General features: G+C 48.9%; 60 protein-coding genes (2 of these 60 cut by a window edge). All 60 read left to right on the top strand.

Features of this window, described 5'->3' with window-relative positions; genetic code table 11:
• Positions 1 to 1,794: the 3' portion of a type I DNA topoisomerase gene (gene topA / locus ABEW73_RS10180; protein WP_076325000.1), read on the top strand. 306 nt of this gene lie to the left of the window's left edge; 1,794 of the gene's 2,100 nt are visible here — the last part of the coding sequence; the start codon falls outside the window, past its left edge; it ends in the stop codon at positions 1,792 to 1,794.
• A 15-nt stretch (positions 1,795 to 1,809) separates the two neighbouring features.
• The gene (trmFO, locus tag ABEW73_RS10175) at positions 1,810 to 3,144 is read left to right on the top strand and encodes an FADH(2)-oxidizing methylenetetrahydrofolate--tRNA-(uracil(54)-C(5))-methyltransferase TrmFO (protein WP_430164893.1); all 1,335 of its coding nucleotides are present in this window, start codon (positions 1,810 to 1,812) and stop codon (positions 3,142 to 3,144) included.
• A 29-nt stretch (positions 3,145 to 3,173) separates the two neighbouring features.
• Positions 3,174 to 3,716, top strand: coding sequence for an ATP-dependent protease subunit HslV (hslV, locus tag ABEW73_RS10170; RefSeq protein WP_430164891.1), 543 nt, complete (start codon positions 3,174 to 3,176; stop codon positions 3,714 to 3,716).
• A 49-nt stretch (positions 3,717 to 3,765) separates the two neighbouring features.
• Entirely contained in the window at positions 3,766 to 5,172 is a 1,407-nt protein-coding gene (gene hslU, locus ABEW73_RS10165) for an ATP-dependent protease ATPase subunit HslU (protein ID WP_076324998.1), read from the top strand.
• A 457-nt stretch (positions 5,173 to 5,629) separates the two neighbouring features.
• Positions 5,630 to 6,037 carry a flagellar basal body rod protein FlgB gene (flgB, locus tag ABEW73_RS10160; protein ID WP_076324997.1) on the top strand — a complete coding sequence of 136 codons (408 nt, stop codon included), beginning with the start codon at positions 5,630 to 5,632 and terminating at the stop codon, positions 6,035 to 6,037.
• Between the two features lie 5 nt (positions 6,038 to 6,042).
• Positions 6,043 to 6,492, top strand: a complete 450-nt coding sequence (gene flgC, locus ABEW73_RS10155) for a flagellar basal body rod protein FlgC (RefSeq protein ID WP_430134498.1) — start codon at positions 6,043 to 6,045, stop codon at positions 6,490 to 6,492.
• 42 nt (positions 6,493 to 6,534) lie between these two features.
• Positions 6,535 to 6,843, top strand: coding sequence for a flagellar hook-basal body complex protein FliE (fliE, locus tag ABEW73_RS10150; protein ID WP_076324995.1), 309 nt, complete (start codon positions 6,535 to 6,537; stop codon positions 6,841 to 6,843).
• Positions 6,844 to 6,877: 34 nt separating this feature from the next.
• Complete coding sequence (gene fliF, locus ABEW73_RS10145; RefSeq protein ID WP_430164889.1) at positions 6,878 to 8,458, top strand: flagellar basal-body MS-ring/collar protein FliF; 1,581 nt, start codon at positions 6,878 to 6,880, stop codon at positions 8,456 to 8,458.
• Between the two features lie 11 nt (positions 8,459 to 8,469).
• Positions 8,470 to 9,486, top strand: coding sequence for a flagellar motor switch protein FliG (gene fliG, locus ABEW73_RS10140; protein WP_071220479.1), 1,017 nt, complete (start codon positions 8,470 to 8,472; stop codon positions 9,484 to 9,486).
• Positions 9,479 to 10,333: a FliH/SctL family protein gene (locus tag ABEW73_RS10135; protein WP_430164886.1), complete on the top strand. Its 855-nt coding sequence runs from the start codon at positions 9,479 to 9,481 to the stop codon at positions 10,331 to 10,333. Before fliG ends, ABEW73_RS10135 begins: the two co-directional genes overlap by 8 nt.
• Positions 10,317 to 11,636 carry a flagellar protein export ATPase FliI gene (gene fliI, locus ABEW73_RS10130; protein ID WP_076324992.1) on the top strand — a complete coding sequence of 440 codons (1,320 nt, stop codon included), beginning with the start codon at positions 10,317 to 10,319 and terminating at the stop codon, positions 11,634 to 11,636. Before ABEW73_RS10135 ends, fliI begins: the two co-directional genes overlap by 17 nt.
• Positions 11,637 to 11,645: 9 nt before the next feature.
• Positions 11,646 to 12,089, top strand: a complete 444-nt coding sequence (fliJ, locus tag ABEW73_RS10125; RefSeq protein ID WP_098747053.1) for a flagellar export protein FliJ — start codon at positions 11,646 to 11,648, stop codon at positions 12,087 to 12,089.
• A 45-nt stretch (positions 12,090 to 12,134) separates the two neighbouring features.
• The gene (locus tag ABEW73_RS10120; protein WP_430164882.1) at positions 12,135 to 13,061 is read left to right on the top strand and encodes a MotE family protein; all 927 of its coding nucleotides are present in this window, start codon (positions 12,135 to 12,137) and stop codon (positions 13,059 to 13,061) included.
• A gap of 47 nt (positions 13,062 to 13,108) precedes the next feature.
• Entirely contained in the window at positions 13,109 to 14,452 is a 1,344-nt protein-coding gene (locus ABEW73_RS10115) for a flagellar hook-length control protein FliK (protein ID WP_430164879.1), read from the top strand.
• 20 nt (positions 14,453 to 14,472) lie between these two features.
• Positions 14,473 to 15,120, top strand: a complete 648-nt coding sequence (locus ABEW73_RS10110) for a flagellar hook capping FlgD N-terminal domain-containing protein (protein ID WP_430164877.1) — start codon at positions 14,473 to 14,475, stop codon at positions 15,118 to 15,120.
• Complete coding sequence (locus ABEW73_RS10105; RefSeq protein ID WP_430164874.1) at positions 15,117 to 15,506, top strand: TIGR02530 family flagellar biosynthesis protein; 390 nt, start codon at positions 15,117 to 15,119, stop codon at positions 15,504 to 15,506. The genes ABEW73_RS10110 and ABEW73_RS10105 overlap by 4 nt, the downstream gene beginning before the upstream one ends.
• Positions 15,507 to 15,580: 74 nt before the next feature.
• Entirely contained in the window at positions 15,581 to 16,405 is an 825-nt protein-coding gene (gene flgG, locus ABEW73_RS10100; protein WP_430164871.1) for a flagellar basal body rod protein FlgG, read from the top strand.
• Between the two features lie 51 nt (positions 16,406 to 16,456).
• The gene (locus ABEW73_RS10095) at positions 16,457 to 16,681 is read left to right on the top strand and encodes a flagellar FlbD family protein (protein WP_009594749.1); all 225 of its coding nucleotides are present in this window, start codon (positions 16,457 to 16,459) and stop codon (positions 16,679 to 16,681) included.
• On the top strand, positions 16,678 to 17,142 hold the full coding sequence (locus tag ABEW73_RS10090) for a flagellar basal body-associated FliL family protein (protein ID WP_430164868.1): 465 nt from the start codon (positions 16,678 to 16,680) through the stop codon (positions 17,140 to 17,142). The genes ABEW73_RS10095 and ABEW73_RS10090 overlap by 4 nt, the downstream gene beginning before the upstream one ends.
• 35 nt (positions 17,143 to 17,177) lie before the next feature.
• The gene (fliM, locus tag ABEW73_RS10085; RefSeq protein WP_076324984.1) at positions 17,178 to 18,176 is read left to right on the top strand and encodes a flagellar motor switch protein FliM; all 999 of its coding nucleotides are present in this window, start codon (positions 17,178 to 17,180) and stop codon (positions 18,174 to 18,176) included.
• Positions 18,166 to 19,425, top strand: coding sequence for a flagellar motor switch phosphatase FliY (gene fliY / locus ABEW73_RS10080; RefSeq protein WP_430164865.1), 1,260 nt, complete (start codon positions 18,166 to 18,168; stop codon positions 19,423 to 19,425). Before fliM ends, fliY begins: the two co-directional genes overlap by 11 nt.
• Positions 19,426 to 19,454: 29 nt before the next feature.
• Positions 19,455 to 19,820, top strand: a complete 366-nt coding sequence (locus ABEW73_RS10075; protein WP_006211317.1) for a response regulator — start codon at positions 19,455 to 19,457, stop codon at positions 19,818 to 19,820.
• Positions 19,821 to 19,831: 11 nt separating this feature from the next.
• The gene (locus ABEW73_RS10070; RefSeq protein WP_430164862.1) at positions 19,832 to 20,356 is read left to right on the top strand and encodes a FliO/MopB family protein; all 525 of its coding nucleotides are present in this window, start codon (positions 19,832 to 19,834) and stop codon (positions 20,354 to 20,356) included.
• Positions 20,353 to 21,105, top strand: a complete 753-nt coding sequence (gene fliP, locus ABEW73_RS10065) for a flagellar type III secretion system pore protein FliP (protein ID WP_430164859.1) — start codon at positions 20,353 to 20,355, stop codon at positions 21,103 to 21,105. The genes ABEW73_RS10070 and fliP overlap by 4 nt, the downstream gene beginning before the upstream one ends.
• Before the next feature lie 39 nt (positions 21,106 to 21,144).
• Positions 21,145 to 21,414 carry a flagellar biosynthesis protein FliQ gene (fliQ, locus tag ABEW73_RS10060; RefSeq protein ID WP_009594725.1) on the top strand — a complete coding sequence of 90 codons (270 nt, stop codon included), beginning with the start codon at positions 21,145 to 21,147 and terminating at the stop codon, positions 21,412 to 21,414.
• A gap of 11 nt (positions 21,415 to 21,425) precedes the next feature.
• Positions 21,426 to 22,214 carry a flagellar biosynthetic protein FliR gene (gene fliR, locus ABEW73_RS10055; RefSeq protein ID WP_098747033.1) on the top strand — a complete coding sequence of 263 codons (789 nt, stop codon included), beginning with the start codon at positions 21,426 to 21,428 and terminating at the stop codon, positions 22,212 to 22,214.
• 20 nt (positions 22,215 to 22,234) lie between these two features.
• Positions 22,235 to 23,323, top strand: coding sequence for a flagellar biosynthesis protein FlhB (flhB, locus tag ABEW73_RS10050; protein ID WP_098747031.1), 1,089 nt, complete (start codon positions 22,235 to 22,237; stop codon positions 23,321 to 23,323).
• Between the two features lie 24 nt (positions 23,324 to 23,347).
• Complete coding sequence (flhA, locus tag ABEW73_RS10045; protein WP_076324979.1) at positions 23,348 to 25,381, top strand: flagellar biosynthesis protein FlhA; 2,034 nt, start codon at positions 23,348 to 23,350, stop codon at positions 25,379 to 25,381.
• On the top strand, positions 25,378 to 26,817 hold the full coding sequence (gene flhF, locus ABEW73_RS10040; protein WP_430164857.1) for a flagellar biosynthesis protein FlhF: 1,440 nt from the start codon (positions 25,378 to 25,380) through the stop codon (positions 26,815 to 26,817). The genes flhA and flhF overlap by 4 nt, the downstream gene beginning before the upstream one ends.
• Entirely contained in the window at positions 26,814 to 27,704 is an 891-nt protein-coding gene (locus ABEW73_RS10035; RefSeq protein WP_430164854.1) for a MinD/ParA family protein, read from the top strand. Before flhF ends, ABEW73_RS10035 begins: the two co-directional genes overlap by 4 nt.
• Positions 27,705 to 27,742: 38 nt before the next feature.
• On the top strand, positions 27,743 to 29,080 hold the full coding sequence (locus ABEW73_RS10030; RefSeq protein WP_430164851.1) for a protein-glutamate methylesterase/protein-glutamine glutaminase: 1,338 nt from the start codon (positions 27,743 to 27,745) through the stop codon (positions 29,078 to 29,080).
• A gap of 23 nt (positions 29,081 to 29,103) precedes the next feature.
• Positions 29,104 to 31,173, top strand: coding sequence for a chemotaxis protein CheW (locus ABEW73_RS10025; protein WP_430164848.1), 2,070 nt, complete (start codon positions 29,104 to 29,106; stop codon positions 31,171 to 31,173).
• 53 nt (positions 31,174 to 31,226) lie between these two features.
• Positions 31,227 to 31,688, top strand: a complete 462-nt coding sequence (locus ABEW73_RS10020; protein WP_098747019.1) for a chemotaxis protein CheW — start codon at positions 31,227 to 31,229, stop codon at positions 31,686 to 31,688.
• Between the two features lie 36 nt (positions 31,689 to 31,724).
• Positions 31,725 to 32,318: a chemotaxis protein CheC gene (locus ABEW73_RS10015; protein WP_430165013.1), complete on the top strand. Its 594-nt coding sequence runs from the start codon at positions 31,725 to 31,727 to the stop codon at positions 32,316 to 32,318.
• Positions 32,311 to 32,808: a chemotaxis protein CheD gene (locus tag ABEW73_RS10010; RefSeq protein ID WP_006211305.1), complete on the top strand. Its 498-nt coding sequence runs from the start codon at positions 32,311 to 32,313 to the stop codon at positions 32,806 to 32,808. Before ABEW73_RS10015 ends, ABEW73_RS10010 begins: the two co-directional genes overlap by 8 nt.
• A gap of 3 nt (positions 32,809 to 32,811) precedes the next feature.
• Complete coding sequence (locus tag ABEW73_RS10005; protein ID WP_430164845.1) at positions 32,812 to 33,213, top strand: hypothetical protein; 402 nt, start codon at positions 32,812 to 32,814, stop codon at positions 33,211 to 33,213.
• Positions 33,214 to 33,228: 15 nt separating this feature from the next.
• Positions 33,229 to 34,017: a FliA/WhiG family RNA polymerase sigma factor gene (locus ABEW73_RS10000; RefSeq protein WP_071220103.1), complete on the top strand. Its 789-nt coding sequence runs from the start codon at positions 33,229 to 33,231 to the stop codon at positions 34,015 to 34,017.
• Positions 34,018 to 34,047: 30 nt separating this feature from the next.
• Positions 34,048 to 35,457 (top strand): DUF342 domain-containing protein, encoded by a 1,410-nt coding sequence (locus ABEW73_RS09995; protein WP_430164842.1) that lies wholly within the window; start codon positions 34,048 to 34,050, stop codon positions 35,455 to 35,457.
• Between the two features lie 58 nt (positions 35,458 to 35,515).
• Positions 35,516 to 35,827, top strand: coding sequence for a hypothetical protein (locus ABEW73_RS09990; RefSeq protein ID WP_430164840.1), 312 nt, complete (start codon positions 35,516 to 35,518; stop codon positions 35,825 to 35,827).
• Between the two features lie 25 nt (positions 35,828 to 35,852).
• Positions 35,853 to 36,398, top strand: coding sequence for a DUF6115 domain-containing protein (locus tag ABEW73_RS09985; protein ID WP_430164837.1), 546 nt, complete (start codon positions 35,853 to 35,855; stop codon positions 36,396 to 36,398).
• Positions 36,395 to 37,003, top strand: a complete 609-nt coding sequence (locus tag ABEW73_RS09980) for an endolytic transglycosylase MltG (protein ID WP_430164834.1) — start codon at positions 36,395 to 36,397, stop codon at positions 37,001 to 37,003. Before ABEW73_RS09985 ends, ABEW73_RS09980 begins: the two co-directional genes overlap by 4 nt.
• Before the next feature lie 240 nt (positions 37,004 to 37,243).
• Positions 37,244 to 37,942, top strand: a complete 699-nt coding sequence (rpsB, locus tag ABEW73_RS09975) for a 30S ribosomal protein S2 (protein WP_036642081.1) — start codon at positions 37,244 to 37,246, stop codon at positions 37,940 to 37,942.
• A gap of 246 nt (positions 37,943 to 38,188) precedes the next feature.
• Complete coding sequence (gene tsf / locus ABEW73_RS09970; RefSeq protein WP_076325251.1) at positions 38,189 to 38,839, top strand: translation elongation factor Ts; 651 nt, start codon at positions 38,189 to 38,191, stop codon at positions 38,837 to 38,839.
• A 297-nt stretch (positions 38,840 to 39,136) separates the two neighbouring features.
• Positions 39,137 to 39,865 carry a UMP kinase gene (gene pyrH, locus ABEW73_RS09965; protein WP_006211297.1) on the top strand — a complete coding sequence of 243 codons (729 nt, stop codon included), beginning with the start codon at positions 39,137 to 39,139 and terminating at the stop codon, positions 39,863 to 39,865.
• Positions 39,865 to 40,419: a ribosome recycling factor gene (frr, locus tag ABEW73_RS09960; RefSeq protein ID WP_071220110.1), complete on the top strand. Its 555-nt coding sequence runs from the start codon at positions 39,865 to 39,867 to the stop codon at positions 40,417 to 40,419. Before pyrH ends, frr begins: the two co-directional genes overlap by 1 nt.
• A 73-nt stretch (positions 40,420 to 40,492) precedes the next feature.
• Positions 40,493 to 41,260, top strand: coding sequence for an isoprenyl transferase (locus ABEW73_RS09955; protein ID WP_430164831.1), 768 nt, complete (start codon positions 40,493 to 40,495; stop codon positions 41,258 to 41,260).
• Positions 41,261 to 41,280: 20 nt separating this feature from the next.
• Complete coding sequence (locus ABEW73_RS09950) at positions 41,281 to 42,081, top strand: phosphatidate cytidylyltransferase (RefSeq protein ID WP_430164829.1); 801 nt, start codon at positions 41,281 to 41,283, stop codon at positions 42,079 to 42,081.
• Between the two features lie 17 nt (positions 42,082 to 42,098).
• Positions 42,099 to 43,238 (top strand): 1-deoxy-D-xylulose-5-phosphate reductoisomerase, encoded by a 1,140-nt coding sequence (locus ABEW73_RS09945; protein ID WP_430164826.1) that lies wholly within the window; start codon positions 42,099 to 42,101, stop codon positions 43,236 to 43,238.
• A gap of 137 nt (positions 43,239 to 43,375) precedes the next feature.
• Positions 43,376 to 44,644 carry an RIP metalloprotease RseP gene (rseP, locus tag ABEW73_RS09940; RefSeq protein ID WP_430165010.1) on the top strand — a complete coding sequence of 423 codons (1,269 nt, stop codon included), beginning with the start codon at positions 43,376 to 43,378 and terminating at the stop codon, positions 44,642 to 44,644.
• 216 nt (positions 44,645 to 44,860) lie between these two features.
• Positions 44,861 to 46,318 carry a proline--tRNA ligase gene (proS, locus tag ABEW73_RS09935; protein ID WP_430164824.1) on the top strand — a complete coding sequence of 486 codons (1,458 nt, stop codon included), beginning with the start codon at positions 44,861 to 44,863 and terminating at the stop codon, positions 46,316 to 46,318.
• A gap of 88 nt (positions 46,319 to 46,406) precedes the next feature.
• Complete coding sequence (locus ABEW73_RS09930) at positions 46,407 to 46,529, top strand: hypothetical protein (RefSeq protein ID WP_430164821.1); 123 nt, start codon at positions 46,407 to 46,409, stop codon at positions 46,527 to 46,529.
• A gap of 42 nt (positions 46,530 to 46,571) precedes the next feature.
• Positions 46,572 to 50,888, top strand: a complete 4,317-nt coding sequence (locus tag ABEW73_RS09925) for a PolC-type DNA polymerase III (protein ID WP_430164818.1) — start codon at positions 46,572 to 46,574, stop codon at positions 50,886 to 50,888.
• 179 nt (positions 50,889 to 51,067) lie between these two features.
• Positions 51,068 to 51,529, top strand: coding sequence for a ribosome maturation factor RimP (gene rimP, locus ABEW73_RS09920; protein ID WP_430164815.1), 462 nt, complete (start codon positions 51,068 to 51,070; stop codon positions 51,527 to 51,529).
• Between the two features lie 32 nt (positions 51,530 to 51,561).
• Entirely contained in the window at positions 51,562 to 52,659 is a 1,098-nt protein-coding gene (gene nusA, locus ABEW73_RS09915; protein WP_076324961.1) for a transcription termination factor NusA, read from the top strand.
• A gap of 25 nt (positions 52,660 to 52,684) precedes the next feature.
• Entirely contained in the window at positions 52,685 to 52,996 is a 312-nt protein-coding gene (rnpM, locus tag ABEW73_RS09910) for an RNase P modulator RnpM (protein ID WP_053492673.1), read from the top strand.
• Positions 52,989 to 53,312, top strand: a complete 324-nt coding sequence (locus tag ABEW73_RS09905; RefSeq protein ID WP_174819209.1) for a YlxQ family RNA-binding protein — start codon at positions 52,989 to 52,991, stop codon at positions 53,310 to 53,312. The genes rnpM and ABEW73_RS09905 overlap by 8 nt, the downstream gene beginning before the upstream one ends.
• Positions 53,305 to 55,971, top strand: a complete 2,667-nt coding sequence (gene infB, locus ABEW73_RS09900) for a translation initiation factor IF-2 (protein ID WP_430164812.1) — start codon at positions 53,305 to 53,307, stop codon at positions 55,969 to 55,971. The genes ABEW73_RS09905 and infB overlap by 8 nt, the downstream gene beginning before the upstream one ends.
• Positions 55,972 to 55,990: 19 nt before the next feature.
• Positions 55,991 to 56,344: a 30S ribosome-binding factor RbfA gene (gene rbfA / locus ABEW73_RS09895; RefSeq protein ID WP_071220121.1), complete on the top strand. Its 354-nt coding sequence runs from the start codon at positions 55,991 to 55,993 to the stop codon at positions 56,342 to 56,344.
• 30 nt (positions 56,345 to 56,374) lie between these two features.
• The gene (locus ABEW73_RS09890; RefSeq protein ID WP_430164809.1) at positions 56,375 to 57,352 is read left to right on the top strand and encodes a DHH family phosphoesterase; all 978 of its coding nucleotides are present in this window, start codon (positions 56,375 to 56,377) and stop codon (positions 57,350 to 57,352) included.
• Positions 57,349 to 57,671, top strand: the beginning of a protein-coding gene (truB, locus tag ABEW73_RS09885; protein ID WP_430164806.1) for a tRNA pseudouridine(55) synthase TruB. Its footprint extends 589 nt past the window's final position; the window shows 323 of its 912 coding nt (coding positions 1-323); it begins with the start codon at positions 57,349 to 57,351; the stop codon falls past the right edge of the window. Before ABEW73_RS09890 ends, truB begins: the two co-directional genes overlap by 4 nt.

Genomic DNA, 57,671 nt, shown 5'->3' with positions numbered 1-57,671 from the left:
ACTCAAAGCCTGCGGGTTGTATTTAATGAAATAACGAAAACGGCCGTGAAGGACGCCTTCAAGACGCCGCGAAAAATTAACATGGATTTGGTTAACGCGCAGCAGGCAAGACGTATCCTTGACCGTCTGGTTGGTTATAAGATCAGCCCTATTCTATGGAAGAAAGTGAAAAAGGGACTCTCTGCCGGCCGCGTTCAATCGGTAGCCGTCAAAATCATTCTCGACCGTGAGAATGAGATAAGCGCTTTCGTTCCGGAAGAATATTGGACCATTACGGCCAAGCTGGCCATTAAAGGATCCGCATTCGAAGCCAAATTCACGCAGCTTAACGGCGCGAAGAAGGAGCTGACCAATGAACAGGAAGTCAATGAAATTCTCGAAGCGATTCGGGATGCTTCCTTCCAAGTCGGCGAAGTAAAAGAGCGCGAACGTCAGCGCCACCCGTCTCCACCGTTTACGACGAGTTCCTTGCAGCAGGAAGCTGCACGTAAACTTGGTTTCCGGGCTGCCAAGACCATGTCCGTTGCCCAACAGCTGTACGAGGGCGTCGAGCTTGGCAAGGAAGGCACCGTCGGTTTGATTACCTATATGCGTACGGATTCCACGCGCATTTCAGGCACGGCTCAAGAAGAAGCGAAAGAATACATCACCGAGAAGTATGGTGATCCGTTCGTTCCAGAGAGCCCGAGACAATACTCGAAAAAAGCGGCCAACGCTCAGGACGCGCATGAGGCGATTCGACCTACATCGGTGTTGCGGGATCCTGAATCCGTGAAGCCGTTCATGAGTCGTGATCAGCTTCGCCTGTATAAACTGGTTTGGGAGCGTTTTGTGGCAAGTCAGATGTCTTCTGCTGTGCTGGATACGCTTTCTGTGGATATTACCGCGGGCAAGACCGTTTTCCGCGCAACGGGTTCGAAGGTTCGTTTCCCTGGATTCATGAAGGTCTACGTTGAAGGCAACGACGACGGGACGACAGAGGAAGATAAATACCTGCCAGAGCTTCATAGTGGCGACATTCTGGAGAAGCAGGATATTGAGCCGAAGCAGCACTTCACGCAGCCGCCTCCGCGTTATACGGAAGCACGTCTTGTCCGAACGCTGGAGGAGCTCGGTATAGGGCGTCCTAGTACGTATGCACCGACGCTGGAGACGATCCAGAAGAGAGGCTACGTTGCCATCGAAGAGAAAAAATTCATGCCAACCGAGCTCGGTGAACTTGTCATCGAACAGATGGAGCAGTTCTTCCCGGAAATTCTCAATGTGGAGTTTACGGCGAACATGGAAGAGGACCTCGACCATGTGGAGGAGGGCTCCGAAGATTGGGTCAAGGTATTGGCAGAGTTCTATGAATCCTTTGAAAAGCGCCTTGAAGTAGCAGAGGAAGAAATGAAGGAAATCGAAATCGAAGATGAGGTTTCCGATGAAATCTGCGAAAAATGCGGTAAGCCATTGGTATATAAGCTGGGCAGGTTTGGCAAGTTTCTTGCATGCTCTGGCTTCCCGGATTGCCGGAATACCAAGCCGATCGTAAAAGATATCGGCGTAGCCTGCCCGAAATGCAAGGAAGGCCATGTCGTGGAACGCCGGAGCAAGAAGGGGCGCGTCTTCTTTGGGTGTGATCGTTATCCCGAATGTGACTTTGTATCATGGGATAAACCGTCAACGAAGCCGTGTCCGAATTGCAGCAGTTTGATGGTAGAGAAGAAAAGCAAGCAAGGCATCAAGCTTCAATGTACTTCTTGTGATTATTCCGAAATGGTCGAGGAACAGGACGATGCAGCAGATTTGTAAGGCATACAGGGGGTAATGACGTTGACAGATTCACAGAGAGTTACGGTTATCGGTGCAGGGCTTGCAGGCAGTGAAGCTGCTTGGCAGATCGCTAGCCGCGGCGTACCCGTTACATTATATGAGATGCGGCCGGTCGTGAAGACGCCGGCTCATCATACGGACAAGTTCGCTGAGCTTGTATGCAGTAATTCACTTCGCGCGAATGGTTTAACCAACGCAGTCGGGGTATTGAAGGAAGAAATGCGGATGCTGAACTCGCTTGTCATCGGTTCGGCAGACCGCAATTCCGTCCCGGCTGGCGGCGCATTGGCCGTTGACCGTGACGGTTTTTCGGGAGAAATTACGGAAACTCTGCATCAACATCCTTTAATTGAGGTTGTAAATGAAGAAATTCAGCATATACCTGAAGAAGGCATCGTTGTTATTGCCACAGGGCCTCTGACTTCGCCCGCATTATCATCACAGATTCGTGAGCTGATGGGTGAGGACTATTTCTATTTTTACGACGCGGCTGCTCCGATAGTGGAAAAGGATTCCATTGATATGAGCAAGGTTTATCTGGCATCTCGTTACGATAAAGGCGAAGCGGCATATCTGAATTGTCCCATGACGGAAGAAGAGTTTGACGCTTTCTATGACGCTCTTATCAATGCCGAAGTCGCTCAATTGAAAGAGTTTGAAAAGGAAATTTATTTCGAAGGCTGCATGCCGATCGAGATTATGATGAAGCGTGGTAAACAAACCGCCTTGTTTGGCCCCATGAAACCTGTTGGATTGGTGAACCCGCATACAGGCAAGCTGCCGCACGCTGTGGTGCAGCTCCGTCAGGATAATGCGGCAGGTACCCTCTACAACCTTGTCGGTTTCCAAACTCATTTGAAGTGGGGCGAACAGAAGCGGATCATTTCCATGATTCCGGGACTCGAGAACGCCGAAATTGTGCGTTACGGCGTCATGCACCGCAATACGTTTGTCAATTCGCCTAGACTGCTGGAACAAACCTATCAGGTGAAAACACGGCCTAATCTGTATCTGGCGGGACAAATGACGGGTGTTGAAGGATATGTTGAATCGGCGGCATCCGGATTGATTGCTGGAATCAATGCAGCAAAAGCAGCTCAGGGGCAGGAGGGGATCGTATTCCCTCAGGAATCAACGATCGGGAGTATGGCCTACTACATCACCCATGCAGATCCCGATAACTTCCAGCCGATGAATGCGAACTTCGGTCTTCTTCCGAGTCTCGAGAAGCGCATTCGCAACAAAAAGGAAAAGAACGAAGCGCTTGCCAGCCGAGCTCTTGACGGAGTACGAATATTTATTAATGCTAACGAACTAAATACAATCTAATCTTATTTTCTTAGGGAGGTCTTGCCATCATGAAAATGACTTTTCACGCCACGACGATTTGCGCAGTACGGCATAATGGCACAGCTGCTATTGCCGGCGATGGCCAAGTTACATTTGGTGAAAGTGTAGTCATGAAGCAGACCGCCAAGAAAGTGCGCCGTCTTTACCGGGGACAAGTTGTCGCCGGTTTTGCCGGTTCTGTGGCGGATGCAATCACGTTATTTGAGAAGTTCGAAGGCAAGCTGGAAGAGCACCATGGAAACCTGCAGCGTGCCGCTGTTGAGCTCGCGAAGGACTGGCGTCAAGACCGTGTGCTTCGCAAACTTGAGGCTTTGATGATTGTTATGGATAAAACAGGAATGCTCCTAATTTCAGGTGGCGGCGAAATCATCGAGCCAGATGATGATGTGCTGGCCATAGGGTCAGGCGGCAATTTTGCCTTGTCGGCAGGCCGGGCGCTTAAGCGACATGCCGGACACATGGAAGCGAAAGATATAGCCAGAGAGGCGCTTCAGATCGCTTCTGAGGTGTGTGTCTATACCAACAGCAACATTATTGTCGAAGAGCTGTAAGGATGCCATACAGTAACATATAGCCATATCAGGGGTGGAGGTATTCGCGATGAGTAAAGAATCGATGACGCCAAGACAGATTGTATCCGAGCTGGATAAATACATCGTAGGCCAGAAGGACGCTAAAAAATCGGTCGCTGTAGCCCTTCGGAACCGCTATCGCCGGAGTTTGCTTACCGATGACGAGCGGGATGAAATCGTGCCGAAGAACATTCTGATGATCGGTCCTACCGGGGTCGGCAAAACGGAGATTGCAAGAAGGCTTGCCAAGCTGGTCCATGCACCGTTCGTCAAGGTCGAGGCGACAAAGTTTACCGAGGTTGGTTATGTCGGCCGTGATGTGGAATCCATGGTACGTGATCTTGTGGAAACCGCGATCCGGATGGTGAAGCTGGAGCGTACCGAGAAGGTAAAGGACAAAGCCGAGGAAATGGCGAACGAGCGGATCGTTCAGCTGTTGGCGCCTTCAACCAAAGGGCAGAAGAGCCAGCGCAATCCCTTTGAAATGCTGTTTGGCGGTGCTAATAATGATACCCAGGCCGAAGATGAGGATGCGGACGATAAGGACGTTAGTCTCAAAGAGAAACGGAGACAGGTGCGCTTTAACCTGTTATCCGGCAAGCTTGAAGACGAAACGATTGAGATTGATGTCGAGGATGCTGCTCCAAACATGTTTGATATGTTTGCGGGGCAGGGCAATGATCAGATGGGGATGAACATGCAGGAAATGTTCGGTAATCTGATGCCAAAGCGTACAAAGCGCCGCAAGCTGTCCGTCAAGGAAGCCAGGAAAGTGCTGACGCAAGAGGAAGCAGGCAAGCTTATCGATATGGATGATGTCATTCAGGAGTCCATTCGTCGGGCAGAGCAGTCCGGCATTATCTTTATCGACGAGATCGACAAGGTTGCCAGCCAGGGCCGTCAATCAGGTCCAGATGTGTCCAGAGAAGGTGTGCAGCGTGATATTTTGCCGATCGTGGAAGGCTCCACGATTATGACGAAATACGGGCCGGTAAAAACGGACTTTGTCCTCTTCATCGCCGCTGGTGCTTTTCATATTGCGAAGCCATCGGATTTGATTCCCGAGCTTCAGGGGCGTTTTCCGATTCGGGTGGAGCTTAGCAGCTTGTCACTCGACGATTTTGTATCCATTTTGACCGAGCCGAAAAATGCACTAACCAAGCAATACGTCAATCTGCTGCGTACTGAAGATCTTGAGGTTGAGTTTTCCCCAGAAGCTATACGGGAGATCGCCCAAATCGCGGCTTCGGTTAACCAGAACACGGAGAATATAGGCGCGCGGAGACTTCATACGATATTGGAGAAGCTCCTCGAAGACTTGTCGTTTGAAGCGCCTGAGTTGACGCTGGACCGCATGGTGATCACGCCGCAGTATGTCCGGGAGAAACTTGCCGGCATCGCCCAGGACCGGGATCTGAGCCAGTATATTCTGTAGTTGCATGCATATAGGTCTATCTTCCGGGTGTGCGAAAGGAAATAATTGTCGATATTCATCATGACCCTACCAGCAAGTTGTCGAAGCGCTTTCGCATGTTGGAAGGGATCGGGACGGATTTCGTAATTTTTTGTGAATTTTATGGGTCGTAGCAGGACCTACCCTTCGGGAAAAATCGCTTAAATTTTACAGATTTAGTGGTACGATTTGCAATAATATAGAAAAAAACCGGATAAAAATGAACACAAAGCCCTTCTTTTTGGTAAAAGATAGGGCTTTTTTCTTATTGTAAAAAGTCCCAATCTTTAAGAAACTTAGTTTATGTGACATCATGTTGTCTTTTTCTACTTAAGACCTAGGTTAGTTCATACGGATTATATGATTTGTCGAAAAAAGAGGATTTAGCTAGGAAGAGTGGAATACCTTTCTGCAAAGTCCAGTCAGGAGGAATGAGCTAGTGAATCTGTTGAATAATAGTTCTTTTCAACGGCTTCAAAGCGGTTTGGATGCAGCAAATCTCAGGAACAATGTGATTGCAAACAACATCGCCAACGTGGATACTCCTCATTTTAAGAGATCCGAGGTATCCTTTGAGAGTCTTTTGAAAAAAGAAATGGATGGGGCCCAATTGTCACTTCAGGGCAGAAGAACAGATCCCAGACATTTTGTCATTGGTCCAACCGGGGGGATTCCTGATGCTTCGGTTATGAAGGATGGCAGCAGCTCCATGAATAACAACCAGAATAATGTCGATGCAGACAGAGAAATGTCGCTGCTTGCAGAGAATCAGCTCCGTTATAATTCATACATACAAGCTGTAAATGAGCAGATTCGAATGATGCGTACAGCTATTGAAGGGAGATAGGGTTCATGAATATTAGCAATAGCTTCGGTATTAATGCATCAGCTCTAACAGCACAACGGCTTCGAATGGATGTCATCTCCTCCAACATAGCCAATGCGGAAACTACACGCGCACGAATCGAGAATGGCCAAGCCGTTCCGTATCGTCGAAAAACGGTTGTGTTCCAGCCGCAGCAGGAATCGTTTGAAGGGCTTCTTAGAGCACAGATGAATGGACAGAATGTGGGACAAGGGGTAAAGGTTGCCCAGGTACGGGAAGATCAAACCCCGCTGAAACAGGTATATAACCCTACACATCCTGATGCGAATGCGGCAGGCTATGTCTTTATGCCTAACGTGGACATTACGAAGGAAATGGTGGATATGCTAGCAGCTACCCGTTCTTACGAAGCTAACGTTACTGCGATAAATGCTTCGAAAGCGATGATTATGAAGGCATTGGAGATCGGTAGATAACAAGTGGAAATACATAAGCCCATATTGTAGGAGGAGAGAGAGATGATTCAAAATGCAATGTTCAGTGTTCAGGGCGTACAGCCGCTTCAACTGCAGGAGCAAGTGAAAAATGGAGCGACTCCTTCCGAATCGATTCGCGATTTTGGCTCTTACCTGAATGAAGCACTGAACTCTGTGGCAGCACAGGAACAAAACGCTCATGTCATGAGCGATAAATTAATGATTGGACAAGTAAACGTAGATCAGGCGATGATATCCGCCCAACAGGCTCTGTTGAGCATTCAGCTCACAACGCAGGTCCGAAACAAAGTGGTAGAAGCCTATCAAGAGATCATGCGCACGCAAATCTAAATGTTTCTAGCAAAGTTTCGGATGGGGTGACAATGTGAACGAGAGAATTACCCAATATCGGGAGAGAATGACCCAGTATTGGAACCAATTCAGCAACAAACAAAAAATAATGTTAATCGCTACAATAGCATTTGTTTTGATTGCTCTAATCGTACTAACGATGCAGTTCTCTAAAACGAAGTACGAAGTAGCATTCCGGGATCTAAATTCCAGCGACGCCGCAGGAATCATCAGCCACCTGGAGACCCAAGGGATTTCCTACAAGCTGAGCGAGGATGGCAGAAGCATCCTGGTTCCAAGTACGAGCGCAGCTAAAGTCCAGATTGATGTAGGGTCTCAAGGACTTGTACAGAATGGTACGATCGGATTCGAAACCTTCGAGAAGAACGCATCAGCCATCGGGATGACTGATAACGAATTCGAAGTGAAATATGTAAATGCACTGAATGGCGAAGTAGAACGACTGCTTGAGAAAATGCAGGGCGTCCAAGATGCAACGGTATTATTAAATCTGCCAAAAGAAAGTGTATTTGCCAAGAACGGAAACGAAGATAAAGCCAGTGCTTCCGTAGTTGTGCAATTCAAACCGGGCTATCGTCCTAATCAAGAAGTCATTGACGGGTATTACAACCTGGTGAAGACAGCCATTCCGAACTTACCGGTCGAGAACATTACTATCACCAATGACGAAGTCGAGCTGCTCGCAACAGCTAAAGGCGGTCAAGGTGGATTGATGGGTAAGGTGGAAGAAAACTTCGCGCTTCAGAAAAAATTCGAAAGCGACGTTAGGCAAAATGTTCAACAGTTTCTCTCCCAATACATGGGGTCGAATAAAGTCAATGTACTGGTCGCATCCAAACTGAACTTTGATCAAGTGCAGAGCAAAGAAAACATCGTAACCCCTGTTGATGAAGAAGAAATGAAGGGGATTGAGCTCAGCGTTCAGGAGATCCAGAAGAACTATTCTGGAACCAGTAGTCCAACCGGCGGAGTCGCCGGTGTAGGCCAAGAAGCTGTTCCGGGATATCCAAGCGATTCTGGAAGTGGGGAAACGAACTCGGAAGAGCTCTCCAAAACCGTTAACTATGAAGTTAACCGGATTACGAAGGATATCATAGCAAGTCCATATACTGTTAAAGATTTAACCATTAATGTCTCGGTTGAACCACCTGCCGGACAACAAACTTTGGATGACGCAACAAGAACGGCAATACAGAACATTCTGGTTAATATCGTACGAGCCTCGCTCTCGGATACAGGCTCTACTTATACAGACGCTGATTTGTCCAAAAAAGTTTCAGTTATTTCACAGGTATTTAATGTAAATGCGGATGAAAATCCGAAAACCGTTTTTTCAAAGCCTGTATTATGGGGGATTGGCATCGCTGCATTGGCGTTAATTGCTGGAGGAGCCTATTTCATAATCCGCAGACGCAGACAGCAGCAGGAAGAGTTTGAAGATGACATTCAGCTTCCGCCAGTTACGGAATTCCCATCGATTAATCTCGAAAGTATAACCAATGAAAGCCAGGTTCGTAAGCAGCTCGAAACCTTGGCGAAGAAGAAGCCAGATGAATTCGTGAATTTACTTCGCACATGGCTAGCTGAGGAATAGAGGTGGAAGCATTGGCTAAGGGAAATAACCAAATGTTAAGCGGACGTCAAAAAGCGGCTATACTGCTCATTACACTTGGCCCGGAAGTGTCCGCTCAAATATTTAAGCATCTTCGAGATGAAGAAATTGAACAATTAACGCTGGAGATTGCGAATGTTCGCAAAGTCGACAGTGATGAGAAAGATAGCATTATTCAGGAATTCCATCAAATTTGTCTAGCCCAGGAGTACATCTCGCAAGGCGGTATTAATTACGCTAAAGAGATTTTGGAGAAGGCGCTTGGACAGCAAAAAGCGATGGAAGTGATCAACAGACTGACGGCAACGCTTCAAGTAAGACCGTTTGACTTTGCCCGCAAAGCGGACCCGAGCCAAATTCTGAACTTTATCCAGAACGAAAATGCACAGACCATTGCACTTGTCTTGTCCTATCTTCAATACGAGCAGGCATCTGCGATCCTATCTTCGCTTCCACAAGAGAAGCAGGCCGAAGTAGCGCGTAGGGTTGCAGTCATGGACAGTACTTCACCAGAAGTCATCGCCCAGGTGGAACGCGTGCTGGAACAGAAGCTGTCGGCGACGGTTACCCAGGATTACACGAGTGCGGGTGGCATTGAATCCATCGTTCAAATTCTGAACGGCGTTGACCGCGGAACAGAACGAACAATCCTGGACTCCCTGGAAATCCAGGATCCCGAGCTCGCAGAAGAAATCAAGAAGCGGATGTTCGTATTCGAAGATATCGTCAACGTGGACAACCGTTCGATACAGCGTATTATCCGCGATGTCGAGAACGCCGATTTGCAGCTTGCACTCAAGGTGGCAAGCGAAGAGGTACGGGATGTCATTTTCCGCAACATGTCCAAGCGTATGGCCGAAACCTTCCGCGAAGAAATGGAATACATGGGGCCGGTGCGGCTGCGTGATGTAGAGGAAGCTCAGACGCGGATTGTAAGCACGATCCGAAGACTCGAAGAAGCGGGCGAGGTCATTATTGCTCGCGGCGGAGGAGATGACATCATTGTCTAACTTGATCAAATCGTCCCACTATAAACCGATGGATGTGTTGAAAGAGTTGGATCTTGCTCGTCGTTATGCGTCACCAACCCAGGAAACGGTCGAGGAATATACTCCTCCGACTGCCGAGCCGGCTGTTGTACAGACGCTGGCTGAAGCTGAACGCTTAAAGCAAGAGATGCTGAAGGATGCTCAAGAGTTTGCCGAAAGGCAAATCCGTGAGGCTTCGGAAGAGGCGGAGCGGCTGTTGAGTGAAGCGCAGCAGCAGATGGAAGCGTGGTGGACCGAAAGAAGGCTTCAGGACGAGGATTTGTCTGAAACGCTGAAGATGGAAGGATTTAACCAAGGATACGCCGAGGGCTCAGCCAAGGCGGAACTTGAGATGAAGGAACTGATGGAGCAAGCGACATTACAAGCGAGTGAATTGCTTCAGCTCGCCCATCAAGCTAAGGATGATTTAATTCAGGAAGCGGAGCCGTTCTTGGTGGAGCTCAGCTGCAGCATAGCGGAGAAAGTACTGGATCGTCAGCTTACGATTGAACCTGATTTCACGCTGGAGCTGATTCGAAAGAACCTGGCACGCAAGCGGGAAAAAGGAGTCATTTCCCTTTGCGTAGCTCCTGAGCAATTCGAATTTGTATACGCGGCACGGGAAGAGCTCGGATTATCGATCGATTCTCAGGCAGAACTTCAAATTTTGCCGGATTCCACGGTTAAGGATCGCGGGTGCGTGATCAGGTCTTCCTTCGGAAGCGTGGATGCCCGCATCGATACACAGCTAGCCGAGATCAAAAAAGAACTCGTGCGGTTCGCTCTTGATGATGAGGAACGGAGAAATCAAGATGAAGAAGCTGAATAGCGCGCGGTATATGGATTATCTGAAACATCTGGACCCCGTTCGCATCAACGGCAAAGTTACGCAGGTTATCGGGCTGATGGTGGAGTCCGAAGGTCCGGATGCAAGCATCGGCGATGTTTGTTACATCTATCCCACGAAGCAATCCAAGCCGCTCAAGGCGGAGGTCGTGGGTTTTAGAGACAACAAAGTGTTGCTGATGCCTCTAGGCGAGCTTCACTCTATTGGCCCCGGCTGTGATGTAGTCGGTACCGGCAAACCGCTGAGCGTGCAGGTAGGTTCGGAACTGCTTGGCAAAGTGCTCGACGGATTGGGACAACCGCTGGACGGATCTATCATTCCAGCGCGTATGCCGCATTATTCAACACATAATGTCCCCCAGAACCCGCTTAATAGGCCGAGGGTTCAGGAGCCGATCAGCATCGGCGTCCGCGCGATTGACGGATTGCTATCTATCGGCAAAGGCCAGCGGGTCGGCATATTCGCCGGATCTGGTGTTGGGAAGAGTACTCTGATGGGAATGATCGCACGAAACACATCTGCCGATGTCAATGTCATTGCTTTGATCGGAGAACGTGGACGCGAGGTGCTGGATTTCATAGAACGGGATTTGGGTCCCGAGGGGTTAAAGCGGTCCGTCGTGATTGTAGCGACCTCGGATCAACCGGCACTCATCCGTATTAAGGGAGCCTTGATCGCTACAACGATCGCTGAATATTTCCGGGATCGCGGCCTGAATGTGATGCTGATGATGGATTCCGTTACCCGCTATGCAATGGCGCAGCGTGAAGTAGGGCTTGCCGTGGGAGAACCGCCGGCCATGCGTGGTTATACTCCGTCTGTTTTTGCTAGTCTGCCGAAGCTTCTGGAACGCGCAGGCACAGGGCCAACGGGCTCGATTACCGCTTTTTACACGGTGCTGGTAGACGGTGATGACATGAACGAACCGATCGCGGATGCGGTCAGGGGGATCCTCGATGGTCATATCGTTCTAAACCGGAATATAGCGAACAAAGGGCATTTCCCGGCTATCGATGTGCTGGCTAGCATTAGCCGCGTAATGAAAGATATTTCTCCGGAGGAACAAATCGATGCTTCCGAGAATGTAAAGCGACTGATGGCGATCTACAAGGACTCAGAGGATTTGATCAATATTGGGGCATATCAACAGGGTTCGAATGCTGATATCGATGAATCGATTGAATATATCGGGCGAATATGGGATTTCACGAAGCAAAAAGTGAATGAGAAGACAACATTGAATGAGGTTCAGGAACGTTTGATTTCCGAGTTTTCAAGGAGATGACTTTGAAGAATGAAATTTCATTATGCATTCCAGAAAATCGTAGACCTGAAAAGCAACGAGAAAACGCAAGCCGAATGGATGCTGTCAAGCGCCATCGGGAAGCTGCAGGCAGAAGAGAAAAGTCTGAATGAGCTGTATGAGATGCGGGATCAAATGTATCGCGCTCAGCAGGAGGTGGCATCGCGGTGCGTGCCGGTCGCTGAGATCCGAAACATTCAGGTATATGCAGAGTACTTGGAAGAATGCATTGAGCGGAAGCGGGATGACATACGGATCGCTCATGTCAATGTAACGAAGAAACAAAAGGTATTGTCTGACAAGATGCTTGACGAAAAAGTGTGGTTAAAGGCAAGAGACAAATCCCAAGAAAAGTTCCGGCATGAAAGTCTCCTTCGGGAACAAAACGAGCTGGACGAAATGGCGACGGTACGTTTTGCGATCAAAGCCCGATAAGGTTTGCAAACACCGAAGGGTTATGACCGCGAAGGAGGAATGAGAGTGGCACGAAAAGACACGCCGCTTGATAAGGAAGAATCAGGCGGAGGATTTGAACGGATACTGTTGATTTTGGTACCTGCTATATTCACGATTGTTCTGCTCGGGGCGCTTGCCGTATTTTTTAGAGCCGATGTGCGGGATGGACTCATCGATGTAGCTAATAAAATTCCGATCGTGAAGAACTGGGTCCCGGATCCGGTCTTGACCCCGGAAGAGCAGAAACTCAAAGAAGCGAAGCAGCAGGAAGAAAGCGCGGAAGCTACGATTGTTGAACTCAAGAAGCAGCTTGCCGAACGCGAAGAAACATTAAATGAAGTATCAGAGCAAAAAGCAGCGCAGGAAAACAAGGTGAAAGAGCTGGAAACCCAAATTGATTCGATGCAAAGCACATCGGCAAGCGGGGAGGCAGAAGAAGAAGACGCATATACCAAGCAGATTCGTGAACTGTCCAAGCTCTACGCGGACATGAGTCCAAGCAAAGCCGCACCGATTATGCAAAACCTTACGCTGGAAGAAATGGTGCTTATGCTTAGTCAGATGAAGAGCAGCAACCGGGTTGCCATTCTGCAGAAAATGGATCCGAAAACGGCCGCAGATGCAACCATGATGCTTAAAGATGCTGAGACTTCTGAAGATCTGGCCATTGCGGCTTTGCAATCCAGGCTCAAGAAGAACGAAACGGAGGCAGTACAGAAGAAGTCATCTGACAATCTGGATAAAAACCAGTTGAATCAGACCTTTGCCGGAATGACACCTGCCAACGCTGCCGAGCTGCTGATGCAAACGTATAAGATCAGTCCGGCTAAGACCATGACCATTCTAAACACAGTGGATGATGCTACTCGTTCACGGATTTTAAATGCGATGTCCTCGAAAGATGCGGAGCTGGCAGCAAAGATATTGAATCGCCTGATGGGCTCTAAATAAGCTCTGAAATGAATCTCCATCCCCAGGAAAGGAGGTGAAATAAGACGATGACAATAACGGTACAAAACATGTCTCCATCCGTGAGCAGTCCCTCGGGAAGCGGAAAGACAAGCGCGGCGGGTCAAACGACAGCGGGTGTTTCCTTTGATGCGACACTGGCTTACCAGATGAACAGCAGCGGCAACAGCGCTTCAACAACTTCGACGGAAGTCGCTGCCAAGCTGGAATCCTTGCTAACGCAGTCTTCTTCGGAAACCGATGCATCACTTGAAGGCTTGATGGAATTGCTTCAAGGTTTGCTGCAGGAGCTGGACACCATGGACCAAGCCTTAGTGGAGGAACCATCCTTATTGCAAGAGCTGCAGAACTGGCTAACGCAAGTGAATCTTATGCTGAGCGGAGCTTCTCCTCAAGCACAAGAAAATACGGATGGGAATGAGATATCTCCATTGGCTTCCAGATCGGAGACCATTCGATTTGCGGTACAGGATACGATCAGCCAGCTGGCATCGATGCTTTCCAAATCTGGCCAGGTGGATCTGAATACAGAAGCTGCTGTAAAACAGCTTGTTCAATCCTTCCATAGTTTGCTTGGTCAAGGAACAGGGACCGGGGAGAGTAAGGCAAGCGGCAGTTTTGATAACATTTTGGCCCAAAAACAACCGGATGCCGTTCAGTCTAATGTATCAACGAATACTTCAGGACAATCGGCTTCCTCTCAAACAACGGGCCAAGCGAATGCCAAGTGGTCATCGCTGACGACAAGTATCGACGTTGATGGTACAGCAACTGAGTTCGTGATTAACGAAGGAGATTCACTGTTGGAGCAAGGAACGGTTACTGCCGGTCAGCTAGCCCTGCGTTCAGGAACGCAAGTTGCCGTAAAGCCTGCAGCTCCGCCGGTGCCTGTTGAGAACTTCGCGAGCGAAATGACTTCCTTCATTATTAATAAGCTCGAAATCGTGAAACAAACTGGTTTTACGGAAGCGAGAATCTCCTTGAATCCGGAACATCTGGGTCAAGTAGATATCAAACTTACGATGCAGAATGGCCAATTAATCGCCCAGTTCATGACAAGGTCGACGGATGCCAAAGAGCTGATCGACCAGCAAATGGCACAGCTTCGCAGCGCATTGACTGCACAAGGGCTGCAGATCGAGAAAATTGAAGTCACACAGAGCAGTCAGCCTTCCAATACGAATCTTTATCAAGACGGCCGTCAGCCTGGATCAGGTCAGCAGCAGTCACAGCATCGCTCAAAGGAGAAGGATAGACCATCCGACGATGCCGTGCTGGCAGCAAATCTGACAGAAGAATTAAACGATTGGATTGCTGAGCATCAAGCTGACAATGAACTTGTGCAAGCAGGGACATTTACTGCTAAAGCCTAACAGTGAGGAGGTGAGCTTGGATGGCAACAAATCCGGTATCTACTAATAATATGTGGCCCAATTATAGTAAAGGGAATGTCAGCAATAAAAACGGAAATGGCCAGGAGCTTGGAAAGGATCAGTTCTTGAGTATCCTGATTACGCAATTAAGGCATCAGGATCCGCTTCAGCCAATGCAGGACCGGGAGTTTATTGCCCAAATGGCCCAGTTTACTTCCCTGGAGCAGCTGATGAATATCAATACTCAATTAACGGCGATGAGTCAGTCTCTGGGTGCTGCTTCAAGTTTGATCGGTAAACAGATCAGCTGGATGTTCAAGCCGGAGGATGGCACGGAGTCCGTCATAAAGAGCGGTATCGTAGATTCCATTATTGTTCGTGAAGGCGTCCATTATGCCAAAGTCGGTGACAGTGAAGTATCGCTTGACCAAATTATGAAAATCGAGAACGCTGTAACCGAGAATGATCCAGTTAAATCAGGTCCGACAGATCCTGAAGTAAACAATCCGGGTCCTTCTGTACCTGACACAAGTAATCCGGGTCCGACAGATCCTGTAACAAACAATCCAGATCCTTCCGTACCTGAAACAGGCAATCCCGATCCGTCAGATCCTGAAGCCGGAGATCCCGGGCAAGGGGGAAATGAGCCTGGGGGAACAGCGCCATGAGTGACCGTATGATGATAGGGCATTTATACCCTGGGAAAATACATCCTGCAGCACTTCATAATGAGCGTAAACCAGCACAAGCTCAGACTAATCCACCCGCCGGGACGTTCCAGGAACTCTTAAATGAGAATCTTCTAAAAATCAGCAATCATGCAGCGAAGAGACTTCAGCAGCGCGGCATTGAATTAAAGGGTGATCAGCTTGCGCAGATTCAGAGCGCGGTGGACAAAGCTGCAGCGAAGGGGAGCAAGGAATCACTCATTCTGATGAAGGATATGGCTCTGATTGTAAATATTCCGAATCGGACCGTGGTCACTGCGATGGATGGCAAAGCGATGAAGGACAACGTATTTACGCAAATTGATAGTGCAGTTATTATTTCATAAATCTGGTTGGCCCGTGAGGAAGCCAGGCGGCCGCTGATCGACAGAAGCGGTCCATAACAAAAGGAGGAAAATCGATGTTAAGATCCATGTATTCCGGTATTTCCGGAATGAGAGGTTTCCAAACCAAGCTTGATGTCATTGGTAATAACATTGCCAACGTAAACACAGTTGGGTTTAAAGCGGGACGTGTGATGTTTAAAGATATTCTTAGCCAAACGATGTCCGGGGTTACACCGGGAACCGACGATCCAACCGGTGGTGTCAACGCGAAGCAGATCGGTCTTGGTGTATCGATCGGTTCGATTGATACATTGCATACGCCAGGCAGCGCAATGACAACCCATAATCCGACGGACTTGAGAATTGACGGAGACGGATTTTTCATGGTGAAGCTTAGCGAGGATCAAGATATGGCTTTCTTGACCCGCGCAGGTGACTTTCACGTAGACGTAGCGCGTAACCTGGTAACTTCGGACGGTATGCTCGTTCTTGATTCGAACGGTGACCCTATCCAGTTGGGCGATGATGTAACGGCATTCACGATTGCACAGAATGGCGCCATCATTCAGAAGATGAGTGACGGGACAACGGAAGAGGGAGCCATCATCGGCGTCGCGAAAATTCCGAATCCCGAAGGTCTGGAGAAAATCGGCGGTAATTTGTATCGCGTAACGCTGAATGCAATCCCGGATGGCGATTTGGATGCCGTAAGGTTTGAAGGGAACAACGCTGAGGAAGGGACGGGGGCCATTATTGCTGGCCAGCTCGAAATGTCCAACGTTGACCTGACCAGCGAATTTTCGGAAATGATTGTCGCTCAGCGCGGCTTCCAAGCCAACTCCCGGATCATTACGACTTCGGATGAAGTGCTTCAAGAAGTTGTCAATCTGAAACGATAAGGATGGATAGGGAGGGGCAATCCCCTCCCTGATTAAACAAGGAGGCTGTCCATGATATCGGTAACGAGGTTAAATGGTTCGCAGTTGTGGCTTAACGCGCTGTTGATAGAAATGGTTGAGGAGACTCCTGACACCTACATTACATTGATTAATGGAAAACGCATGATTGTGCTTGAAAGTGCAAATGAAATCATCGCTTCCGTTAAGGCGTATCATCACGAGGTAGGCATTCATCAAGCTACCATTAAAGTGCAGCAATTGGAGGAACCTTCATGAAAAAGATGCTCCCCTGGTTAATTACGATCCTGTTATCCATTACGCTGATTGTTGTGGCGATCTTTCTGTTGTCGGACAAACTGCTTGGCGATAACGGTAAAAGTCAGGCTTCGGCTAATGCAGCGGCTTTATCCAAGTTGTCAGCCGATGAGATCGTCAAGATGACTTCGGAAATAACCGGGATCAAGACGAATCTCGCAGATCCTGAATATATTGCCCAGATGGCCTTTGCTTTTCAGCTTAGTGACAAAAAAGCAAAGGAAGAATTCGACAAAATCAAGGAGATTAAAATCAAACCGATTATTATCAAAACGTTGGCCGACACGAAACCCGAGTTGCTTAATGACTCTAAAGGGCGCGAACAGTTTATCGGCAAGCTGCAGAACCTGATCAATAAGTCGGTAACGTCCGGGCAGTTGATTCAAATCGAAATGACAGAAGTAATGATCGTAGGTATCTAGACTGTTCGTCGGACGACCTGTAAGGGGGTGAGTAGATGGTTGATGTTTTATCGCAGAATGAGATCGATGCCTTATTGGCCGCTCTCTCTTCAGGGGAAATGGATGCTGAAGAACTGAAAAAAGAGGAAACGCAAAAGAAAATTCGTTCTTATGATTTTAAGAGGGCACTCCGGTTTTCCAAGGATCATATTCGGAGCTTGACCCGCATTCACGAGAACTTTGCACGATATCTGACCACTTATTTCTCAGCACAATTACGTACTTTTGTGCAAATCAATGTGGTGCAGGTTGAACAGCTTCCATATGATGAATTTATTCGCTCCATACCCAAAATGACAGTTCTTAATATATTCGAGGCGGAACCGCTTGTCGGGCGCATGGTGCTTGAGGTCCATCCGAACATTGCTTACGCAATGCTGGACCGTTTGCTGGGAGGAACGGGCATTGCTCCTTCTTCCGTCAGCTCGATGACCGAAATCGAGACCATCATCATGGAGCGCATTTTCAGCCGGGCATTCGATAGTCTGCAGGAAGCGTGGAAAACGGTGCTGGACATCTCACCGCGCCTTGAAGCATTGGAAACGAATCCGCAATTTATGCAGATCGTTTCTCCGAACGAAACCATTGCGCTAATTTCCCTTAGCACCAAAATCGGCGATACCACGGGGATGATTAATCTGTGTATCCCGCATGTGGTGCTGGAACCGATCATGTCCAAGCTATCGGCGCATCAGTGGTTTATCTCGGAGAAAAAAGCGAGTGTTCCAGAGGAAGTAGACGCTCTTAAGCAGCGTGTAAGTAAAGCCAAGCTTCCGATTGTTGCCGAGCTGGGCGTTTCACAGCTTACCGTGTCCGAATTTTTAGGACTGAGTGTCGGCGACGTCATCTCATTAAACAAACCGATGCATGATGGACTTTCCATAAAGGTTGGGGACAGATTAAAGTTTATTGGCAGTCCCGGAACGATAAAAGACCGGGTTGCTGTACAAATCGATGAAATTGTCATCGAAGGAGCTGAAGAATTTGACGAGTAAAGACTATTTATCCCAGGAAGAAATCGACGCTTTGTTAAAACAGTCGGAAATGGCATCACCAGCATCAATTCCTTCGGCGGCGACTGTCGATGATGTATTAACACCTCTGGAGCAGGACGCGCTTGGTGAGATTGGTAACATTACCTTTGGAAGTGCTGCAACCGCTCTGTCTACCTTGCTGGGCAAAAAAGTGGATATCACGACACCCAAAGTGTCGATCATTAAGCGAAGCGAGTTTGAGGAAGAATTTCCGAAGCCGCATGTAGCGGTACATGTCACTTATGTGGATGGATTTGAAGGAATTAACTCTCTAGTCATTAAAACACGCGATGCCCAGGTCATTGCTGATCTGATGTTAGGCGGGGAAGGCAACCCCGTGGAAGAGGAACTCAACGAGATTCATATCAGTGCCGTTCAGGAAGCGATGAACCAGATGATGGGCTCTTCCGCAACGAGCATGTCCACGATTTTTAACCGGTTTGTCAATATATCGCCGCCAGGCATTGACATTCTGAACATGGCAAATGGTGAAGGGGTTAATAACCTTCCGCCGGATGAAACATTGATTAAGATTTCATTCCGATTAATTATCGGTGACCTTATTGATTCAACCATTATGCAGCTGCTTCCCGTTCATTTTTCCAAGGATATGGTTCACATGCTTATCAACGGGACGGAAGAGCCGCAGCCTGCGAAGCAGGAAGCCGCGCCGACGGTGGAAGCACCTGTCAGTACACAGGAACCGGCTCAAGCACCGGCTAACCCTGTTAATGGCAATGACATGGGCCAAGGATTCGACTACGGACAAGGTTACGGCCAGCCAGTGCAAGGACAGGGAGGACAGATCCCGCAATCCATGCCATATGGACAGCCGCAGATGCCTTTCCAAGGGCAGCCGCAACAGTATGGCGGCATGCCGAATCGCAATGTGAATGTACAGCCCGTACAGTTCGCTAATCTGCAATCTGCGCCTTACACCCAGGTGGATGAAAACAATCTGAACTTACTGATGGACATTCCCCTTAAAGTCACCGTAGAATTAGGGAGGACTCAAAAGCAAATTAAGGATATCCTGGAAATGTCACAAGGTTCGATCATCGAGCTGGACAAGCTTGCCGGTGAGCCTGTAGACATCCTTGTCAATCATAAACTGATTGCCAAAGGCGAGGTCGTTGTCATCGATGAGAACTTTGGTGTACGCGTGACGGATATCGTAAGCCAATGGGACCGGATTCAAAAATTACAATAGCACAAACATTTTAGGGAGGATTTTTATCAATGGCTAACCGAATTCTGATTGTGGACGATGCTGCATTTATGAGAATGATGATCCGTGACATATTGGTCAAGAACGGATTCGAGGTTGTGGGAGAAGCACAGGACGGTGCGCAAGCAATCGAGAAATTTAAAGAACTTCGTCCAGATCTGATTACGATGGATATTACGATGCCGGAAATGGATGGTATCGCGGCGCTGAAAGAGATTAAAAAAGTCGATGCGAACGCAAAAGTGATTATGTGCTCTGCCATGGGCCAACAAGCGATGGTTATTGATGCGATCCAAGCTGGAGCCAAGGACTTTATCGTTAAACCGTTCCAATCGGACAGAGTCATTGAAGCCATCAATAAGACGCTTGGCGTATAAGGATTCTTCTTATGATGATGGCAGCTTCTGATGGATTAGGCTCAAGTAGTACTACCGGGTATTATTTACAGTTATTTTATGTCTTTATCGTACTTGCCATCATCGTTGCGTTGATCGTGTTCCTGATTCGCTTTCTCAGCAGAAAGAATCAGAGCTGGATGCAGGGCCGCTCCATTCGTACTTTGGGTGCGGTTGGGATGGGCCCTAACAAGTCCCTTCAGCTCGTCGAAATTGGGGGCATCATCTATGTGATCGGAGTTGGCGAAGACGTCCGGTTGGTGGACAAAATTTCTGATCCAGCTGAAGTTGCGCTTATCCAAGCTGCATTTGAACAGGATTCTGGAATACATAATGGGGCACTGCCGCCTTTTATAACGAAACTGGCGGCAAAACTCCGTAAAGACAAACCACCGGAAGAAATGGAATTGGACGATACATCTTCTTTCCATGAAGTGTTCGAATCCAAGCTGCGCAGCGTACCGAACCGGAAAGAAAAGGTCGAAGAATTGCTGCGGGAGGATCATAAAGATTCATGAATAAAAAGATCTCGTACGCTATCGCGATTTTCATATTGTTTGGATTTCTGTTTTCCCATACGGCATTTGCGGATCCGATTCCAAACATCGATATTCAAATCGGCAATAAGGGAGACACACCGGGGACAAGCTCCTTGTCCTTGATACTCCTGATCACCATTCTTAGCATTGCACCGGCGATACTGGTGCTGATGACTAGTTTTACAAGGATTGTTATCGTGCTTGGCTTTGTCCGTACTTCGCTCGGAACACAGCAAACACCGCCAAACCAAGTGTTGATCGGGCTGGCTCTGTTTCTTACCTTATTCGTAATGGCTCCAACGTTGTCGTCGATAAATGATGTAGCGCTTCAGCCCTATCTTAAAGGTGAGATTACCCAAGCGGAGGCGCTGGATAAGGCTCAAGATCCAATGAAGAAGTTCATGTTCGCGCACACACGGGAAAAGGATCTATTGTTGTTCATGAATTACACAGGCGCAGAGAAACCCGAATCTTACGAGGATATTCCATTAACGGTTTTGGTACCGGCATTTGCCATTAGTGAGCTGAAGACCGGCTTTCAAATGGGCTTTATGATCTTCATTCCGTTTCTGGTCATCGATATCGTGGTTGCCAGCGTGCTGATGGCGATGGGTATGATGATGCTGCCGCCGGTCATGATCTCGCTGCCATTCAAGATTTTGCTCTTCGTTTTGGTAGACGGCTGGTATCTGGTCGTGAAATCCATGCTGATGAGCTTTAACACGTAGCCATAAGCGGCAAGTAATTCGAATACAGGGGGACTCGCCGTGAGCGCTGAATTTATTATCGGTCTGGCAGGACAAGCGGTCTATATTGTGCTCCAGGTGAGCGCACCGATGCTGGTTCTCGCACTGGTTGTCGGACTTATCATCAGTATTTTTCAAGCGACAACACAGATCCAGGAACAGACACTGGCTTTCGTACCAAAAATTATTATTGTTCTTGTAGCATTACTGCTGTTTGGTCCTTGGATATTAACGACGTTAGTGGATTTTACCCACGGTATTTTGGACAATCTCTACAAATATATCGGATAGGCTGAGTGTCCATGGAATGGTTACAGCAAAGTTTACCTGTTTTCATGCTTATTTTTTGTCGAATAACAGCTTTTTTTGTAATATCGCCAGTGTTTACATCACGCGGTATACCACCTTCTTACAAAATAGGCCTTTCGGCCATCATCGCCCTGATCGTATATTTTTCGTTCGGGCTCGGAGAAGTGGTTCCGCAAGATCTGTCTTATGTCATATTGATTGTCCAGGAAGTATTGGTGGGACTGCTTCTTGGTTTCACTGCTTATCTAATTATGACCGTCGTCCAAACGGCAGGAGCATTAATTGACATTCAGATCGGGTTCAGCATGGCCAATGTCATCGATCCTTTTACAGGGACTTCAACCCCATTAATCGGTACCTTCAAATATTATCTGGCTCTACTGGTATTCCTGAGCATGAATGGTCACCATTATCTGCTCGATGCGATCATGTACAGCTATGATTGGATTCCGATTACGGGTGATGTGTTTGGGAAGATTCATGACGGCAATGTGACGGATTTTCTCGTACGAACATTCTCGCACTCTTTTGTATTGGCGCTTCAAATGGCGGCTCCGCTGGTAGCAGCCCTGTTCCTGACCGATGTCGGGCTTGGCTTTCTGGCAAGGACGGCACCGCAGTTCAATGTGTTTGTTATCGGGATTATCATCAAAATCATCGTTGGACTCGTGCTGCTGATGCTGCTCATGCCGATGCTGGTGTCACTATTTGATCATCTGTTTGCCAAAATGTTTGAAGCACTCCGGCAGTTGCTCGGCGTTATTGGAGACGGGCCGACTTAAGGAGGATGGAGGTGAAGCAGATGTCATACCGGTATCCGGTCGACTTACAGCTCTTCGCTGGTGAAAAGACGGAGAAAGCCACACCGAAGAAACGCCAGGATACGCGTAAGAAAGGCCAAGTTGCCAAAAGTATGGAGGTATCGGGTGCATCGGTTTTGCTGGCCGCATTTTTTTGCTTGTTAATTTTCGGCGGGTATATGAGAGATCGCATCGTTCGATTATTCACCGACATTTATATTAATCGGCTCTCCATGGACGTTACGAAAGACAATGTGATGCAGTTATTTGGGGAGTACGGTGTCCAAATCTTGCTTCTGCTGGCTCCGTTGTTTATCTCGGTGTTCGTTATTGCGCTGGTGGCTAATTATTTGCAGGTCGGGTTTATGCTGACGGGCGAGACTTTGAAAATGAAGTTCAGTAAAATCGATCCCATCAAAGGGTTCAAGAACATATTCTCGATGCGTTCCTTGGTCGAATTTTTGAAATCGGTCATTAAATTGACCATCATCGGTTACCTCGTGTACACCACCTTGTGGGCTGCGAGGGAAGGATTATCTTCCTTGTCAACGATGGGACCCGACACCATTTTTCATTTCGTGGCCGATATCACCATGTCACTGGGTTTCAAGATTGCCATCGGGCTGATCATTCTAGCCATTCTGGATTACATGTATCAGAAATATGATTACGAAAAAAACATTCGGATGTCTAAACAGGACATCAAAGACGAGTACAAGAAGATGGAGGGCGATCCGCTGATCAAGGGAAAGATCAGGGAACGCCAGCGTCGGATGGCACTTCAGCGGATGATGCAGGAAGTCCCGAATGCCGACGTTATCATCACAAACCCGACCCACTTTGCAGTGGCGATCAAATATGACGGGTCCATGATGGAAGCCCCGCAGATCATTGCGAAGGGGCAGGACTTCATGGCCTTGCGGATTAAAGAAATAGCGAAGGAACACGGAATTATAACGATGGAAAACAAGCCGCTGGCACGCGCTTTGTACCAACGGTCGGAAATCGGGGATTCGATTCCGGGAGACCTGTTCCAGGCCGTAGCGGAAGTGCTGGCCTATGTATATAAACTAAAAGGTAAAGTGAAATAATTAGGGACCGGAGGCGTCAGTGCAGTGAAAATAAAAGATCTATCTGTCCTTGCGGGTGTCATTGGCATCGTACTCATGATGATTCTTCCGATCCCGGTATGGCTGCTCGATGTACTCCTGATTATCAATGTCTCGCTGGCGCTTATTATTTTGCTGGTGGCCATGAATACGAAGGAAGCCTTGGACTTCTCCATTTTCCCTTCCTTATTGCTTATCACGACACTGTTTCGTGTAGCGCTTAACATCTCGACAACGAAGCTGATCTTGTCGGAAGCTAGCGCGGGTGAGGTTGTAGCCACGTTCGGTAAGTGGATAGCGAATGGCGAAATTGCGGTTGGCTTCATCGTCTTTTTGATCCTCGTTGTGGTACAGTTCATCGTCATTACCAAAGGCTCGGAGCGGGTGGCCGAGGTTGCGGCAAGATTTACGCTCGATGCGATGCCTGGTAAACAGATGAGTATCGATGCGGATCTGAACGCAGGTTTGATCAATGAGCAGCAAGCCAGGGAACGCAGAAGAAAAATCGAGCGGGAAGCCGATTTTTACGGGGCTATGGATGGTGCAAGTAAATTCGTTAAGGGTGATGCCATCGCCACGATTGTCATCATGCTGATCAACCTGATCGGCGGGTTTATCATCGGGATCTCGATTCATGGAATGTCATTCGGAGATGCGATGAGCACATACTCCATCCTGACGATCGGGGACGGATTGGTCAGTCAGATTCCGGCGCTTCTGATTTCCACTGCGGCGGGCTTGATTGTTACAAGAGCCTCTTCGGAAGGGAACCTGGCGGAGGATCTAACAGGGCAGCTCTTCTCCTACCCTCATCTATTGTACATTGTTTCAGGTACCGTTCTGCTGCTAGGGATTTTCACACCCATTCATCTGATTACGACCGCACCGATTGCCCTCATCTTATTCATTGCGGCACGGAGGATGCAGAACAATCTGGATCGCAAGCAGGTCGAAGTGGAGCAGCTTGAGGAGGAACAGCAAATCGAAGAGGTTCGAAGTCCGGAAAGTGTGATCAACCTGCTTCAGGTTGACCCGATCGAATTCGAATTCGGGTATGGGTTGATTCCGCTCGCAGACGCGCAGCAAGGCGGAGATTTATTGGACCGGATCATTATGATTCGGAGACAATGCGCACTTGAGCTGGGACTCGTCGTACCGGTTATCCGAATTCGCGACAATATTCAACTAAAACCGAATGAATATGTCATAAAAATAAAAGGGAATGCTGTCGGCGGTGGTGAATTATTATTAAATCACTATCTCGCCATGAGCCCTGGGTACGAGGATGATTCCGTAACGGGGATCGAAACGACCGAACCGGCATTCGGGCTCCCTGCTCTTTGGATAGATGAAGCCATGAAAGAGCGAGCGGATCTCGCCGGCTATACTGTTGTCGATCCGCCGTCCGTTGTGGCTACCCATTTGACCGAGTTAATTAAGAGACATGCCCATGAGCTGATTGGACGCCAGGAAACCAAGGCATTGGTTGACAACATTAGAGAAAGCTATCCGGTCCTTGTGGACGAGCTTATTCCTTCCGTGCTGACCATTGGAGAAGTACAGAAGGTATTGGCTAAGCTGCTCCGCGAAAAAATCTCGATCCGCGACATGGTCACCATTCTCGAAACCCTTGCGGATTACGGACATTATTCGAAAGATCCCGATGTCCTTACCGAATATGTTAGACAAGCCCTCTCGCGCCAAATTACCCAGCAATATGCTCAAGAGGGCGAGGCCATGCGGGTTATCACGGTTGGGCCACAGCTGGAGAAGAAGATCGCCGAAAGCGTCCAGCAGAGTGACCAAGGAAGTTATCTCGCGATGGACCCGGCATCGACACAGAGTGTGTTTCAGAAGCTCAGTGAACAGGTTAACCGGATCATTCAGATGGGACAGCAGCCTGTTCTGCTTACCTCACCGGCTATAAGAATGTATTTAAGGCAGGTCATTGAACGAAGCATGCAGGATATTCCGGTGTTGTCCTATAGTGAGCTGGAGCCGAACGTCGAAATTCAAAGTGTCGGAGTGGTGAACTTATGAGAGTGAAGAGGTATTTCGTCGACACGATGCCTGAGGCGATGCAGCACATTCGTACGGATTTGGGTGCGGATGCCGTCATACTGAGTACGAAGGAAACCAAGGTAGGCGGATTCCTGGGGATGTTTACCCGTAAGAAGATCGAGGTGATCGCGGCAGTAGAGCAAGCGGAGAAATCCAAAGGTTCTGCTCCGATGAAGTCCAAAGTTCCGCCTGCTGTACCTTCTGGTGCTGTACCCAAGGCGTATCAACGAACGGCTGAAATTTCGAAGCCCGGTACACAGACCTCCACGAATTCGGCGAATAACACGGATACAGCTTCCGGCGTACAGCATGAGGATGACTTTAGTCGTTTTGCAGAGATTCTGAGCCAGGTCGCAGCTTCCGAGGAGGAAGTTAACAGGCAAAAGAACGAAGTGGGCCATGTGCAACAGCCTGCAGCAACTGCACAAGCAGCGATGCGAAACGATCAAACGGAAACAGCAGCTTCCGTTGAATCTGTTCAATCATCCCGTGGGGGACAGGAGGAGTCTTTAAGTTCCCGTCTGGGAATTAGCGAATCCGAACAAAGAGTCCTTGAAGAGCTTAAGGAAATGAAGGAATGGATTGCGCGATTATCCAGGCAAAATCTTGAAGCACAGCATCTTCCTGAGCCGCTGCACTTCATTCGGGATCAGCTGCTCAAGCAGGATCTTTCGGCCAAACTGACGGAAGAGTGGCTCACAGCCGCGGAGGAAGCCTGGAAAGCTAATCATATGCAGATGAGTGAGGCCGAACTGCAGAACGTGATTTACAAGCAAGCTGAGGCGTTCCTTGAGGGGCGTATCGGCGGCGGCGTTCAACCCGAGACGCGGATTGTATATATCGCTGGACCGACAGGGGTCGGCAAGACTACCACGATCGCGAAGATCGCTGCAGAGCAGCTGTTCCGTAACCAACGCAAGGTAGGTTTTATTACTTCCGATACGTATCGGATATCTGCCGTTGAACAGCTGCGTACTTATGCATCCATTCTCAATGTGCCGATGGAGGTCGTGCAATCGCCTGGCGATATGCAGCGGGCCCTCCAGAAGCTGCAGGATTGTGATTTGGTGTTGATGGATACAGCGGGTCGGAACTATCGCAATGAGCTGCTCGTATCCGAGCTTCAAAGTCTGTTCTCCCATTCCGATCAAAGCGAAACCTATCTTGTGCTCAGCCTGACCTCCAAGAGCAGTGATATGATCGAAATCGCGGATCATTTCAGCAAATACGAACTGGATAAGGTCATCTTTACGAAGATGGATGAGACCGGCAGTTATGGTTCCTTGTTTAATCTGATAGATGCCCATAACCTTCGCTTGTCCTATATGACCAATGGTCAAAATGTGCCGGATGATCTGTTGATGGCTGATCGTGAGCGGTTATGCGGTTTGCTGCTGGGAGAGATTCGTACATGACGGATCAAGCTCATTCGCTTCGCCAGCTGGTTTCGTCCCAGCAGTCAGGGAACAGCGGTAAGGCAACATCTCCAAGAACGGCCAAGATTATAACGGTCAGCAGCGGAAAAGGCGGGGTTGGGAAATCCAATTTCACACTGAATTTTGCGCTGACTTTGCAGTCGATGGGCAAAAAGGTATTGGTGTTTGATGCCGACATCGGGATGGCAAACATTGACGTTCTTATGGGCGTAAGCTCCCGGTACAGCTTGTATCATCTCATTCGCCGGGAGAAGAGCATTGAAGAAGTGATTCAGTATGGGCCGGACAAGCTTCCGTACATTGCCGGAGGTTCCGGTTTGGCGGACATGATGACGCTATCTGAAGACGAGATGGATTATTTTATATCCCAGATTGAGCGTATTGCTTCCGAGATGGACTATATCATCTTTGATACAGGAGCCGGCTTATCCAAGGAAAATATGAAATTTATCACGTCCGCTGATCAATGCCTTGTCGTCACGACGCCGGAACCGACATCCATTACGGATGCCTATGCCTTAATCAAAGTGGTGCACGGCACGGAAAACCAGGTTCCGTTCAGCCTGATTGTCAATCGTGCGAGTGATGAGCAGGAGGCTAGGGAGGCAGCAAACAAAATTATTTTGACGGCCCAGCGTTTCCTTGATATCGACATCAAGCTGCTCGGATCGATTGCCGATGATACGTATGTTGTCCAGGCGGTTAAGCGGCAGGTCCCATTTACAGCAGCTTATCCGCGATGTAACGCCTCTAGTGATATCAGACGGATCGCGCTTCGCTACATGACCGTTCCTGCTGTCACAGAGCCGGAAGCTCCGAAGGGAATCAAAGGATTTATGCATCGGTGGCTCAAACGTACGAAATGATTCTTTGCTTGGATTAATGGAAACTGAGGTGGACATCTATGAAGCCTTTTCTTGTGCTTGTCGTTGACGATTCCGCATTTATGAGGAGAATCTTTTCCGATTTCATCGAGCGTGACCCATCTTTTCAGGTTGTCGGAACAGCTGATAACGGGCTTGACGCCGTTCGGAAAGTAAAGGAATTGAATCCGGATGTCATTACACTGGATGTAGAAATGCCGGAAATGAACGGCCTTGATGCTCTGAAGCTTATTATGGATTCGGGCCCCCGTCCGGTCATTATGTTGTCCGGCATTAATGAGCAAGGCATGAAAGAGACCATTCTTGCCCTTGAGGCAGGAGCATTTGATTTTATACGAAAGCCTTCCATTTCTAATGCGCTTGATATTGAGCAGGTGCGTTCAGAACTAATGAAGCAACTGAATGCGGCGATGCAGGCTAAACAGCGGAGGGCATTGTGGGAAGAAGAAGAGCAGAGACGACGGAGTGCGGACATAACGGTTCCTCTTTCGCCAAAGCCTTCTGACAAAACGCTGAACAAGAAGCCGCAGGTGAATGAGACGCGAACGACGGTCCGCGAGACTGACCAACGGAGCAAGCGAATGGATTCGCCTCGTATGCCGTCACCACGGACTGTTGAGAAGAAGATGTCTACTGCTACGGAAGGAGCCGAGCCCTCTGGATCAAAGAGAAAACGGGCAGATCGTAAGCCTGTTGCAGACCTAGCTCCAGTCGTGCTTCCAGAGAACGAGAGTCGTCAGCTCCATGAAGCCAAGGTACCGCAGTCAACGGAATTGACGGATTTGGTTGCGGTGGGCTGCTCGACCGGTGGGCCAAGAGCATTGAAAGCTTTTCTCGAGCCCATTCCCGGCGACTTCTGTGCCCCGATTGTCATCGTTCAACATATGCCGCCGAGTTTTACCAAATCGCTTGCTCAGCGCTTGAATTCATTCAGTCAGCTGGAGGTCATGGAAGCAGAACAAGGGATGGTATTGGAACCGGGGAAAGCCTACATTGCACCGGGGGGCAGCCATATGAGGGTTTACCGCTCGGACAGCGGCGCTTACCAAATCAGGATCAGTCAGGATGAGACTCGAAATGGTCACCGTCCATCTGTAGATGTGCTGTTCGAATCCCTACTGCCGTTGACCATGATCAAGCGTCATGCGGTGCTGATGACCGGCATGGGAAGCGATGGAGCGAGAATGATGAAGAAGCTTTACGATTCAGGAGTGACATCCACTTATGCGGAGAGCGAGCAAACCTGCGTCGTATACGGGATGCCAAGATCAGCTGTTGAGCTCGGATGCGTAAGCCACGTTCTGCCACTTCATGATATTGCACCTAGAATGGTTCAAGCTGTAAATAACGGAAAGTGAACTTGAAGAGGAGGTGTCTCTCAATGGACATGAATCAATATTTAACAATGTTTATTGATGAGTCAAATGATCATCTGCAATCATTAAATGAAAACATGCTTCAATTAGAAGGCAACCCGGACGATATCGGGATCGTACAGATTATTTTCCGATCGGCTCATACGTTGAAGGGTATGGCAGCAACGATGGGATACGAAGATCTGGCTTCACTTACCCACCAGATGGAAAACGTGCTGGATCTTGTCCGGAACGAAAAGCTAAAGATGCAGGATTTTATCTTTGACACGCTCTTCAAAAGCTTGGACGCTCTTGAATCGATGGTGCAGGATATTACCGAAGGCGGAGACGGGAAAGCGGATGTTTCCTCGATCGTGGCTTCCTTGCAGTCGATTGTACGTGGTGAAGGAGCTTCGCCTGGCGGGGCAGCTGCTGAAGGAGATAACTCCGCTGTGGCCGTACAAGGAATTGAATTGGATGAGTTTCAATTTTCCGTGCTCGATCAATCGATTTCGGAAGGACATAAGGTTTTATATATACAAGTGACATTGCGAGAGGATTGCCAACTCAAGGCGGTTCGTGCCTACATGGTATTCGAAACGCTGGAAAGATCCGGGGAAATCGTCAAAACGTATCCGGACGTTCAAGAGATTGAACAAGGTGAATTCGATCGCGTATTTTCGTTGTATTACATAACGCAAAGAGAAACGCAAGACATTGAAAGCCAGATTCTGGGCGTTTCGGAGATCGAGACTACTACGGTTGTGGCGCTCGATCATGAATCTTTGCAGCAAATGGTTCAGGAGAGTGCGGCTACAGCAGAAGCTGTCAAACCGCAAGTTTCAGAGGCAGCTCCAGCGGCTGCGGCTTCACCGGAAGCCAAGAGTCCTTCAGCGCCTGCCAAAGAGTCCAAGGCACCTGCCCGAAATGCAGGGGGAGGTAATCCTTCGAGAACGATCCGGGTTGATATCGAGCGGCTGGATGTCTTAATGAATCTGTTCAGTGAGCTGCTGATTGACCGGGTACGGCTAGAGCAGTTAGCCAGTGAGTCCAAGAATCAGGAGCTCACGGACACCGTTGAGCATATGAGCCGCGTGAGCAGCGATTTGCAGAATATCGTCCTGAAGCTGCGCATGGTTCCTGTGGATACGGTGTTTAATCGTTTTCCTAGGATGGTACGTGACCTTGCCAAAACATTGGACAAGAAGATTGATTTGATTATTACCGGAGCTGAGACGGAGCTGGATCGTACGGTTATTGATGAGATTGGTGACCCGCTGGTCCACTTGCTGCGCAACTCGGCTGACCATGGTGTCGAACCTGTTGCCGACCGCATCGCTGCTGGTAAACCGGAGACCGGTACCGTGCATCTGCGTGCGTTTCATAGCGGCAACAATGTTTTCATTGAGATTGAAGATGATGGACGCGGCATTTACCGTGACAAAATTCTGAAGAACGCGCTGGCAAAAGGCGTTGTGACGGAGGCCGAAGCAGCCACCATGACCGATGACGAGGTCAATCAACTGCTATTCGCACCGGGATTCAGCACGGCAGAGAAAATTTCGGATGTATCAGGCCGAGGCGTTGGGCTCGACGTTGTTAAATCCAAAATAGTTGCGCTTGGCGGTAACGTCACCATCTACTCGACACCGGGAAAAGGCACGAACTTTTCCGTTCAGCTTCCATTAACGCTGTCTATTATTGCAGCTATGCTGATTCGGATGGGATCTGAAAAATATGCGATTCCACTTTCCTCCATTGTTGAAACGGGCATCATCAAGCGCGGCCAAATCAAACATGTTCACGGCAGCCGCATGATCCAGTTCCGGGAATCGCTGATTCCGGTCATCTCGCTCAGCCGCTTGTTTGAAATTCCGGATTTCGATGAGGAGCTGGAAGAAGAAACAGAGATCGTTGTAATCCGCAAGGGGGATCGTCTGGCGGCACTCACCATCGATGATTTTATCGGACAGAGCGAGATCGTCATTAAGAATTTGGGTAAATATCTGCCTGCCATTCAGGGGGTATCCGGAGCAACTATTCTAGGGGATGGACAAGTCGCTCTCATTATTGACGCAAATGCATTTATCAAATAACAGGTTGCTATAACTCAGGCGGCAGGCCACACATTTTGAAGGAGGACTTATTCATGGGAGAAGAAATCAAGGTTATTGTCTTTAGACTTGGCGAGGAAGAATACGGCATCGAGGTAGACAAGGTTCAGACCATTGAGCGAATGATGCCCATTACGCGTGTTCCCAAGACCTATGCTTTCGTAAAAGGGGTTATTAATCTGCGCGGCGTCGTCATTCCTGTAATCAATCTGCGCGGCCGCTTTGGATTGGACGAGGTTGAAGCAACCGATCAAACGCGGGTTATCATCGTGGCGGTCAATGATATGCAGGTAGGCTTTATCGTGGATTCCGCAAGTGATGTCATCGATCTGAATACGGACAGCATTGACACTCCACCTGAGGTTGTCGGCGGAATTAAAGCGAAATATCTTCGCGGTGTCGCGAAGGTAGGAGAGGAGCGCCTTCTCGTCATGCTGAATTTGTCCGAAGTGCTGAACAAAAGTGAGATTATTCAGCTGGAAGGCCTTGAGGAGTAGACAGTGGAGCTGTTTAAGCATGGCAAGGAAATCAAAATGGATGTTTTGAAGGAAGTTGGAAACATCGGAGCGGGCAATGCGGCAACCGCCCTCTCCCGCTTGCTTAACAAACCGATTGATATGGCTGTTCCCAAAGTTCAACTCCTGCCATTTGAACAGATTGCCGAAAGTGTTGGAGGGAGCGAACAACTCGTTCTTGCCGTATTTTTACGGGTAGAAGGCAGTGCGCCGGGAAATCTCTTCTTTATTATGAGTCCGGAAGCCGGGAAGAATTTGCTGCAGAATCTGGCGGGCTTTGAAGTCTCGGATGAGGAGCAATTCTCCGAGATGGAGCAGTCCGCATTATGCGAGATCGGAAATATATTGTCAGGCTCGTACTTATCGTCGCTCGCTGATTTGACCAATCTGTCCATGACACCTACGGTGCCGGCTCTTGCGATGGATATGGCAGGTGCCATCTTGAGTTATGGACTGCTGCAGTTCGGAGAAATGGGAGACGATGCCCTCTTAATCAACACGACGTTCCTAGAAGGGCAGAACGAGGTGGAAGGCCAGTTCTTCCTCATACCTGATCCGCAATCATTTGCTCAAATTTTTGAAGCTTTAGGAGTGCCTTTTGAGCATGATTGAAGAACAAAGCATAGTGAAAGTAGCCATGGCGGATCTGAACGTCGCAGGTCCAAACGGTATTTTGCGTACAACGGGACTCGGCTCGTGTGTCGGACTGACGTTGTATGATCCGGTGACGAAGATTGGTGGAATGGCTCATGTGATGCTTCCATCTTCAGCGATTGCCAGAGAAGGGCAGCTAAACCTGGCAAAATACGCCGATACGGCACTTCCGATCCTGTTGAACAAGATGAGGAATTTGGGTGCTTCCCCGGCACGTATGGTAGCCAAAATGGCGGGGGGAGCCCAAATGTTTGCTTTTGCCGGCTCCGGTGACACCATGCGCATTGGTCCTCGTAATGTGGAGTCCTGCAAGGCTGGGCTCGAGCAGATGGGGATCACGCTAATTGCCGAGGATACCGGGGGAAATTACGGAAGAACCGTTGAGTTGGACTGTGCAACGGGTAAGTTTACAATACGAAGCGTACAAAAGGGCATAAAGGAATTGTAGCTAATGGGAAAACTTCGTTTTTATCTGATGACTGGAATTGCCGGGTTTGTGTTCACATTTATTTTCTCCATACGTAACAATCTGTGGATGACTAGCATGTATCGGGCTCTCCTTGCATGTGCGATTTGGTTTATTCTGGCGTTCCTACTGAATTGGATGTTTGCTGCCATTACGGGTCCGCGAGCCACCGTTCAAGGGGACGCCGACACGCAGCGGGAGCATGACCGAGGAACTGTTCTTGATTTATCCACGCCTGATGAGGATCGGGAATTGATGGATTTAATCCATTCCGAATCCAGCAGCAAAGAGAATGGAGACTTTGTACCGCTAAATCCTCCTAAGCTGGTTTCAACGAAAGAACCCGAAGAACTGGCCAAGGCCGTTCGTCACCTTACGGAAAAATAAGGAGGGTGAAGGTAATTGGACGAACGTAAAGCTTCTGTGCTGAACCATGCGGATTTATGGAGCGCATGGAAGGAAGATGGAGACCATGAAGCGAAGAAGAAACTAATCGAATATCATTTGCATATCGTTGACTATGTTTCAAGCCGTTTGGCCATCGGTCTTCCGAAGAACGTTTCTAAGGGAGATTTGGCCAGCAATGGGGTAATGGGTCTGATTGACGCCATCGAGAAGTTTGATTACAAACGAGGCCTGCAATTCGAAACCTATGCTTCTTGGCGTGTGCGTGGGGCTATTCTGGACTCGCTGCGCCAAGGGGACTGGGTGCCGCGCTCTGTCCGCGAGAAGGCGAAGAAGATTGAAACTGCATATCAGCAGTTGGAACAGAAGTATTTACGCAGCGTCAGTGATTCCGAGATGAGTGATTACCTGGACGTGACCGAGAAGGAATTCCGGCACATGCTGCAGGAAGTAGCGGTCATGACATTGACATCTCTGGAGGATCCGATCCGCGAGGAGGAGTCTGAGACCCGAATGTCGCTCCTGGTTGATGAGAAAGCGAAAAATCCGGATCACAAGGTCCATGAATTTTACCTGCGAGAAGCCCTGATGAAGGGTATCGGTAAATTAACCCCGAAAGAGCGGACCGTAGTTTCCTTATTATATTATGAGGATTTATCACTCAGCGAAATTGCTGAAGTGATGTCGCTATCACCTTCACGAATATCTCAGCTTCATTCCAAAGCGATTTTGAGACTTCGGGGCGCGCTCGATAAAGATCGGGATTTGCTGATGCAAAACGATTGACGCTTGCCATATATGAAGGGGGTTCCTGGATTGTCTGTAGATTATGCATTGGATCAGTACTTTAGCGTTACGCTATCGGATGACAAGGTCGTCGCCTATATACAGTTCACCAAGTGGGAGAAGGATTTCTCTTGCTCTGTAGAAGCTCTTGAACAATTTCTGAGAAGTCACCAGATACGATATGGACTTCAACATGATACGTTGCGGCGAATCGCAGATCATGCGGAGGAATATCAATATAGTAGAACGCCGATTGCAATGGGAACGGAACCTATGCACGGACAGAACGGCAGAATCGAATTTACCGTTAATTTTGGGAATGAGACGAATCTGAAGCCGCTTGAGATCGAAGATGGTAAAGTGGATTATAAAGAAGTGATTCGTTTAAATAATGTAAAGAAGGGGCAACTGCTTGCCACCCGAATCCCGCCAACGAAGGGAGTCCCCGGAACGGCGGTGACCGGAGAGGAGATTCCGAGCAAACCGGGAAAGGAAGCGCATTTCAAGGTTGGGAAGAACGTCGTTGTTAACGCCGAGAAAACCGCCATGTACGCTGCAATTGACGGACTCCTCACCAAAACCGAAAAGGGAAAAATCAATGTGTTTCCGGTATATGAGATTAACGGAGATGTTGATTACAGTATAGGTAATATCGACTTTGTTGGTACGGTGGTCATTCGCGGCAATGTTCTTACCGGATTCAGAATCAAGGCAGCAGGGGACATCCGAGTCACTGGCTTTGTGGAAGGAGCTGAGCTGGAGGCTGAAGGCTCGATCGATATATCCGGCGGAATTATCGGTTATAACAAGGGTTATGTCAAGGCGGGTCAGGATGTCAAAAGCTCATTCATCCAGGATGGAAACGTCATAGCTGGCGCTAGCGTATTTGTCTCGCAGAGCATCATGCACTCTAATATCCGGGCGGTCCGGAATATCGAATGCAACGGTATGAAGGGCCTTGTGGTAGGCGGTATTTTGCAGGCGGGAGAAAAAGTGGTTGCCCGAACGATCGGAAACAGCATGTCGACAGCTACCGTAATTGAAGTTGGTGTTCTACCCGAGCTGCGGAATGAACTGGCAGATCTTAGAGCCCAATTGAAACAGTCCTTAGAAAGTATGGATAAAACCGATAAAGCGCTTTATCTTCTGAATCAGTTAGCTTCCTCGGGTCAATTGTCGCCAGACAAGCTGGCGCTGCGAATCAAACTGAATGCCACCAAAAAATCAAACATGGCAGAACAATCCGATATTAAGGACCGAATGCTGGAAATCGAGAAGATGCTTGAGGATACCGGCAAAGCAAGAGTGAATGTGGTAAAGACGATCTACGGCGGTGCCAAAATTGTCATAGGGCGGTATACCCGCTTTGTTAAGGATCCCACGCAGCGGGTTTCTTTTTACTATCATGAAGGGGATATCACTATGGTGCCGCTCTTGTAGGACAGAACAGACGTTTTAAATGCTTGTGGACATGATCCTATATCATGAGGTGATTCCATTGAGTTTGAAATCGGTTGAGATGCAAATTGCGGTCCCCAGAACCAATGAAGCGGGCAAGATGCATAATGAATCCCAGCAGCGCCCGATGAATGATCAGACGCTGCTTGCGGGTGAGTTAACCAAGAACAGCCGTGCGGAAGCTCAGCGAAGCACGGAAGTGAGTGAGACGGCAGAAACAGCCGTGCGCGATGACGGGAGCCGTCAATCCTCTGGGCAGCAACAAGGCCGGGGAACGGCGGAATCGGGCGAGACAGTGGAGCAGCCGGCAGAGCATCCCTATAAAGGCAAAAATTTCGATGTTTCGCTCTAGATAATTTATAGGCACAAAGGAGTTAATGGATTTGAAACCATGGATATATATCGTGCTGCTTGGCATTGCCGCCGTGCTGTATGCTTTTATGCTGCCGAAACGCCGTGAAGAGGCCGTGTCCAGCGAGCGGGTTGTAAAAGAAGTGGAGAACACGCTTGAAGGATATATGGCGGAAATCCAGAACGAGAACGAACAGCTGGTGGAACTGGTCGGTCAGATGAAGAAAGAGCTTGATGCCAAGCAGCAAGCACATCAAGAACAGGTCAGTGATTTGCGGCAGCGCATGCTGGCCATGGAGCAGAAAATGACCGAATCGCAAACGCGTCTTCGAACAGCGGAAGAGAAGCTGGCGCAGAAGACTGCGGCTGCTTTTTTGTCTGCAGGAGAGGCTGCAGCGGCTTCCGAAGCTGAGCCTGCACCACTTGCCCATTCCATCAAATCCAGATACGCGGAGCTGTTTGATCTATATGAACAAGGAAAGTCCATCGATATGATTGCCAAGAGCACGGGTCTTCAGCGAGGCGAAGTTCAACTTATTATCCAGTTGGCCAAACAGGAGGAATCCGTGTGATCAAGAATCGTACATTTATGATGGGCCTGGGGAGCGGTCTCGTGATCGGTGCGGTGCTGCTTCAACTGATGTGGATCGGTCAAGGCACAGCAACATCGGAGACGCAGGAATTAACGAAGGAGCAGCTGATGGCTGCAGCGGAAGCTTTGGATATGCAAGTCGTCGAAGGTTCGGATGAGCTGATGACGGCGGAGCAGTGGGAAGAGAAGAGGCTTGGTGAGAGCGCTGGTGAGTCCGAAGAAGGGGCCGATCCTGCACGGAAGACGGGGGCGGACAAGCCGGAAGCACCGCAGCAGCCGGAAAAGCCGGAAGCGGACGTGGATAAGAAACAGGAATCTACTCCCAAAGTGACGAATCCGGCCAAGCCGAAAACGCCAGCCAAAGCGGAAGCGCCTATTAAAGTGAATATTCCAGCTGGAAATAATCTCAGTGATGTGGCAAACAGTCTTTTGCGTGCCGGCATCATTGATAACAAACAAGCATTCATTAATAAGGCAACCGAGAAAAAGATCAACACCATGATCCAAAGCGGTACATATTCGTTCACAGCAGGTGAGAGCTACAATTCGATCATAACCAAAATCACAGCAAAACCCTCCAACTAGCCCTTCGGTTGAGAGTGGTTTTTTTTCTTTGCAGGATCTGCTTGCAGCCGTTGACGGAATGGACCGGATCAAGTACACAAAAGACATTGCAACCTGCCCATGGTTATGTTATAGTAATTGACGGTGTTAAAACACACGCTAGAGTGATTTCGTTGAGGGTGCTTCCAGGATTGGGAGTCTTAATGAAAAATGATCTTGGCGGAGGGACACACAAAAACCAAACTTAGGAGGTGCGTGAAGATGGCAGTAATTTCCATGAAACAGCTTTTGGAAGCTGGCGTACACTTCGGTCACCAGACTCGTCGCTGGAACCCGAAAATGGATAAATTTATCTTCACTGAAAGAAACGGTATCTACATCATCGACCTGCAAAAAACGGTCAAGAAAGTTGAAGAAGCATTCAACTTCGTGAAAAACGTAGCTGGAGAGAACGGTACAATCCTGTTCGTCGGCACGAAAAAACAAGCTCAAGATTCCGTGAAGGAAGAAGCAGAGCGTTGCGGTATGTACTACATCAACCAACGTTGGCTCGGCGGAACTTTGACTAACTTCGAAACAATCCAAAAGCGTATTAACCGCTTGAAGCAGCTCGAAGCTTGGGAAGAGGACGGCACGTTCCAAGTATTGCCTAAGAAAGAGGTTATCCTTCTCCGCAAAGAGAAAGATCGTCTTGAGAAATTCTTGGGTGGTATCAAGAACATGAAGGGTCTTCCGAGCGCATTGTTCGTTATCGATCCTCGCAAAGAGCGTATCGCTGTAGCGGAAGCTCGCAAATTGGGTATCCCAATCGTTGGTATCGTTGATACGAACTGTGATCCGGATGAAATCGACTATGTAATCCCAGGTAACGATGACGCGATCCGCGCTGTCAAATTGTTGACTGGTAAAATGGCCGATGCTGTTGTTGAAGCTCACCAAGGCGAAGAAACAACTGCGTAATCAGGATTAAACGTATAAATCATGAATTAAATGAAAAGGGTGGTTGGTAGGTGTATAACCTCTCACTGCCCTTTTTTTAAGATGTTAGAACGGGTGACATGCGAATAACGTGTGGAATCCGGAGCCTTGCATCGCAGGGGAAGAATAACTACTTAACGCGGTCTGAATCTTGGAGAGAACCATCGTATGACGGTTTTCTAGAGGTTCAAACGCAAACTTCATCATACCAATTTGGAGGGAATTCTAATGGCAGTAACAGCTAGTGCGGTAAAAGAACTTCGCGAAAGAACAGGCGCGGGCATGCTGGATTGCAAAAAAGCGCTGGATGAAACAAATGGTGATATCGACAAAGCGGTCGCAGTACTTCGCGAAAAAGGCTTGTCTGCAGCAGCAAACAAAGCTGGTCGTATTGCAACTGAAGGCGTTGTGGAGTCTTATATTCACGGCGGCGGACGAATCGGCGTACTCGTTGAAATCAACTGTGAAACCGACTTCGTAGGTAAAACAGATCAATTCAAAGAGTTTGCTCGCGATATCGCCATGCATATTGCCGCTGCAAACCCTAAATATGTTCGTCGCGAAGAAGTGCCAACAGAAGAGCTTGAGAAAGAAAAAGAAATTTTGAAAAACCAAGCCCTGAACGAAGGCAAGCCTGAAAAAATCGTTGAAAAAATGGTTGAAGGCCGCATCAACAAATACTATGAAGAATATTGCTTGCTTGAGCAATCCTTCATCAAAGATCCTGACAAAACGATCAACACGCTGCTTAACGAAAAAATCAGCACGATCGGTGAGAACATCTCCATCCGTCGTTTTGCTCGTTTTGAATTGGGCGAAGGCTTGGAGAAAAAACAAGACAACTTCGTTGAAGAAGTTATGTCCCAGGTGAATAAATAAGCCGAATAGGCTAATATAAGTTATAGAAAAGAGTGGAACACACCTGTGTTCCTTCTTTTTTAAGAGATATAAAGGCATAAGAGAGATAAGATTGTTATAAATTCGGAGTCAAGGCACCCTTATCTCACAAGAAAGTATGGAATTAAGTCTTGATTAGACGACCAGAAGTTTCTACTTGAGACGGATGTGTTTACCCGATTTTTATAAACCGTCAAGCAGTGTGCCGGTGTGTCTGTCTGTCGTTTTTCAAACGGGCGTCGTATACTTAGGCGCCGTCTTAAAGTGGAGGGTTATCATTTGGAACAGCCTGTATATAAACGAGTGATATTGAAAGTCAGTGGGGAATCCCTTTCAGGGCAGAATGGATATGGTATTGATGCTGAGACGATCTCATCGATCGCTGAGCAGGTTCGTGAGGTTGTCGAGCTTGGTGTGGAGGTCGCGATCGTGTGCGGCGGCGGAAACATCTGGCGCGGTATCGCTGGCAGCGCGAACGGAATAGATCGTGCAACAGCAGATTATATGGGGATGTTGGCAACGGTGATGAACTCTTTGGCATTGCAAGATGCTTTGGAACAGATCGATGTGCCGACTCGGGTGCAAACCTCTATCTCCATGCAGCAAATTGCAGAGCCGTATATTCGCCGTAGAGCCATTCGGCATTTGGAAAAAGGTCGTGTCGTTATATTCGCGGCAGGAACAGGTAACCCCTACTTCTCCACCGATACGACTGCAGCGCTTCGCGCAGCGGAAATCGAAGCAGAAGTGATTCTCATGGCGAAGAACAAGGTGGACGGAGTGTACTCCGCTGATCCATTTAAGGATGAAACTGCCGAGAAGTACGAGCAGCTGACGTATCTAGACGTATTGAACAAAAACCTTGGGGTAATGGACTCTACAGCTTCATCGTTATGTATGGACAACAACATCCCGCTCATCGTCTTCGCTATTACGGAGCAAGGTAATATCAAGCGTGTCGTTCTGGGCGAGAAAATCGGAACGATCGTTAAAGGGAGTGTAGATTAATGCCGCAATCGGTGAAAAAGAATGCAGAAGAACGCATGGAAAAAGCGATCCTGTCTTTGAAGCGTGATCTGGCAACGCTGCGCGCAGGACGGGCAGCGCCAGCGCTACTCGACCGGATCACGGTGGAATACTACGGAGCACCAACCCCGCTGAATCAGCTGGCTAACATTAGCACGCCGGACTCCAGAACGCTTATGATCCAGCCTTGGGACAAGTCGTCCTTGGCCGATATCGAGAAAGCGATCATGAAATCGGATGTCGGATTGACGCCGGCGAATGATGGTAATCAAATTCGTCTCGTCGTACCTGCACTGACGGAAGAGCGCAGAACCGAGCTGGTGAAAATGACGAAGAAATTCGGCGAGGAAGCGAAAGTGGCCATCCGCAACATTCGCCGTGATGCCAACGACGACATCAAAAAATTGGAGAAAACAGATATTTCCGAGGACGAGTCCCGGAGACATCAGGAAGATATCCAAAAAGCGACGGATAAATTTATCGCAGAAGTCGACAAAGTCCTCGTTGCTAAAGAAAAAGAGATTATGGAAGTATAAGAGACTTGTGGCCCCTCCTGTCAATGGTGGGGTTTGTCTCTTTTTTTGCAGAAAGATGCCTGGAGGAAATGGAATGATCAAACGGGTTCGATCGTGGTTGAATCAGGAGGACAGTCAGCAGACGCATCAGCTCTCTCCGGACAACATCCCACATCATGTTGCCATCATCATGGATGGTAATGGACGCTGGGCGAAACGGCGCGGTATGCCGCGAATCGTTGGCCACCAGAATGGCATGAAGGCTGTCAAAAGAGCGGCCATTGCTGCCGATGATTTGGGAATCAAAATATTGACGATGTATGCTTTTTCGACAGAAAATTGGACGCGTCCGAAGGATGAGGTCGATTTTCTGATGAAGCTTCCTCAAGAGTTCCTGGCTATTGAACTGGAGGAGCTGATCGAGAAAAATGTCCAGGTCCGCATGATGGGGCATCCGGAAGACCTTCCGTCCCATACCGTGTCTGCGATGGAAGAAGCAGTTGCGAAGACAGCCGGCAATGACGGGCTTGTACTTAACTTTGCGCTCAATTACGGCAGCCGGAAAGAGATCACCGAAAGTGTCAAGGCGCTCGGACGAGAAGTGCTAGACGGAATTCTTCGTCCTGAGGATATTACAGAGGAACTGATTGGCCAGCGGCTCCTCACAGGCGAATTGCCGGATCCGGATTTACTGATCCGCACAAGCGGCGAGCTGCGGCTGAGTAATTTCATGCTGTGGCAGCTCGCGTATAGTGAGCTATGGTTTACGGATGCCTATTGGCCGGAATTTACCAAAGATCATTTGGTGGAGGCCATAGCCGATTATCAACAAAGAACAAGACGCTACGGTGGACTTTCGTAGCCGATGGAGGATGGAACGTTTTGAAACAGCGATTGATTACCGGAATTATAGCGGGAGCGGTCTTTTTAGGATTATGTTTCATAGGCGGTCTATGGTACCATCTTCTTATTCTGGCGATGGCGCTAATCGGTTATTATGAGTTTGTGCGCATGACCAATACGGCACCATTCGGGGGAACGGCATGGATTGGGTACGCGGGGGTGCTGCTGCTCGTATTTCCATGGGGTCCGCTTCATTTGAATATTCAGATCCCGTGGGAACATGTACTTTGGCTCCTGCTGCTTTTATTTTTGCTGGCGACCGTGACGACGAAGAATGTAATTGATATCAAACGGGTTTCATTATTGTTTTTGGCATCAGCGTATATCGGAATCGGATTTTCCTTTATCGCCGAATCACGACATGCTCCTGACGGCCATGGCGTATTCTGGACTTTTCTGCTTCTGGCCTCGATCTGGGCAAGTGATGCGGGAGCGTATTTTGTCGGACGCGCCATGGGGCGCCATAAATTATGGCCTTCCATAAGCCCGAACAAAACGATTGAGGGTGCGCTCGGCGGTGTGGTCATTGCCGTGTTCACATCACTGCTCTTTTCATTCTTCTCAGATGGATTCCTGACGGCTGGACAAGCGATTCTGATCGGACTTTCCTGCGCTGTTATCGGTCAACTCGGAGATTTGGTGCAATCCGCCTATAAACGGGTGTATGACATCAAGGATTCGGGCAAACTGCTGCCGGGCCATGGAGGGATACTGGATCGATGTGACAGTTGGATCGTCGTATTTCCGTTTGTACATATATTGAGTCTCCTGCCTTACTGATGAAAGGAAAGATGTGCATGAAGAAGATCAGCGTACTCGGCTCCACGGGCTCCATAGGTACCCAGACCTTGGATGTCGTGAGGAAACACCGGGAACATTTTCAGATTGAGGGCCTTGCTGCAGGGAGTAATAAGGAACTGCTGCTTCAGCAGGTCAAGGAGTTTTCTCCGCGTAAAGTGTCCGTTGCCACAAAAGAGCTTGCTGACAGCATCAGGCATGATCTTCCTGCCGGAACCGAAGTGTTCCATGGTCATGAAGGCTTGATCGAGATTGCGGCAGCGACCGATGCGGAAATGGTGGTTACAGCAGTCGTTGGAAGCATGGGGCTGTCCTCTACGCTTGCAGCGATCGATGAAGGGAAGACAATCGGGCTTGCCAATAAGGAAACGTTGGTAACCGCAGGTCATCTGGTTACGGCTCGAGCGGCTGCAAAAGGGGTAAAACTCTTGCCGATTGATAGTGAGCATTCCGCTATATTCCAATGCCTCAACGGAGAGCGGCATGAAGATATTGAACGGATCACGCTGACGGCATCCGGAGGCTCATTCCGGGATTATACCCGTGAACAACTGGTTAACGTTACGGTGGAGGATGCGCTTAAACATCCAAACTGGTCCATGGGTGCCAAGATCACGATTGATTCGGCGACCATGGTCAATAAAGGGCTTGAGGTGATGGAGGCCCATTGGTTATATGGTATTCCTTATGATCATATTTCGGTGCTTCTTCATCCGGAAAGTATCATTCACTCTTTTGTGGAATTCCGTGATTCCAGTATCATTGCCCAGCTCGGCAACCCGGATATGCGGGTTCCGATTCAATATGCGCTGACTTATCCGGAGCGATGGTCTTCGCCTGCGCCAAGGCTATCCTTGGCAGAAGCGGGGAAGCTGCATTTCCGGGAGATGGACCTTGAACGTTTTCCTTGTTTAAGGCTTGCTTATGAATGTGGTAAAATGGGTGGGACAGCGCCAACGGTATTCAATGCTGCCAATGAAATTGCGGTTGCCCGGTTTCTCCGTGGCGAAATCTCTTTTCTGCGAATTGAAGAGATCATTGAGGAAGTGCTGCAAAGCCATCATGCAGTGCCGGAACCGGCACTGGAGACGATTGAAGAGAATGATCGAATCACACGTGAATTAGCTTCCCGACTATAGGATTTGAAGTGTTTTTGAAATCTCCCTTGAAAAAAAGCGGACAGCTTGTGATTCTCTTGTGGACGATAGGAGAATAATGATAATCTATAGGGACATACTGCGTTCTCAGAGGAAAAGGGGGATGTAAAGAATTGGAAATGGTTCGGGTCGTTTTTTTAACGGTGCTCATGTTTTTTGTGATCGTTACCGTGCACGAATGGGGTCACTATTATTTTGCCCGGCGTGCTGGAATATTGGTGCGCGAGTTCGCAATTGGATTTGGTCCAAAGCTGTTCTCATATAAACGCAATGAAACGCAGTTTACGCTTCGTCTTCTTCCATTCGGCGGATATGCCCGCATGGCCGGCGAAGATCCGGAACTTGTCGAGATTCAGCCCGGTCAGACGATTGCGGTTCGATTGAATGCAGAGAATCAAGTGAAGAAGATTTATCTGGATCAACTCGACAACCGTAAGAATGTTATTCGCGGCGAAGTCCAATTTATGGATATGGTGGATCGTTTGTCGGTTAGGCTTGATGTGGATGGTGAATTCCAGCAATTTGAAATCCATCCGCAAGCCTTAACGGTAGCCAAAGGTGTCGAGACGCAGATCGCACCGAGAGACCGCCAATTCGGCAGCAAAACCGTGGGTCAAAGAGCGCTTGCGATTTTTGCCGGTCCTGTCATGAACTTCATTCTGGCCTTCGTGCTGTTTGCCCTTCACATCCAAATGGCCGGTATACCGGTTGAGAATCCAACTTATGTGCAGATTGGCGAGATTACTAAAGGCATGCCTGCAGATGAAGCCAATCTGAAAGAAGGAGACATCATCGAGAGCATTAACGGAACCGCCATTGGTGCCGATTATCAGAAGATGATCGAATTGATCGCGGCTTCCAAGGACAAGCCGATGGAATGGACGGTACGCCGGGGCGAGGAGTCATTTGATCTGACCTTAACTCCGCGGACGATGGAGGGTCAGGAAGGCGGCAAGGTCGGGATTGTTCCTAAACTTCCTACCCGATCCGCAGGAATTGGGGAGACGATCACCAGTTCCGGGACCGCGATGGTAGATACAACGAATATTATCTTCCAGGGCTTCAGACAGTTGATTCAGAAGTTCTCCATGGATGATCTTGGCGGTCCTGTACGGACGTTCGAAGTGACGGGACAAATCGCCAAACAGGGTATCGAACAGCTGACCTATTGGGCAGCCATTCTAAGCTTGTATCTGGGCATATTCAATCTGCTGCCGATACCGGCATTGGATGGAAGCCGGCTCGTATTCTTAGGGATCGAAGCTTTAAGGGGCAAGCCGGTTGACCCGAACCGAGAAGGCATGGTGCATTTTATCGGGTTTGCGATGCTGTTCCTGTTAATGATAGCCGTAACCTATAACGATATTTTACGTTTGATCAACGGATAAACACTAAGGTACGGCTCGGTGCGCCAGCCGCAACGAATGCCGTACCTTTTCTATTGTTAGCAGATTATGACGCGTCACTATCTAGCAAATGGAGTTACTATAAGGGCTGGCTTTATAGCCGCAGCTCGTTCACACATATCGCCAATAACGCCAGTCGAGTCGCCTGAATCAGGGGCTTTGACCATGCGTTTTATTAATGGGAGGCACACGATTTATATGTCTAAGGAATCGAAGGATAAACAATTCGTGACGGAGATTACGCCGCAAGCGGAAGATTTCTCGCGCTGGTATATCGATGTCATCAAAAAAGCGGATCTGATGGATTATTCGCCAGTCAGAGGCTGCATCGTCTTCAAACCGGACGGTTATGAAATTTGGGAGCATATCCAGGAAGAGTTGGATCGGCGCTTTAAGGCGACGGGCCATCGGAATGCGTATTTCCCGCTGTTCATTCCCGAGAGCTTTTTCCAGAAGGAGAAGGAGCATGTCGAAGGATTTAATCCGGAGCTGCCATGGGTAACGGAAGCGGCTGGAGAGAAGCTGGAAGAGCGTCTGGCCATCCGTCCGACTTCTGAAACGATGTTCGGGCATATGTATTCCAAATGGATTCAATCCTATCGTGATCTCCCTGTGCTGATCAACCAGTGGGCCAACGTGGTACGCTGGGAAAAACGCACGCTGCCATTCCTTCGCACGAGCGAGTTTCTATGGCAAGAAGGCCATACTGCTCATGAAACGGAAGTTGAGGCAAGAGGGGAAACCATGCAAATGCTGGATATCTATCAGCAATTCGTAGAGGACTATCTCGCGATTCCGGTAATCAAAGGGCAGAAGACACCTTCGGAGAAATTCGCGGGCGCCGTGGATACATTCTCGATCGAAGCGATGATGAAAGACGGACGAGCTGTACAGGCAGGTACTTCGCATTATATGGGTACCAACTTCTCTCAAGCTTTTGACATTCAATATTTGAACCGTGAAAATACGCTGGAATACGCTCATACAACATCCTGGGGCGTCAGCACGCGTCTCATTGGTTCCTTGATTATGGTTCACGGGGATGACCGCGGATTGGTGCTTCCTCCTAAAGTCGCACCGACGCAAGTGATCATGATTCCAATCGGTCCACCAAAGACGAGAGACGCGGTTGTGGGACGTACGGACGAGTTGTTCCGTGAACTGAAATCCGCAGGTATCCGCGTACGCGTTGACGATAATCCGGATGTGCGTCCAGGCTGGAAATTTAATGAGTATGAAATGCGCGGAGTTCCGGTGCGTCTGGAGATCGGGCCGCGTGACATGGAGAATGGCGTCTGCGTGCTTGTCTCCCGCATCACAGGCGAGAAGAAAATCGTAGAACAAGCTAATCTGACACAGGAAGTACAGAATATGCTGGAGCAGGTGCACCAGGAAATGTTCGAGCGGGCGAAGCAGTTCCGTGAGGATCATTTCTATTCCGTGGAAACGCTGGATGAAATGAAGGAAAGCATGGAAGAAAAACGCGGGTTTACCTTGGCGGGATGGTGCGGTTCGGAAGCTTGCGAAGATACAGTTAAGCAAGAAACCGGTGCTACGAGCAGAAACATTCCGTTTGAACCGTCTGAGAAGAAAACCAAGTGTCTCGTATGCGGTGAAGATGCGAAGCATACGGTGCTGTTCGCGAGAGCGTACTAGAAATTCGATATTATGACTTTCCGGCTTGCATGACGAAGGGCAATTGCTCGTCCGCACCGGGAATTCATCATCTGGAGTAAGCTTCCGGATGGCAGTATGGCGGACGCTCTTCTTTTTGGGGCAGGACGAATGGGTGCTGCCAGCGGAGGCTTTATTCTATTTTTTCGCATCGACTAAACGCAGTCTGTCTTCTGTGGATGTACGTCGATAGAAGTTTTTCTTATAGCTTTGTGCAATGCAGGGGGAGGGAACCATGGGCACAACAGAAGATAAAAGGAAACGATTTGAACTGCTGATCAAGCAGGGAGATGTTCCCGCCAATCTGGTGGAATCCTATTTTTTGGATGGTGTGATCGAACAAGTAGAGACAAGCAGAGCCAGCAAGGACTGGAGAATCACCGTCCTGAAGGAGTCCTTAGTTCCAGCTGAGGTCTATCGCACATTTTGTCTAAGAATTCAGGAGAAGATGGGGCATATCGCGAAGATCAAATTTGTGTTCCGATATGGAAGCGGCGTTCCTGAAGCAGATATCGTGCAAGAATACTGGGGCTTGTTTCTAGAGTGGGCACATCGGGAGATCCCTTCAGTGAATGGATGGATGGCAAGGGCCAAATACGTGGTGGAAGATGGGCAAGTCCTTCTCTCCATGTCGGATGGCATGTCGCTTGAGCTTGCCCGAAAGAAACAGATCGATGCCGCCATTACCCGTTTTTTCGGACAATATTTTGATCTGACGCTGCGTGTGAAGATGCAGGTTGGCGATAATGGTCAGGCAGCTTATGAGGAGTTCGAGCAGAGGAAGCGCGAGGAAGAGCGCGAAGTGATCGAGCAGATCATGAGCAGCATGGAAGCTGAGCTGGATGCGGAGGATGAGGAAGAGGGCGCGGTTCGGCTGCAGGTCGGGTATGATATCAAGGACCCACCGGTTTCGCTCCAGGAGATCCAAGACGAAGAGAAGAAAATTACGATTCAGGGGACCATCTTCGGATTGGATCGTAAGGAGCTTCGTAACGGCAGTACGTTATTCACATTCTATCTGACGGATTTCAGCGATTCCTTGCAAATGAAAATGTTTGGCAAGACGAAGGACGATCTTAAGGTATTGAGCCTGCTTGAAAACGGCAAGTGGGTGAAGGCTCGCGGACGAGTTGAATATGACCGGTTTATGCAGGTGCCTGAGCTGGTGATGATCCCGTCCGACCTCAACGAAGTACCGTCGCCTCCATCGCGCAAGGATAACGCGGCCGAGAAGCGGGTGGAATTCCATCTGCATACGACCATGAGCACGATGGACGCGGTCACGCCGATCGACCGTTATATCAAAACAGCGGCGAGCTGGGGACATAAAGCCATCGCCGTAAGTGATCATGGTGGTGTACAATGTTATCCTGATGCAGCAAAGAACGCCAAGAAGCATGGGATTAAAATGATGTACGGCGTTGAGGCCAATGTCGTGAATGATGCCGTCAACATTGTGGAACAAGCACAACCGATTGAACTCAGCAGTGCGACTTACGTGGTATTCGATATTGAAACCACAGGTTTGTCCATCACCGCGAACAAAATCATCGAGCTTGCTGCCGTGAAGATGAACGATGGCAAGGAGATTGATCGCTACGCGACCTTCGTTAATCCGCACGAGAGAATTCCATATCATATCCAGCAATTGACCAATATCAATGACGATATGGTTAAGGATGCTCCTGAATTGGAGCCGGTATTGAAAGAGTTTGTTGAATTCGTTGGGGATGCCGTACTTGTGGCTCACAACGCTCGATTTGACATGGGGTTCATTCAGGCAGCACTCAAGAATGCCGGGATGGATACGCTCGACAATCCCTCCTTGGATACGCTGGAGCTTGCACGTCTCGTGCATCCGGGACTTAAGAATCATCGTCTTAACACTTTGGCAGACAAGTATAAGGTACTGCTCGAAAGCCATCACCGTGCGATTGACGATACGATTGCGTTGGCTGGAATCCTGAACGGGCTCCTTAGCGATGTGGACAAAACCAAAGGCGTCAAGATGCTGGACCGCCTCAATGATTACGTCGGTAAGGATCTGTCCAATACCCGTCCTTTCCACTGCGGTATTTATGCCTTGAATATGACGGGCAAGAAAAACCTCTACAAGCTGATCTCCATGTCACATACCGAATATTTCAAGCGAGTGCCGTGTATTCCTAAATCCAAGCTTCAAGAGATGCGAGATGGGTTACTGGTGCTATCCGGCTGTGAAAAAGGGGAGTTCTTCGAAACGGTGCTGAACAAAACGGAGGAGGAAGCCGAAGAGATTGCAGGCTTCTATGATGTTTTGGAGATTCAGCCGTTGACGATGTATATGCATCTGGTGGACAAGGGCTTGGTAGGCAGTCCCGAAGAGATCAAAACCGCGATTTCCAAAGTCGTGCGTATCGGCGAAAAGCTGAACAAGCCAGTCATCGCCACAGGAAACGTGCACTATCTTGAACCGCGGGATAAGCTGTTCCGGGACATTACCATCCATGGGATTACCGGTTTCAGCCCGCTCAAGGATATGCGCAAGCCCGACGCGCATTTTCGGACTACGGAAGAGATGCTCGAAGAGTTCGAGTTTTTGGGACAGAATAAATGTTATGAAGTTGTTGTGACGAATACTAGCGAGCTGGCCGACCGCTTTGAAGAGTTGGAATTGTTCCCGGATAAGCTGTTTACGCCAATTCTGGATGGCGCGGATGAAGAAATCCGCAACACCTGCTACGACACGGCCAAGTCCATTTATGGCGAGAACTTGCCGGAGGTTGTAGTGGCCCGGTTGGAGAAAGAGCTTGAGCCGATCATTAAATACGGTTTCTCAGCGAACTATTTGATTTCCGAGAAACTGGTTAAGAAATCAAACCGGGACGGCTATTTGGTTGGTTCACGGGGTTCCGTAGGCTCATCCGTCGTTGCCACGTTCCTCGGCATATCCGAGGTTAACCCGCTTCCCGCCCATTACATTTGCTTGAACAGCGACTGCAAGCACAGCGAATGGTTCCTGGACGGCAGCGTCCCGAGTGGATTTGACTTGCCGGACAAAGCTTGTCCGGAATGCGGAAACATGATGAAAGGCGAGGGACAGGATATACCATTCGAAACCTTCCTGGGTTTTAAAGGGGATAAGGTTCCCGATATTGACTTGAACTTCTCCGGTGAATATCAGCCGCATGCCCATAATTTCACCAAGGAGATGTTTGGCGAGGAGAATGTATTCCGTGCCGGAACCATCGGTACCGTGGCAGAGAAGACGGCGTTTGGTTTCGCCAAAAAATACGAGGAACACAACAACAAGCGATGGCGGGGCGCGGAGTTGAACCGGCTTGCGTCAGGCTGTACCGGCGTCAAGCGAAGCACGGGCCAGCATCCCGGCGGTATTGTCGTTGTGCCGGATTACATCGAAGTGGAGGAGATTACGCCGGTGCAATTCCCTGCGGACGATGTCAACGCCGAGTGGAAAACGACGCATTTCGATTATCATGCCTTTGAAGCGAATTTGCTCAAGCTTGATATACTCGGGCATGATGATCCAACCATGATGAGAATGCTTCAGGATTTGACCGGCGTGGATCCAACAACCATTCCGATGAACGACCCGAAAGTGATGAGCATGTTCAACTCAACGGAAGCGCTGGGCGTCAAGCCGGAGCAAATACGCTCGCCGGTGGCCACCTTCGGCGTGCCGGAGATGGGAACCAAATTCGTACGCCAGATGCTAGTGGAATCGCAGCCGTCGAGTTTTGCCGACTTGTTGCAAATCTCGGGTCTGTCACATGGAACCGGCGTTTGGCTCGGCAACGCTCAAGAGCTTATCAAGAATGGTACATGCAACATCAAAACCGTTATTGGTTGCCGCGACGATATCATGTTGTTCCTCATTTATAAGGCCGGTATGGACGCGAGCCTCGCATTTAAGATTACGGAAAGTGTACGTAAAGGCCGGGGGTTGTCACAGGAATGGATTGATGAGATGAAGAAATGCAAAGTACCGCAGTGGTACATTGATTCCTGTCTCAAAATCCAGTACATGTTCCCGAAAGCCCACGCCGCCGCGTATGTTATCTCAGCGGTGCGGACGGCTTACTTCAAGCTTTATTATCCGATCGAATATTATGCAACGTACTTCTCGGTTCGAGCCGAGGACTTCGATATTGAATTATGCTGTCAGGGCTATGAGGCGATTTATCGCCGAATTGAAGAGATCGAGCAGCTCGGCTTCGGAGCAAGCCCGAAGGAAAAAGGGATGCTGCCGATTCTGGAGATGGCGCTGGAGATGACGGCAAGGGGCTTCTCGTTCAAGAACATCGATCTGTATCAATCGGATGCGCTCCGATTCAAGGTGGATGGAGATTCGCTCATTCCGCCGTTCTCCGCTCTGCAGGGGATCGGTGATAATGCCGCCCGCAATATTGCTGCCGCACGTGAATTCGGTGAATTCCTCTCCATAGAGGATTTCCAGCAAAAATCGAAGGCAAGCAAAACCGCCGTGGAGCTGTTAACCCAAATGGGATGTTTCCGCGGTCTGCCGGAGAGCAATCAGTTATCATTGTTCTGATTCTTGTCATCCTTTCATGGCCGTGACGCCTTGACAGTCAAGGAGTCATACTTGTCACTATTACCAGACTATGTTATAATTTTTTTGGTAATCATGGAGATAAAACCGTTGTGTAAAGAGTGGGGCAACCCACTCTTTACTCTTTGGTATATAGGAAATCAACTTGGAGGTTATGTTCTTTGAGCACATCAAAGATTAAAACGACTGTGGAAGAAATGGTGCAGCCGTATTTGGACGAACACGGCTTTGAACTGGTAGATGTGGAATACGTTAAGGAAGGAAGCAACTGGTTCTTGCGCGTGTTTGTTGATAAAGACGGCGGCATTGATATTGACGATTGCGGTTTAGTCAGTGAATACCTGAGCCAGAAGCTGGACGAGAATGATCCGATCCCGACAGCTTATTTTCTTGAAGTCTCTTCTCCTGGCGCGGAACGTCCCCTTAAGAAAAAAGAGGATGTTGCGAAGTCAGTCGGCAAAAACGTGTTTGTTACGGTATACGAGCCGATTAACGGGTTGAAAGAGTTTGAAGGCAAGCTGGAATCCTTCGATAACGAGGAGCTAGTCATTCAAACCGTCAAGAAGCAGCACGTGATTCCATATGCAAAAGTAGCCAGTGCCAGATTGGCCATCATTTTTTAAACGGAAGTTTTGAAAGGGGGAACCGATTTTCAATGAGTATGGATTTTATTGAAGCGATGAATGAGTTGGAAAGAGAAAAGGGCATCAGCAAGGATGTGCTGTTTGAAGCCATTGAAGCGGCACTGATCTCGAGTTACAAGCGCAATTTCAACACGGCGCAAAATGTACGGGTAGACATGAATCGCAATACGGGTGTCATAAAGGTGTTCGCGCGGAAGCTGATTGTGGACGAGGTGCTGGATCCGCGGACTGAAATTTCGCTGCATGCGGCCCGGGAAATCAATCCGCATTTTCAGATTGAAGATATTGCCGAAATCGAGGTTACGCCACGTGATTTTGGACGGATTGCAGCTCAAACGGCAAAGCAAGTTGTTACCCAGCGCATTAGAGAAGCCGAACGAGGCCTGATCTACAGCGCTTTTATTGACAAGGAAGATGATATCGTAACGGGTACGCTGCAGCGCCAAGATTTACGCAACATCTATATCGACCTTGGCAAGATCGAAGCGGCCCTGCCGCTTACCGAGCTTATGCCTAACGAGAAGTTCAAGCACGGCGACCGGATCAAAGCTTACATTACCAAGGTTGAGAACACAACCAAAGGGCCGCAGATTATGCTGTCCCGTACCCATCCGGGCCTCTTGAAGCGCCTGTTCGAGCTTGAAGTGCCGGAAATCTTTGATGGTGTCGTTGAAATTCGCTCGGTTGCGCGTGAAGCTGGATTCCGCTCCAAAATTGCGGTATTTTCCCGCAACGATGAAGTCGATCCGGTTGGTTCTTGCGTAGGACCTAAGGGAATGCGCGTACAGACGATTGTCAATGAGCTTCGCGGCGAAAAAATTGACATCGTGCGTTATTCCGATCAGGTTGAAGAATACGTGGCCAATGCGCTGAGCCCATCCAAAGTACTTGAAGTTCAAGTATTTGAAGATGAGAAGATGGCGCGTGTAATTGTTCCGGATTATCAACTCTCGCTTGCGATTGGGATCAAAGGCCAGAATGCTCGTCTCGCGGCGAAGCTGACAGGCTGGAAGATTGATATTAAGAGCGAAAGTCAGGCGGAGCAGGAATTTGGCAGACCGAAGTCCCAATCAGGTGAAATGCACCAGGATTCCGTCTCTGTCGATTAATTCCAAATGACAGGGGGTTGTCGTCTTGAAACAGAGAAAGATACCGCTGCGTAAATGTGTAGCGTGTCAGGAAATGATGCCGAAGAAAGAGCTTATCCGGATTGTTAGGACGCCCGAGGATGCTGTCCTGATCGATCTCACCGGCAAAAAGTCGGGACGGGGAGCGTATTTATGCGGCAAAGTTTCCTGCTTCAAGCTGGCACACAAAAATAAAGCACTGGATCGAGCGTTGAAACAACATGTGAAGCCTGAGATCTATGAACAGTTGGCACAGGATTTCATCAAGGTGGAAGATGAATTCCTGGCTGCAAAAGAGAGTGCTGCCGATGATGAATAGGGCGCTTTCTCAGCTCGGCCTGGCCATGAGGGCAGGTAAGGTGGTTACCGGGGATGAGATCGTGCTCAAAGCCATCCGGTCTTCTGAAGCAAAATTGGTTATTCTGGCGGGTGACGCCTCAGTTAATACAACAAAGAAGTTCCGCGATAAATGCGGTTCTTACAATATCCCTCTGGTAATCGGATTTGACCGGGAAAGTCTGGGCACAAGTGTAGGTAAACCCGAGCGGGTTGTGCTGGCAGTTACGGATCAAGGATTCGCAGAAATGATCTCCAAGAAACTGGAGACAATGTCGGAGGTGGAGTATATTGAGTAAACAGGAAAACAAAGACAATAAACTTCGAGTATACGAATATGCTAAATCGTTGAACATGAGCAGTAAAGAAATCATCACGATCCTCAAACGTTTGAACATTCCGGTCAATAACCATATGAGCGTAATGGAAAACGATACGGTGTCCAAGGTAGAGCAGTTCTTCAAAGATATCAAATCCAATGCAGCAGCCAAGCGGGACAGTGGCGACGCTTCCCGAACCGAGAACCGTAAACCAGCGGTTTCCGGAGCCAATGCGGCTGCGACTGTATCCAATACAAAAACAGAAGGCACTTCCGCTAGTGTAAGCGCCGAAGGCAACCGTAATGGGCAGGACGGTATGCGTAATTCAGGACAGAGAGCACCAGGACAACAAGGTCAAAGCCAGCCCAAAAAACAACAGGAAAAGCAGGTAGGTATGAATAGTAGAACGAATCAAAACACTCAGAATACTTCAGGTTCCCAGCGTCCCCAAGGAGGGCAGGATACCCGAAGAAATCAGTCTGGCTCCGCACAAGGAAGTCAGCAGAACAATCGTAGCCAATCATCCAGACCAGGCGGCAGCACGCAGACCGGATCACGTCCTCAGGGCGGAGGTCAAGGCGGCGCACGTCCGCAAGGCAATAATCAAGGTGGAACGCGTCCGCAGGGCAGCAACAACCAAGGCGGAGCGCGTACTCAGAGCAAGCCGGGTGGAACCGGAGGCGGTTTCTCAGGATCCAACAATAACAATAGCAATAACAGCAATGGCCAGAACCGCAATTCCAGAAACAACAATAACAATCGTTCAGACTCCAAGCGTTTTGATGACAACCGTCAGGGAGGATTCCGTGGCAACAATCGCGGTGGAAAGAACAACCGCGGCCGGAATCAATATAATCAGCAGCCGCCTCGCGAGAAAATCGACAACACGCCGAAGAAAATTATCGTCCGTGGCAACATGACCGTCGGTGAAACGGCGAAGCTGCTTCATAAGGACGCTTCCGAAGTCATCAAGAAGCTGATTTTCCTCGGCGTGATGGCCACCATCAACCAGGAGCTGGATATCGATACGATTCTATTGCTCGCTGGTGAATTCGGTGTAGAAGTCGAAGTGAAAATTCCGGTAGAGGAAGATCGTTTTGAGACCGTTGAAGAAAACGATGCGCCGGAAGAACTGAAAGAGCGTCCACCAGTCGTTACGATTATGGGTCACGTCGACCACGGTAAAACGACGCTGCTTGATGCGATCCGTTCCGCGAACGTATCTAGTGGCGAAGCTGGCGGTATTACGCAGCATATCGGTGCTTACCAAGTCGAGATCAATAACAAGAAGATTACGTTCCTGGATACACCGGGCCACGAAGCGTTTACAGCCATGCGTGCCCGTGGTGCACAAGTAACGGACATGACGATCATCGTGGTTGCGGCTGACGACGGTGTAATGCCACAGACAGTCGAAGCGATTAACCATGCGAAAGCAGCAGGTTTGCCGATCATCGTTGCCGTGAACAAAATCGATAAACCGGATGCTAACCCGGATAAAGTGAAACAAGAATTGACGGAATACGAGTTAGTGCCTGAAGAGTGGGGCGGAGATACCATCTTTGTTAACGTTTCAGCGAAACAGCGGATGGGTCTGGAAGACTTGCTTGAAATGATCCTTCTGGTAGCAGAAGTGAATGAATACAAAGCAAATCCTGACAAACGCGCACGCGGTACCGTTATAGAGGCTGAGTTGGATAAAGGCAGAGGTCCGGTAGCACGCATTCTCGTTCAGCATGGTACATTGAAAGTGGGCGACGCCTTCGTAGCGGGCAACTGCTTTGGACGTATTCGTGCGATGGTGAACGATAAAGGCCGTCGATTAAAAGAAGCGGGTCCTTCAACACCAGTTGAAATTACCGGTTTGACTGAAGTTCCAGGTGCCGGCGATCCGTTTATGGTGTTTGAGGATGAGCGTAAAGCACGTAATATCGCTGATAAGCGTGCGATTACCCATCGTCAATCCGAGTTGAACACGAATACTCGCGTGACGCTGGATGACCTGTTCCAACACATTAAGGACGGCGAGATCAAAGATCTTAACGTGATTATCAAAGGTGACGTACAAGGTTCTGTTGAGGCACTGAAAGGTTCCTTGAACAAAATCGAAGTGGAAGGCGTTCGCGTCAAAATTCTCCACAGCGGTGCCGGAGCGATCACGGAGTCCGATATTATTTTGGCAGCTGCCTCCAACGCGATTGTTATCGGCTTTAACGTTCGTCCGGACGTCCAAGCGAAACAAACCGCCGAGCAGGAAAAGGTTGATATTCGTCTGCACCGTGTAATATATAATGTAATCGAGGAAATTGAGCAAGCTATGAAGGGGATGCTCGATCCGGAGTACAAAGAAACCGTGATCGGTCATGCGGAAGTCCGCAACACCTTTAAAGTAAGCAAAGTGGGTACGATTGCAGGATGTATGGTGACATCCGGTAAAATTACGCGTAACGCAGAAGCTCGCTTGATCCGTGACGGCATTGTCATTCATGAAGGCAAGATCGATTCCCTCAAGCGCTTTAAAGATGACGCTAAAGAAGTGGCACAAGGTTATGAGTGTGGTATTACCTTGGTAAGCTATAGCGACGTCAAAGAAGGAGACGTAATCGAAGCCTTCATCATGGAGACGGTAGAGCGCTAACGAATGAGGTGATCAGACCATGGCAAAAATCAGAACTGGGCGCGTAGGCGAGCAGATTAAAAAAGAGCTCAGCCAACTGATCCAAACGGAAATGAAAGACCCAAGAATCGGTTTCATTACTGTAACCGGTGTTGATGTTACAAATGACCTGTCTCAAGCGAAGGTATACCTAAGCGTGCTCGGCGACGACGAGCAGAAGGCAGCTTCCTTAAAAGGATTGGAGAAGGCAAGCGGCTTTCTCCGCTCCGAGCTGGGCAAGCGGATCCGACTCCGGCATGTGCCGGAGCTGATCTTCAAATTCGATGATTCCATTGCGTATGGCAGCCATATTGAGAAGCTGCTGACCGAAATCGTGGATCGCGAAGAGAAATAGAGTAGTTCGTTTTTATAAAGGAGAGGGCGAATGCAGACCTATGAACAAGAGCTGCAGCAGGTGAAATCATTCCTGCTGGAGCACGATGATTATTTGGTTGTGTCGCATGTTCAGCCCGATGGAGATGCAGTCAGTTCCACCCTTGCGGTGGGCTGGCTTCTCTCATGTCTGGGCAAGAAATTCACGATGATCAATGAGGGGCCCATTCCAAAACGCATGAAAATGTTGTGGCATGCAGAAGACATTCTCGATCTGTCTGAACAGCAGCCAGGAAGAACGTTCTCTCACGTCATTTGCGTGGATTGTGCGGATTTTGCTAGAGTAGGCTATACGAAACAGGTATTTGCTGATCAGGCAAGCATCGTTAATATTGACCATCATCCAACAAATGATCGTTATGGAGCCGTCAACCTGGTCGTGCCGGAAGCGGCAGCAACCGCAGAAATCCTTTATGATTTGCTGAATTTGTTTGAAGTGGACTGGGATGCCGATATTGCAACGGCGATTTATACAGGATTGCTAACGGATACAGGCGGTTTTCGGTACTCGAATACATCGCCCAAGGTTATGAGCATTGCTTCCGCTCTATTGTCCTACGGTGTGAACGGACCCGAAATTGCGGAAACGTTACTAGAGGAAATGACGCTTCCACAGATGAAGGTGCTGGTTCAGGCGTTAAATACGTTAAGTGTGTCGGATGATGGTAAAATAGCCTGGGTATACGTAACGCCTGAGTTTATGGAATCATGCGGCGCCGTTAGCGAGGATCTGGAAGGGATTGTGAATTACCCCCGAAACATTCAGGGAGTTGAAGTCGGGATTCTATTCAAGTCGTTGAAATCTGGAATGGTCAAGGCGAGTTTGCGTTCAGCCGGAAAAGTGGATGTTGCGGCATTAGCCCAGATCTTTGGAGGAGGCGGCCATGTTCGGGCAGCCGGTTGCAGCATTGAAGGCTCCCTTCATGACATCATCCCTAGAGTAGTAGAGCAGGTGAGATTAAAGCTATGACGCAATTAGAAGGCATCTTGGCCGTTCACAAACCGGCAGGCTGGACATCCCACGATGTGGTCGCGAAGGTTCGGGGAATGGTTCGTTTGAAGCGAATTGGACATACGGGTACGCTGGACCCCGAAGTAACGGGCGTGCTTCCTTTATGCCTGGGGAGAGCCACACGAGTAGTGGAATACCTGCAGGAACTGCCTAAAGAGTATCATGCGGTCCTCCGCCTTGGATATTCGACGGATACCGAGGATATCACTGGGCAAGTGGTAGAGACGGCAGATGATGTTCATGTGACCCGGGAAGAGGCGCTTGAAGCGCTGCAATC

The sequence above is a fragment of the Paenibacillus lautus genome, assembly GCF_050482385.1.
GTDB classification, from domain to species: domain Bacteria; phylum Bacillota; class Bacilli; order Paenibacillales; family Paenibacillaceae; genus Paenibacillus_AQ; species Paenibacillus_AQ lautus_B.
The sequence above is the reverse complement of the archived record's forward strand: the minus strand, read 5'-3'. Positions and strand labels throughout refer to the sequence as shown.

Bases quoted from the DNA above. Each gene is read 5' to 3' on its own strand.
- trmFO (WP_430164893.1), top strand. From the start codon at position 1,810: ATGACGTTGACAGATTCACAGAGAGTTACGGTTATCGGTGCAGGGCTT.
- hslV (WP_430164891.1), top strand. From the start codon at position 3,174: ATGAAAATGACTTTTCACGCCACGACGATTTGCGCAGTACGGCATAAT.
- hslU (WP_076324998.1), top strand. From the start codon at position 3,766: ATGAGTAAAGAATCGATGACGCCAAGACAGATTGTATCCGAGCTGGAT.
- flgC (WP_430134498.1), top strand. From the start codon at position 6,043: ATGAATATTAGCAATAGCTTCGGTATTAATGCATCAGCTCTAACAGCA.
- fliE (WP_076324995.1), top strand. From the start codon at position 6,535: ATGATTCAAAATGCAATGTTCAGTGTTCAGGGCGTACAGCCGCTTCAA.
- fliI (WP_076324992.1), top strand. From the start codon at position 10,317: ATGAAGAAGCTGAATAGCGCGCGGTATATGGATTATCTGAAACATCTG.
- fliJ (WP_098747053.1), top strand. From the start codon at position 11,646: ATGAAATTTCATTATGCATTCCAGAAAATCGTAGACCTGAAAAGCAAC.
- ABEW73_RS10115 (WP_430164879.1), top strand. From the start codon at position 13,109: ATGACAATAACGGTACAAAACATGTCTCCATCCGTGAGCAGTCCCTCG.
- ABEW73_RS10110 (WP_430164877.1), top strand. From the start codon at position 14,473: ATGGCAACAAATCCGGTATCTACTAATAATATGTGGCCCAATTATAGT.
- ABEW73_RS10105 (WP_430164874.1), top strand. From the start codon at position 15,117: ATGAGTGACCGTATGATGATAGGGCATTTATACCCTGGGAAAATACAT.
- flgG (WP_430164871.1), top strand. From the start codon at position 15,581: ATGTTAAGATCCATGTATTCCGGTATTTCCGGAATGAGAGGTTTCCAA.
- ABEW73_RS10095 (WP_009594749.1), top strand. From the start codon at position 16,457: ATGATATCGGTAACGAGGTTAAATGGTTCGCAGTTGTGGCTTAACGCG.
- ABEW73_RS10090 (WP_430164868.1), top strand. From the start codon at position 16,678: ATGAAAAAGATGCTCCCCTGGTTAATTACGATCCTGTTATCCATTACG.
- fliM (WP_076324984.1), top strand. From the start codon at position 17,178: ATGGTTGATGTTTTATCGCAGAATGAGATCGATGCCTTATTGGCCGCT.
- ABEW73_RS10075 (WP_006211317.1), top strand. From the start codon at position 19,455: ATGGCTAACCGAATTCTGATTGTGGACGATGCTGCATTTATGAGAATG.
- ABEW73_RS10070 (WP_430164862.1), top strand. From the start codon at position 19,832: ATGATGATGGCAGCTTCTGATGGATTAGGCTCAAGTAGTACTACCGGG.
- fliP (WP_430164859.1), top strand. From the start codon at position 20,353: ATGAATAAAAAGATCTCGTACGCTATCGCGATTTTCATATTGTTTGGA.
- fliR (WP_098747033.1), top strand. From the start codon at position 21,426: ATGGAATGGTTACAGCAAAGTTTACCTGTTTTCATGCTTATTTTTTGT.
- flhB (WP_098747031.1), top strand. From the start codon at position 22,235: ATGTCATACCGGTATCCGGTCGACTTACAGCTCTTCGCTGGTGAAAAG.
- flhF (WP_430164857.1), top strand. From the start codon at position 25,378: ATGAGAGTGAAGAGGTATTTCGTCGACACGATGCCTGAGGCGATGCAG.
- ABEW73_RS10035 (WP_430164854.1), top strand. From the start codon at position 26,814: ATGACGGATCAAGCTCATTCGCTTCGCCAGCTGGTTTCGTCCCAGCAG.
- ABEW73_RS10030 (WP_430164851.1), top strand. From the start codon at position 27,743: ATGAAGCCTTTTCTTGTGCTTGTCGTTGACGATTCCGCATTTATGAGG.
- ABEW73_RS10025 (WP_430164848.1), top strand. From the start codon at position 29,104: ATGGACATGAATCAATATTTAACAATGTTTATTGATGAGTCAAATGAT.
- ABEW73_RS10020 (WP_098747019.1), top strand. From the start codon at position 31,227: ATGGGAGAAGAAATCAAGGTTATTGTCTTTAGACTTGGCGAGGAAGAA.
- ABEW73_RS10015 (WP_430165013.1), top strand. From the start codon at position 31,725: ATGGATGTTTTGAAGGAAGTTGGAAACATCGGAGCGGGCAATGCGGCA.
- ABEW73_RS10010 (WP_006211305.1), top strand. From the start codon at position 32,311: ATGATTGAAGAACAAAGCATAGTGAAAGTAGCCATGGCGGATCTGAAC.
- ABEW73_RS10005 (WP_430164845.1), top strand. From the start codon at position 32,812: ATGGGAAAACTTCGTTTTTATCTGATGACTGGAATTGCCGGGTTTGTG.
- ABEW73_RS09985 (WP_430164837.1), top strand. From the start codon at position 35,853: ATGGATTTGAAACCATGGATATATATCGTGCTGCTTGGCATTGCCGCC.
- rpsB (WP_036642081.1), top strand. From the start codon at position 37,244: ATGGCAGTAATTTCCATGAAACAGCTTTTGGAAGCTGGCGTACACTTC.
- tsf (WP_076325251.1), top strand. From the start codon at position 38,189: ATGGCAGTAACAGCTAGTGCGGTAAAAGAACTTCGCGAAAGAACAGGC.
- frr (WP_071220110.1), top strand. From the start codon at position 39,865: ATGCCGCAATCGGTGAAAAAGAATGCAGAAGAACGCATGGAAAAAGCG.
- ABEW73_RS09955 (WP_430164831.1), top strand. From the start codon at position 40,493: ATGATCAAACGGGTTCGATCGTGGTTGAATCAGGAGGACAGTCAGCAG.
- ABEW73_RS09945 (WP_430164826.1), top strand. From the start codon at position 42,099: ATGAAGAAGATCAGCGTACTCGGCTCCACGGGCTCCATAGGTACCCAG.
- rseP (WP_430165010.1), top strand. From the start codon at position 43,376: ATGGTTCGGGTCGTTTTTTTAACGGTGCTCATGTTTTTTGTGATCGTT.
- proS (WP_430164824.1), top strand. From the start codon at position 44,861: ATGTCTAAGGAATCGAAGGATAAACAATTCGTGACGGAGATTACGCCG.
- ABEW73_RS09930 (WP_430164821.1), top strand. From the start codon at position 46,407: ATGGCAGTATGGCGGACGCTCTTCTTTTTGGGGCAGGACGAATGGGTG.
- ABEW73_RS09925 (WP_430164818.1), top strand. From the start codon at position 46,572: ATGGGCACAACAGAAGATAAAAGGAAACGATTTGAACTGCTGATCAAG.
- nusA (WP_076324961.1), top strand. From the start codon at position 51,562: ATGAGTATGGATTTTATTGAAGCGATGAATGAGTTGGAAAGAGAAAAG.
- ABEW73_RS09905 (WP_174819209.1), top strand. From the start codon at position 52,989: ATGAATAGGGCGCTTTCTCAGCTCGGCCTGGCCATGAGGGCAGGTAAG.
- rbfA (WP_071220121.1), top strand. From the start codon at position 55,991: ATGGCAAAAATCAGAACTGGGCGCGTAGGCGAGCAGATTAAAAAAGAG.
- ABEW73_RS09890 (WP_430164809.1), top strand. From the start codon at position 56,375: ATGCAGACCTATGAACAAGAGCTGCAGCAGGTGAAATCATTCCTGCTG.